The organism is Streptomyces sp. NPDC104381, from assembly GCF_055583745.1.
The window spans coordinates 114,027-171,697 of sequence record NZ_JBVJNK010000002.1; the positions used below are offsets into that span (position 1 = coordinate 114,027).

General features: G+C 71.4%; 42 protein-coding genes and 2 pseudogenes (2 of these 44 cut by a window edge). 16 read left to right on the forward strand and 28 right to left on the reverse strand.

The genetic code is table 11. The features are described from left to right. Both sucD and sucC read right to left on the reverse strand, forming a co-directional pair. Nucleotides 1-485, reverse strand: partial view of a succinate--CoA ligase subunit alpha gene (gene sucD, locus ACZ607_RS05575; RefSeq protein WP_469732047.1) — the 5' portion only. 397 nt of this gene lie to the left of the window's left edge; 485 of the gene's 882 nt are visible here — the first part of the coding sequence; the start codon lies at nucleotides 483-485; the stop codon falls past the left edge of the window. Nucleotides 486-487: 2 nt separating this feature from the next. Next, nucleotides 488-1,624, reverse strand: coding sequence for an ADP-forming succinate--CoA ligase subunit beta (gene sucC / locus ACZ607_RS05580; protein ID WP_469732049.1), 1,137 nt, complete (start codon nucleotides 1,622-1,624; stop codon nucleotides 488-490). A gap of 166 nt (nucleotides 1,625-1,790) precedes the next feature. Here sucC and ACZ607_RS05585 point away from each other — a divergent pair, with 166 nt between their 5' ends. The 4 genes from ACZ607_RS05585 (at nucleotide 1,791) to ACZ607_RS05600 (ending at nucleotide 8,424) form a co-directional block, all read left to right on the forward strand. Beyond that, a complete protein-coding gene (locus ACZ607_RS05585) occupies nucleotides 1,791-3,482 on the forward strand; it encodes a thiamine pyrophosphate-binding protein (RefSeq protein WP_469732051.1) in 1,692 nt (563 codons plus the stop codon). 13 nt (nucleotides 3,483-3,495) lie between these two features. After that, complete coding sequence (frc, locus tag ACZ607_RS05590; RefSeq protein WP_469732053.1) at nucleotides 3,496-4,734, forward strand: formyl-CoA transferase; 1,239 nt, start codon at nucleotides 3,496-3,498, stop codon at nucleotides 4,732-4,734. A gap of 2 nt (nucleotides 4,735-4,736) precedes the next feature. Then, nucleotides 4,737-6,905: an acetate--CoA ligase family protein gene (locus ACZ607_RS05595; protein ID WP_469732055.1), complete on the forward strand. Its 2,169-nt coding sequence runs from the start codon at nucleotides 4,737-4,739 to the stop codon at nucleotides 6,903-6,905. Between the two features lie 124 nt (nucleotides 6,906-7,029). Beyond that, entirely contained in the window at nucleotides 7,030-8,424 is a 1,395-nt protein-coding gene (locus ACZ607_RS05600; protein WP_469732057.1) for an OFA family MFS transporter, read from the forward strand. A gap of 71 nt (nucleotides 8,425-8,495) precedes the next feature. On the opposite strand, the gene ACZ607_RS05605 is transcribed toward ACZ607_RS05600, so the two are convergent. From ACZ607_RS05605 to ACZ607_RS05685, 17 genes are all read right to left on the reverse strand, one after another. After that, complete coding sequence (locus ACZ607_RS05605; protein ID WP_469732059.1) at nucleotides 8,496-9,572, reverse strand: sugar phosphate isomerase/epimerase family protein; 1,077 nt, start codon at nucleotides 9,570-9,572, stop codon at nucleotides 8,496-8,498. A gap of 41 nt (nucleotides 9,573-9,613) precedes the next feature. Beyond that, complete coding sequence (locus ACZ607_RS05610; protein WP_469732061.1) at nucleotides 9,614-11,011, reverse strand: nucleotide pyrophosphatase/phosphodiesterase family protein; 1,398 nt, start codon at nucleotides 11,009-11,011, stop codon at nucleotides 9,614-9,616. Beyond that, nucleotides 11,008-12,183: a metabolite traffic protein EboE gene (eboE, locus tag ACZ607_RS05615; RefSeq protein WP_469732062.1), complete on the reverse strand. Its 1,176-nt coding sequence runs from the start codon at nucleotides 12,181-12,183 to the stop codon at nucleotides 11,008-11,010. Before eboE ends, ACZ607_RS05610 begins: the two co-directional genes overlap by 4 nt. 3 nt (nucleotides 12,184-12,186) lie before the next feature. Beyond that, nucleotides 12,187-13,035 carry a TatD family hydrolase gene (locus ACZ607_RS05620; RefSeq protein WP_469732064.1) on the reverse strand — a complete coding sequence of 283 codons (849 nt, stop codon included), beginning with the start codon at nucleotides 13,033-13,035 and terminating at the stop codon, nucleotides 12,187-12,189. Then, nucleotides 13,032-13,667, reverse strand: a complete 636-nt coding sequence (locus ACZ607_RS05625; protein WP_469732065.1) for an EboA domain-containing protein — start codon at nucleotides 13,665-13,667, stop codon at nucleotides 13,032-13,034. The genes ACZ607_RS05620 and ACZ607_RS05625 overlap by 4 nt, the downstream gene beginning before the upstream one ends. Beyond that, nucleotides 13,661-14,524 (reverse strand): sugar phosphate isomerase/epimerase family protein, encoded by an 864-nt coding sequence (locus ACZ607_RS05630; protein WP_469732069.1) that lies wholly within the window; start codon nucleotides 14,522-14,524, stop codon nucleotides 13,661-13,663. Before ACZ607_RS05630 ends, ACZ607_RS05625 begins: the two co-directional genes overlap by 7 nt. Then, on the reverse strand, nucleotides 14,521-15,699 hold the full coding sequence (locus ACZ607_RS05635) for an SCO3242 family prenyltransferase (RefSeq protein ID WP_469732071.1): 1,179 nt from the start codon (nucleotides 15,697-15,699) through the stop codon (nucleotides 14,521-14,523). Before ACZ607_RS05635 ends, ACZ607_RS05630 begins: the two co-directional genes overlap by 4 nt. Beyond that, a complete protein-coding gene (locus ACZ607_RS05640; RefSeq protein WP_469732073.1) occupies nucleotides 15,696-16,814 on the reverse strand; it encodes an inositol-3-phosphate synthase in 1,119 nt (372 codons plus the stop codon). Before ACZ607_RS05640 ends, ACZ607_RS05635 begins: the two co-directional genes overlap by 4 nt. Before the next feature lie 95 nt (nucleotides 16,815-16,909). Then, the gene (locus tag ACZ607_RS05645; RefSeq protein ID WP_469732075.1) at nucleotides 16,910-20,617 is read right to left on the reverse strand and encodes a ThuA domain-containing protein; all 3,708 of its coding nucleotides are present in this window, start codon (nucleotides 20,615-20,617) and stop codon (nucleotides 16,910-16,912) included. Between the two features lie 286 nt (nucleotides 20,618-20,903). Continuing rightward, on the reverse strand, nucleotides 20,904-21,908 hold the full coding sequence (locus ACZ607_RS05650; RefSeq protein WP_469732077.1) for a sugar phosphate isomerase/epimerase family protein: 1,005 nt from the start codon (nucleotides 21,906-21,908) through the stop codon (nucleotides 20,904-20,906). Between the two features lie 12 nt (nucleotides 21,909-21,920). Then, on the reverse strand, nucleotides 21,921-23,141 hold the full coding sequence (locus ACZ607_RS05655; protein ID WP_469732078.1) for a Gfo/Idh/MocA family protein: 1,221 nt from the start codon (nucleotides 23,139-23,141) through the stop codon (nucleotides 21,921-21,923). Nucleotides 23,142-23,188: 47 nt separating this feature from the next. Further along, nucleotides 23,189-24,226, reverse strand: coding sequence for a substrate-binding domain-containing protein (locus ACZ607_RS05660; RefSeq protein ID WP_469732080.1), 1,038 nt, complete (start codon nucleotides 24,224-24,226; stop codon nucleotides 23,189-23,191). A 78-nt stretch (nucleotides 24,227-24,304) separates the two neighbouring features. After that, the gene (locus ACZ607_RS05665) at nucleotides 24,305-25,357 is read right to left on the reverse strand and encodes an ABC transporter permease (RefSeq protein WP_469732081.1); all 1,053 of its coding nucleotides are present in this window, start codon (nucleotides 25,355-25,357) and stop codon (nucleotides 24,305-24,307) included. Further along, nucleotides 25,354-26,877 (reverse strand): sugar ABC transporter ATP-binding protein, encoded by a 1,524-nt coding sequence (locus ACZ607_RS05670; protein WP_469732082.1) that lies wholly within the window; start codon nucleotides 26,875-26,877, stop codon nucleotides 25,354-25,356. Before ACZ607_RS05670 ends, ACZ607_RS05665 begins: the two co-directional genes overlap by 4 nt. Before the next feature lie 299 nt (nucleotides 26,878-27,176). Next, entirely contained in the window at nucleotides 27,177-28,358 is a 1,182-nt protein-coding gene (locus tag ACZ607_RS05675; RefSeq protein WP_469732084.1) for an ROK family transcriptional regulator, read from the reverse strand. Nucleotides 28,359-28,600: 242 nt separating this feature from the next. Then, nucleotides 28,601-29,278, reverse strand: coding sequence for a GntR family transcriptional regulator (locus ACZ607_RS05680; RefSeq protein WP_099175306.1), 678 nt, complete (start codon nucleotides 29,276-29,278; stop codon nucleotides 28,601-28,603). Between the two features lie 95 nt (nucleotides 29,279-29,373). Continuing rightward, a complete protein-coding gene (locus tag ACZ607_RS05685) occupies nucleotides 29,374-30,324 on the reverse strand; it encodes a beta-ketoacyl-ACP synthase III (RefSeq protein WP_469732086.1) in 951 nt (316 codons plus the stop codon). Nucleotides 30,325-30,549: 225 nt separating this feature from the next. Here ACZ607_RS05685 and ACZ607_RS05690 point away from each other — a divergent pair, with 225 nt between their 5' ends. From ACZ607_RS05690 to ACZ607_RS05715, 6 genes are all read left to right on the forward strand, one after another. Further along, nucleotides 30,550-31,599, forward strand: coding sequence for a 2-dehydropantoate 2-reductase (locus tag ACZ607_RS05690; RefSeq protein WP_469733398.1), 1,050 nt, complete (start codon nucleotides 30,550-30,552; stop codon nucleotides 31,597-31,599). Beyond that, nucleotides 31,596-33,551 (forward strand): molybdopterin oxidoreductase family protein, encoded by a 1,956-nt coding sequence (locus ACZ607_RS05695; protein WP_469732088.1) that lies wholly within the window; start codon nucleotides 31,596-31,598, stop codon nucleotides 33,549-33,551. The genes ACZ607_RS05690 and ACZ607_RS05695 overlap by 4 nt, the downstream gene beginning before the upstream one ends. Beyond that, nucleotides 33,542-35,470 carry an NAD(P)H-dependent oxidoreductase subunit E gene (locus tag ACZ607_RS05700; protein ID WP_469732090.1) on the forward strand — a complete coding sequence of 643 codons (1,929 nt, stop codon included), beginning with the start codon at nucleotides 33,542-33,544 and terminating at the stop codon, nucleotides 35,468-35,470. Before ACZ607_RS05695 ends, ACZ607_RS05700 begins: the two co-directional genes overlap by 10 nt. Further along, nucleotides 35,467-36,327, forward strand: coding sequence for a 2Fe-2S iron-sulfur cluster-binding protein (locus ACZ607_RS05705; protein ID WP_360360999.1), 861 nt, complete (start codon nucleotides 35,467-35,469; stop codon nucleotides 36,325-36,327). Before ACZ607_RS05700 ends, ACZ607_RS05705 begins: the two co-directional genes overlap by 4 nt. A gap of 5 nt (nucleotides 36,328-36,332) precedes the next feature. Then, nucleotides 36,333-37,181 carry a formate dehydrogenase accessory sulfurtransferase FdhD gene (gene fdhD / locus ACZ607_RS05710; protein ID WP_469732092.1) on the forward strand — a complete coding sequence of 283 codons (849 nt, stop codon included), beginning with the start codon at nucleotides 36,333-36,335 and terminating at the stop codon, nucleotides 37,179-37,181. Nucleotides 37,182-37,428: 247 nt separating this feature from the next. Beyond that, nucleotides 37,429-38,505: a hypothetical protein gene (locus ACZ607_RS05715; protein ID WP_469732094.1), complete on the forward strand. Its 1,077-nt coding sequence runs from the start codon at nucleotides 37,429-37,431 to the stop codon at nucleotides 38,503-38,505. An 81-nt stretch (nucleotides 38,506-38,586) separates the two neighbouring features. Here ACZ607_RS05715 and ACZ607_RS05720 read toward each other — a convergent pair whose 3' ends face one another. Further along, nucleotides 38,587-39,618 carry a bile acid:sodium symporter family protein gene (locus tag ACZ607_RS05720; RefSeq protein WP_469732096.1) on the reverse strand — a complete coding sequence of 344 codons (1,032 nt, stop codon included), beginning with the start codon at nucleotides 39,616-39,618 and terminating at the stop codon, nucleotides 38,587-38,589. A gap of 115 nt (nucleotides 39,619-39,733) precedes the next feature. Between ACZ607_RS05720 and ACZ607_RS05725 the strand changes: the two genes are divergently transcribed. From ACZ607_RS05725 to ACZ607_RS05735, 3 genes are all read left to right on the forward strand, one after another. After that, entirely contained in the window at nucleotides 39,734-40,627 is an 894-nt protein-coding gene (locus ACZ607_RS05725; RefSeq protein ID WP_469732098.1) for a LysR substrate-binding domain-containing protein, read from the forward strand. Nucleotides 40,628-40,855: 228 nt separating this feature from the next. Then, on the forward strand, nucleotides 40,856-42,655 hold the full coding sequence (locus ACZ607_RS05730; protein ID WP_469732100.1) for an AMP-dependent synthetase/ligase: 1,800 nt from the start codon (nucleotides 40,856-40,858) through the stop codon (nucleotides 42,653-42,655). A 144-nt stretch (nucleotides 42,656-42,799) separates the two neighbouring features. Next, nucleotides 42,800-43,630, forward strand: a complete 831-nt coding sequence (locus tag ACZ607_RS05735; RefSeq protein WP_469732102.1) for an aldo/keto reductase — start codon at nucleotides 42,800-42,802, stop codon at nucleotides 43,628-43,630. Nucleotides 43,631-43,699: 69 nt separating this feature from the next. On the opposite strand, the gene ACZ607_RS05740 is transcribed toward ACZ607_RS05735, so the two are convergent. The 7 genes from ACZ607_RS05740 to ACZ607_RS05770 form a co-directional block, all read right to left on the reverse strand. Continuing rightward, nucleotides 43,700-45,076: a Fic family protein gene (locus tag ACZ607_RS05740; protein WP_469732104.1), complete on the reverse strand. Its 1,377-nt coding sequence runs from the start codon at nucleotides 45,074-45,076 to the stop codon at nucleotides 43,700-43,702. 113 nt (nucleotides 45,077-45,189) lie between these two features. Then, nucleotides 45,190-48,219, reverse strand: a complete 3,030-nt coding sequence (locus ACZ607_RS05745) for an alpha-mannosidase (protein WP_469732106.1) — start codon at nucleotides 48,217-48,219, stop codon at nucleotides 45,190-45,192. 41 nt (nucleotides 48,220-48,260) lie between these two features. Beyond that, nucleotides 48,261-50,315, reverse strand: coding sequence for an endo-beta-N-acetylglucosaminidase (locus ACZ607_RS05750; RefSeq protein ID WP_469732108.1), 2,055 nt, complete (start codon nucleotides 50,313-50,315; stop codon nucleotides 48,261-48,263). Nucleotides 50,316-50,378: 63 nt separating this feature from the next. Then, nucleotides 50,379-51,632: a glycoside hydrolase 5 family protein gene (locus ACZ607_RS05755; protein WP_469732110.1), complete on the reverse strand. Its 1,254-nt coding sequence runs from the start codon at nucleotides 51,630-51,632 to the stop codon at nucleotides 50,379-50,381. Between the two features lie 39 nt (nucleotides 51,633-51,671). Then, nucleotides 51,672-52,532, reverse strand: a complete 861-nt coding sequence (locus ACZ607_RS05760) for a carbohydrate ABC transporter permease (protein WP_469732111.1) — start codon at nucleotides 52,530-52,532, stop codon at nucleotides 51,672-51,674. Continuing rightward, complete coding sequence (locus tag ACZ607_RS05765; protein WP_469732113.1) at nucleotides 52,529-53,521, reverse strand: carbohydrate ABC transporter permease; 993 nt, start codon at nucleotides 53,519-53,521, stop codon at nucleotides 52,529-52,531. Before ACZ607_RS05765 ends, ACZ607_RS05760 begins: the two co-directional genes overlap by 4 nt. A gap of 6 nt (nucleotides 53,522-53,527) precedes the next feature. Further along, nucleotides 53,528-54,814 (reverse strand): ABC transporter substrate-binding protein, encoded by a 1,287-nt coding sequence (locus ACZ607_RS05770; protein ID WP_469732114.1) that lies wholly within the window; start codon nucleotides 54,812-54,814, stop codon nucleotides 53,528-53,530. Nucleotides 54,815-55,222: 408 nt separating this feature from the next. Here ACZ607_RS05770 and ACZ607_RS05775 point away from each other — a divergent pair, with 408 nt between their 5' ends. Then, nucleotides 55,223-56,272: a LacI family DNA-binding transcriptional regulator gene (locus ACZ607_RS05775; RefSeq protein ID WP_469732116.1), complete on the forward strand. Its 1,050-nt coding sequence runs from the start codon at nucleotides 55,223-55,225 to the stop codon at nucleotides 56,270-56,272. Nucleotides 56,273-56,393: 121 nt separating this feature from the next. Continuing rightward, complete coding sequence (locus ACZ607_RS05780) at nucleotides 56,394-56,729, forward strand: lysine transporter LysE (protein WP_469732118.1); 336 nt, start codon at nucleotides 56,394-56,396, stop codon at nucleotides 56,727-56,729. Nucleotides 56,730-56,775: 46 nt separating this feature from the next. Here ACZ607_RS05780 and ACZ607_RS05785 read toward each other — a convergent pair. Continuing rightward, nucleotides 56,776-57,123: pseudogene (locus tag ACZ607_RS05785) on the reverse strand (Lrp/AsnC family transcriptional regulator); the annotation flags it as partial. A 27-nt stretch (nucleotides 57,124-57,150) separates the two neighbouring features. On the opposite strand from ACZ607_RS05785, the pseudogene ACZ607_RS05790 reads away from it, so the two are divergent. Next, nucleotides 57,151-57,671: pseudogene (locus ACZ607_RS05790) on the forward strand (LysE family translocator) (it continues 101 nt past the right edge of the window).

Genomic DNA, 57,671 nt, shown 5'->3' on the forward strand with positions numbered 1-57,671 from the left:
AGCGTGCCCGACTTGGAGACCAGGCCGATGGGGCCCGGCTTCGTCGCGATGTCGGCGGGGATGATGCCCGCGTTGGACTGCCCCGGGCTGATCACCCCGGGGCAGTTGGGCCCCAGGATGCGGGTGCCGCGCGCCCTGGCATGGGCGTGGAAGGCCACGGCGTCGTGGACCGGGATGCCCTCCGTGATGACCACGGCCAGGCCGATGCCCGCGTCCGCCGCCTCGACGACGGCGGCCCGGGCGAACGGCGGCGGGACGAAGACGACGCTGACGTCGGCGCCGGTGGCGTCCATGCCGTCGCGTACGGAGCCGAAGACCGGGACCGTACGGTCGTCGAGGTCCACGGTGCTGCCCGCCTTGCGGGGGTTGACGCCGCCGACGATCTGGGTGCCCGCCGCGAGCATCCGCCGGGTGTGCTTCATGCCCTCGGCGCCGGTCATCCCCTGGACGAGGACCTTGCTCTCCTTGCTGAGGAAGATGGCCATGATCAGTGCCCTCCCAGGGCGAGTCGGGCTGCTCGGTCGGCTGCGCCGTCCATCGTGGTGACCTGCTCGACCATCGGGTGCGCCCGGTCGTCGAGGATCGCCCGTCCGCGCGCCGCGTTGTTGCCGTCGAGACGGACGACCAGGGGTTTCGTCAGGCGGACGGAGCCGAGGGCCTGGACGATTCCGTCGGCGACCGCGTCGCAGGCGGTGATGCCGCCGAACACGTTGACGAAGACGGACTTCACCGACGGGTCGGAGAGGATGACCGTGAGCCCGTCGGCCATCACGCGGGCCGAGGCGCCTCCCCCGATGTCGAGGAAGTTGGCCGGTCGCGCGCCGCAGCCGGCGACCACGTCGAGGGTGGACATGACGAGTCCCGCGCCGTTGCCGATGATGCCGACCTCGCCGTCGAGCTTGACGTAGTTGAGTCCCTTGGCTGCGGCGGCCGCCTCCAGCGGGTCCCCGTGCGGGTCGGCGGTGTCCGCGCTCCGACGGGACCGGCGGAAGGCCGCGTTGTCGTCCAGGGTGACCTTTCCGTCCAGGGCGAGGATCCGGCCGTCCGTGGTGCGGACGAGCGGGTTGACCTCGACGAGCAGGGCGTCCTCCTCGGTGAGGACCTGCCACAGCGCCTGGAGTACGGGGGCGGTCTCCGGCGGGAGGGAGGCCGCCTCGGCGATCCGGGCCGCCTCGGCCTCGGTGACGCCCTCGGCCGGGTCGACGGGGATGCGGGCCACGGCCTCCGGACGGGTGGCGGCGACCTCCTCGATGTCCATGCCGCCCTCGGCCGACGCGATGGCGAGGAAGGTCCCGGCGGCCCGGTCCAGGACGTAACTGACGTAGAACTCCCTCTCGATGTCGACGGGCTGGGCCAGCATCACCGTCCGGACCGGATGCCCCTTGATGTCCATGCCGAGGATCTGCCGTGCGGTGAGGACGGCCGCGCCGGGGTCGGCGGCCACCTTCACGCCGCCCGCCTTTCCCCGTCCACCTACTGTGACCTGCGCCTTGACGACGACGCGGCCGCCGAGCCGTTCGGCCGCGGCATGGGCCGCGGACGGGTGGTCCACGACCTCGGCGTCCGGTACGGCGATGCCGTGATCCGCGAAGAGTTGCCTTGCCTGGTGCTCGTAGAGATCCATAGCCACTCCCGATCGTGCCGATTGTGAAAGTGCCGCACGCCCCCTGGACACCACCCACCGGATGCGGGATAACAAGCTTCATACAGTATTCGTCGACTGTATGCAATGTACCGCGAGAGCGGCGGAGCGGCTCCCGCACTCCCCTACGAAGGGACAGGACATCGCCATGCCCGAGGACAGCCAGGACACCCAGAACCTCATCTCCGGTGGGCACTTGGTCGCCAAGGCACTCAAGGCGGAGGGGGTGGAACGCATCTACACCCTCTGTGGCGGCCACATCATCGACATCTACGACGGCTGCGTCGACGAGGGCATCGACGTCGTCGACGTACGGCACGAGCAGGTGGCCGCCCACGCGGCCGACGGCTACGCCCGCATCACCGGGAAGCCGGGGTGCGCCGTCGTCACCGCGGGCCCCGGGACGACCGATGCCGTCACCGGGGTCGCCAACGCCTTCCGCGCGGAGTCACCGATGCTCCTGATAGGGGGTCAGGGCGCGCACAGCCAGCACAAGATGGGCTCGCTCCAGGACCTTCCGCACGTCGACATGATGACGCCGATCACCAAGTTCGCGGCCACTGTGCCGGACACCGCGCGGGCGGCGGACATGGTGTCGATGGCCTTCCGGGAGTGCTACCACGGGGCACCCGGCCCCTCGTTCCTGGAGATCCCGCGCGATGTGCTCGACGCGAAGGTCCCGGCGGACAGGGCCCGGGTCCCGGAGGAGGGGAGGTACCGGGCCTCGACCCGGGCGGGCGGCGACCCGGCCGACATCGAGAAGCTCGCCGATCTGCTGGTCCACGCCGACAAGCCCGCCATCCTGCTGGGCAGCCAGGTCTGGACGACACGCGCCACGGACTCCGCCACCGAGCTCGTCCGGACGCTCAACATCCCCGCGTACATGAACGGCGCGGGCCGCGGCACCCTGCCGCCCGGCGACCCGCACCACTTCCAGCTCTCGCGGCGCTACGCGTTCTCCAACGCCGACCTGATCGTGATCGTGGGGACGCCCTTCGACTTCCGGATGGGCTACGGCAAGCGGCTCTCCCCCACCGCCACCGTCGTCCAGATCGACCTCGACTACCGGACCGTGGGCAAGAACCGCGACGTCGACCTCGGGATCGTCGGGGACGCCTCGCTCGTCCTGAAGGCGGTCACGGAGGCGGCGAGCGGCCGGCTCAACGGGGGTTCGGTGAAGCGCAAGGCATGGCTGGACGAGCTGCGGGCCGCCGAGCAGACATCGATCGAGAAGCGCCTCCCCCAGCTGAAGTCGGACGCCTCGCCCATCCACCCCTACCGGCTGGTGAGCGAGATCAACGACTTCCTGACCGAGGACTCCCTCTACATAGGGGACGGCGGCGACATCGTCACCTTCTCCGGCCAGGTCGTCCAGCCCCGCACCCCGGGCCACTGGATGGACCCGGGCCCCCTCGGCACGCTCGGCGTCGGGGTGCCGTTCGTGCTCGCCGCCAAGCAGGCCAGGCCCGACAAGGAGGTGGTGGCGCTCTTCGGCGACGGGGCGTTCTCCCTCACCGGGTGGGACTTCGAGACGCTCGTCCGCTACAACCTGCCCTTCGTGGGCATCGTCGGCAACAACTCCTCGATGAACCAGATCCGTTACGGCCAGAAGGCCAAGTACGGCGACGAGCGCGAGCGGGTCGGCAACACCCTCGGCGACGTCCACTACGACAAGTTCGCCCAGATGCTCGGCGGTTACGGCGAAGAGGTGCGGGACCCCGCCGACATCGCCCCCGCGCTGCGCAGGGCCCGCGAGTCGGGGCTGCCCTCGCTGATCAACGTCTGGGTCGACCCGGACGCGTACGCCCCCGGAACGATGAACCAGACCATGTACAAGTAGAGGAGCCGTCGGCATGACCAAAGCCCTTGAGGGCGTGCGCGTCCTCGACATGACCCACGTACAGTCCGGTCCCTCCGCCACCCAGCTGCTCGGCTGGCTCGGGGCGGACGTCGTCAAGCTGGAGGCACCGGGCGGGGACATCACCCGCAAGCAGTTGCGCGACCTCCCCGACGTCGACTCCCTCTACTTCACGATGCTCAACTGCAACAAGCGGAGCATCACCCTCAACACCAAGAGCGAGCGCGGCAAGGAGATCCTCACCGAGCTGATCCGCCGCAGCGATGTGATGGTGGAGAACTTCGGCCCGGGCGCCGTGGACCGCATGGGGTTCACCTGGGAGCGGATCCAGGAGATCAACCCCCGGATCGTCTACGCCTCCATCAAGGGGTTCGGCGAGGGGCCGTACACCAACTTCAAGGCGTACGAGGTCGTCGCGCAGGCCATGGGCGGCTCCATGTCCACCACGGGCTTCGCCGACGGGCCGCCGCTCGCCACCGGTGCCCAGATCGGTGACTCGGGCACCGGGATCCACGCGGTGGCCGGCATCCTCGCCGCGCTGTTCCAGCGGGAGACCACCGGGCGTGGGCAGCGGGTCAACGTGGCGATGCAGCACGCCGTGCTCAACCTCTGCCGGGTGAAGCTGCGCGACCAGCAGCGGCTGGAGCACGGGCCGCTCGCCGAGTACCCGGACGCGCAGGTCACCGCGGACGCCGACGAGGTGCCCCGCAGCGGCAACGCCAGCGGCGGCGGCCAGCCGGGCTGGGCGGTGAAGTGCGCACCGGGCGGTCCCAACGACTACGTGTACGTCATCGTGCAGCCGGTCGGCTGGAAACCCCTGTCCGCCCTCATCGGCCGACCGGAGCTGGCGGACGACCCCGAGTGGGCGACGCCGGAGTCCCGGCTGCCGAAGCTCGGCAAGATGTTCCAGCTGATCGAGGAGTGGTCGGCGACGCTCCCCAAGTGGGAGGTGCTGGAGCAGCTGAACGCGCACAACATCCCCTGCGGTCCGATCCTCTCCACCAAGGAGATCGTCGAGGACGAGTCCCTCGCCGCCAACGAGATGGTGGTCCGCGTCGAGCACCCCGAGCGCGGCACCTTCACCACCGTCGGCAGCCCGCTGAAGCTGTCCGACTCCCCCGTCGACATCGTCACCTCCCCGCTGCTCGGTGAGCACAACGCGGAGGTCTACGTCGGTGAACTGGGCCTGGGCGACGACGAACTGCGGCTTCTGAAGACGAACGGAGTCATCTGAGCATGACCGGAACAGTCGAGGCACAGGAGCAGGAACACGAGCGGGAGCGCGTCAGGGCACTCCTCGACCGCGTCCGGGCCGAGGGGCGCGCCGCGCTCACCGCCCCGGAGGGCAAGATCGTCGCCGACGCGTACGGGATCACCGTGCCGGGCGAGGGCCTGGCCCGGGACGTGGACGAGGCGGTGGCGCTGACCGACCGGCTCGGCGGGCCCGTCGTCCTCAAGATCGTCTCCCCCGACATCCTGCACAAGACGGATGCGGGCGGGGTCATGGTCGGGGTGTCGGGCGCCAAGGAGGTACGGGCGGCGTTCTGCACCGTCGTGAAGAACGCGAAGGCCTACGCGCCGGGCGCGCGCATCGAGGGTGTGCAGGTGCAGCAGCTGGTGCCGCCCGGGCAGGAGGTCATCGTCGGGGCTGTCACCGACCCGACGTTCGGCAAGGTGGTGGCGTTCGGCCTCGGCGGTGTCCTGGTCGAGGTGCTCAAGGACATCACCTTCCGGCTGGCACCGGTGACCGCGGAGGAGGCGCGGTCGATGCTGGACTCGATCGGCGCCGCGGAGATCCTGAAGGGGGTGCGCGGGGCGCCGGCCGTGGACCGGTGGGCGCTGGCGGAGCAGATCCGGCGGGTCTCCCGGCTGGTCACGGACTTCCCGGAGATCGCGGAGGTCGACCTCAATCCCGTCATCGCCTCGCCGGACGGCGCGGTCGCCGCGGACATCCGGATCCTGCTGACGACCGAGGAGGTGAAGGCGCGGCGCCGCTACAGCCGCGAGGAGATCCTCGTATCGATGCGCAGGCTGATGGAGCCGCGCTCGGTCGCGGTCATCGGGGCCTCCAACGAGCAGGGAAAGATCGGCAATTCGGTGATGCGGAACCTCATCGACGGCGGCTTCGCGGGCGAGATCCATCCGGTGAACCCCAAGGCCGATGACATTCTCGGCCGCAAGGCGTACAAGAGTGTCACCGACGTTCCCGGTGAGGTGGATGTGGCGGTCTTCGCGATACCCGCCAAGTTCGTCGCTTCCGCGCTCCAGGAGGTGGGACGCAAGGGGATCCCCAACGCCGTGCTCATCCCGTCCGGCTTCGCCGAGACGGGCGAACAGGCCCTCCAGGACGAGATCGTGGCGGTCGGCGAGCAGTACGGCGTACGGCTGCTGGGGCCGAACATCTACGGCTACTACTCGACGTGGCAGGACCTCTGCGCCACCTTCTGCACCCCGTACGACGTCAAGGGCCCGGTGGCGCTGACCTCGCAGTCCGGCGGTATCGGCATGGCGATCCTGGGCTTCGCGCGGTCGACGAGGACCGGAGTCTCGGCGATCGTCGGGCTCGGCAACAAGTCCGACATCGACGAGGACGACCTGCTGACCTGGTTCGGCGAGGACCCCCACACCGCGTGCATCGCGATGCACCTGGAGGACCTCAAGGACGGGCGGGCGTTCGTGGAGGCGGCGCGGGCGACCGTACCGAAGAAGCCGGTCGTGGTGCTCAAGGCGGGCCGGACGAGCGCGGGCGCCGAGGCGGCCGGGTCCCACACCGGTGCGCTGGCCGGGGACGACGCCGTGTACGACGACATCCTGCGGCAGGCGGGGGTGATCCGGGCGCCGGGCCTGAACGACATGCTGGAGTACGCGCGTGCGCTGCCGGTGCTGCCCGCGCCCAAGGGCGACAACGTCGTGATCATCACGGGGGCCGGCGGTTCGGGGGTCCTCCTGTCGGACGCGATCGTCGACAACGGGCTGTCGCTGATGGAGATCCCGCCGGATCTGGACACGGCGTTCAAGGCGTTCATCCCGCCGTTCGGGGCCGCCGGCAACCCGATCGACATCACGGGTGGTGAGCCGCCGTCGACGTACGAGGCGACGATCCGGCTGGGGATGGAGGATCCGCGGATCCACGCGCTGGTCCTGGGCTACTGGCACACGATCGTCACCCCGCCGATGGTCTTCGCGGAGCTGACGGCCCGGGTGGTGGAGGAGTTCCGGGCGCGCGGGATCGAGAAGCCGGTGGTGGCGTCGCTTGCGGGCGACACCGAGGTCGAGGAGGCCTGCGCCTATCTCTTCGAGCGGGGCGTCGTGGCGTATCCCTACACCACGGAGCGGCCGGTCGCCGTGCTCGGCGCGAAGTACCGGTGGGCCCGTGCGGCCGGGCTGTTGGGCGGTGGCCGATGACCTGATGACGACGGCTCGAACCACGGGGTCTGCGGTGTACGGCTCGACCGCGGACCCCTGTGCGGAGTGAGAACGGGCAGGGGGCGCCGGCCAGACTTCTTCCACGCAAGGGGTTCGAACGACTATGACGACTACAGACCTCTCCACATCCGTCCCTTACAGGGAGGTGACGGACGCCAACGGCCGGGTCTACCGGCTCGGCGAGAGCGACATCGACATCATGGGCCGCAAGCGCAAGTGGATGGTCATCCTGCCGTGGGTCGGCATGATGGGCATCAGCTCGGCCGAGTACGCCTTCGCGTCGGCGGAGGACACACTGCACCACGCGCACAACTGGAACAGCGGTCACATCTACTGGATGATGACCGTCTGGGTCTTCTTCCAGGCCGCGGTGGCGATGCCCGCGGGCAGACTGAGGGAGACCGGAAAGCTGCCCGCCCGCTGGGCGATGATGCTCGGGGCGACGGGCACCCTCCTCGGCTATCTCTCGCTGGCGTTCGCACCGCATGTGATCGTCGCGTACATCGGCTTCAGCATGTTCTCCGGCATGGGCGCGGGCATGGCGTACGCGACCTGCGTCAACATGGTCGGCAAGTGGTATCCGGAGCGCAAGGGCGGCAAGACGGGCTTCGTCAACGGCGGCTTCGCCTACGGTTCGGTGCCGTTCGTCTTCATCTTCACCGGGTTCATGGACATCACCAACTTCCGGTGGGTCCTGGTGTCGGTGGGTGTCTTCCTCGCCGCGCTCGTGGCGTGCGCCGGCTTCTTCTTCCGGGACCCGCCGAAGAACTGGTGGCCCGCTGGGATCGACCCGCTCAACCCGCCCGACGACCCGCGGGCCCGCCGCTCGCTGGAGAAGAACCCGCCGGCCGTCAAGCAGTACTCCCCGGGCGAGGCGTGGAGGACCGGCCGGGTGGCGCTGATGTGGTGCTGTCTGGCCTGTACGTCCGGTGTGAACATCTTCGGCATCGCCTTCCAGGTGGACATCGGCCAGGACGCGGGCTTCGCTGCCGGGATCGTGGCCACCGCGATGTCGCTCAAGGCGATCGTCAACGGCACCGGGCGGGGCGTCATCGGCTGGCTCTCCGACCTGTACGGCCGCAAGAAGTGCCTGCTCTACGTCTGCGTCATCCTGGGGCTGGCCCAGTTCGGCATCATCGGAGCGGCGGAGTTGCAGAACCTGCCGCTGTTCCTGCTCTTCTCCGCGATCTCCGGTTTCGGCGGCGGCGCCATCTTCCCGATGTTCGCCGCGATGACCGCGGACTACTTCGGTGAGAACAACAACGCCACCAACTACGGGATGGTCTACAGCTCCAAGCTCGTCTCCGGGCTCGGGGCGGGGATGGGCTTCCTGGTCGTCGACGCGTGGGGGCTCTACGGGGCCTTCATCCTGGCGGGCAGCATCTCGTTCTTCGCCGGGTTCCTCGCCCTGTTCCTCGCGGCGCCCGGCCGTGACCGCAAGGGCAAGCTGCTGGTGAAGGCCGGCACGGCCCCGCCGGTGATCCGGGAGACCGACTGACCGCGCTCGCGCGGTACCCGCGTGGGGCCCGGTTCCTGGGAACCGGGCCCCACGCGTGCGTGCCTCGGCCGTCAGTCCCCGCAGCGGCTCTCACGGAGCGAGTGCAGGTGCGCGCTGGACTTACGGGCGAAGGCGAAGGACTCGACCGGGTTGTCGTGCTCGGTCTGCCAGTGGTGGTAGGTACGGCCGCGGTGGGTCCGTGCGGTGACGCGGCTCAGGAAGTTCTTGTAGTCGATGTCCCCGTCACCGACGTCCGTCATGTCGTAGCCGTCGCGGGCGGCGTCGTTGCGGGTGCCGTCCTTGACGTGGAAGAGGGGGTAGCGGTCGGGCTGCTTGAGCACGTAGTCGATGGGGGTGAAGGGGGCGGGTGTGCCGTCCACCCGCTTGCCGAAGCGGAACTGGGCGCAGAACGCCCAGTAGATGTCCATCTCCAGGTAGACCAGGTCGGGGTCGGTCTCGGCGAGCAGGACGTCGTAGAGGCGCACCTTCGGCTTGTCGGTGGCGAAGGAGAACTCCTCTGCGTGATTGTGCTGGTAGAACTTCATGCCGCGCTTGCGGGCCGCGGCGCCGTAGGTGTTGAAGTCCTCGGCGGCGCGCTTCCAGCCGTCGACGGTGTCGCCGTAGCGGAACGGGCCGGAGGCGGTGCCGATGTGCTTGAGGCCGAGGGCCTCGGCGTCGTCGAGGACCTGGGTGAGGTTCTGGGCGAAGGAGTAGGCGCCGGGGTTGTTGTCGTCGTAGTAGTTGACGTGGCTGCCTATGGGGTTGAGCCCGTGGTCCTTCGCCAGCCGCTTGAGCTGGGCGAGGGTGATGGCCCCGGCCGAGCCCTGGGTGTAGCCGGCGAACTCGATCTCGTCGTAGCCGTACTTCTCCAGCTCGGAGAAGACGGGGGCGAAGCCGAGGGTGGAGACCTTGTCGCGGAGGCTGTAGAGCTGGATGCCGAGGCGGCCGGGGGGCAGGACCGCACGGCCCTTCCCGTGGTCCTTGCCGTGTCCGTGGCCGTGGTCCTTGCCGTGTCCGGTGCCCGGGCTCGACGCCTGGGCCGCGGCACCGCTGAGCAGGGTCGCGGCGGTGGCTCCGGCGGCGACGCCCAGGACGTTGCGGCGGCTGAGTCTGCGCGCGAGCTCGGGGTCCTTCGGGGTGCGGCTCATGATCAGAAATCTCCCTGTGAACGTGCGGGCGGGACGGATTGTCAGTGCAGTCCGGCAAGCTGGAGCAGCAAGGACTTCACTTCGGTGGCCTGGACTCGGCCGGTGAACGCGTGGGGGGTGGAGCAGAGGATGAGCGGACCTTCGTCGTCGCTCGTGGGGAGGCGGCCGTGGCTGCCGCGAATAGGTGAGGGATCCAGCGGGACGACCGCCATGCGGTAGCGCATCCCGAGTTTCTTGCGGGCCACCGCGGAGACGGCCTTCACCCGGACATAGGGGTCCTGGGGGTCCATGAAGAGTTCCACCGGGTCGTAGCCCGGTTTGCGGTGGATCTCGACGAGCTGGGCGAAGTCGGGCGCGCGGTCGTCGTCCAGCCAGTAGTAGTACGTGAACCAGGCGTCCTTCTCCGCCACGGCGACGAGCTCTCCGGAGCGGGGATGGTCGAGGTGGTGGGCCTTCTTGCCCTCGTCGTCGAGCAGTTCGGCGATGCCGGGGAGGTCGGCGAGGGCTTCCCGGGTCGCCTCCAGGTCCTCGGGCCGGCGTACGTAGATGTGGGCGAGCTGGTGGTCGGCGACCGCGAAGGCGCGGGACGCCATGGGGTCGAGGTACTCCATGCCGTCCTGGGTGTGCACCTCCAGGAGCCCGGCGCGGCGCAGGGCGCGGTTGATGTCCACGGGCCGGTCGACGCGGGTGATGCCGTACTCCGAGAGGGCGACGACGGTGCGGCCCTGGGTCCTGGCGTCGTCGAGCAGGGGTGCCATGGCGCGGTCGAGGTCGGCCGCGGCGCGGTGGGAGCGGGGGTCGTCGGGGCCGAAGCGCTGGAGGTCGTAGTCGAGGTGCGGGAGGTAGCAGAGTGCCAGGTCGGGGCTTCGGGTGGTGAGGACGTGCCGGGTCGCATCGATGATCCACTGCGAGGAGACGAGGTCGGCGCCCGGCCCCCAGAAGTGGAAGAGGGGGAAGGTGCCGAGTTTCTCCGTCAGTTCGTCGTGCAGTGCCGGGGGCCGGGTGTAGCAGTCGGGTTCCTTGCGGCCGTCGGCGTAGTAGACGGGGCGGGGTGTGACGGTCCAGTCGGTGTCGGCGCCCATCGCGTACCACCAGCAGATGTTGGCGACGGTGTAGCCGGGGTGGGCGCGGCGGGCGGCGTCCCAGAGCTTGTCCCCGGCGACGAGCCCGTTGTGCTGGCGCCACAGGAGGACGTCGCCGAGCTCGCGGAAGTACCAGCCGTTGGCGACGATGCCGTGTTCGGAGGGGGTGGTTCCGGTGAGGAAGGTGGACTGGGCGGCGCAGGTGACGGCGGGCAGGACGGTGGACAGGGGTGCCTGCGTGCCCGTGCCGGCCAGGGCGCGGAGGTTCGGCATGTGGGCCAGGAGCTGCGGGGTGAGCCCGACGACGTCGAGGACGAGGAGCGGGGTGGGGCGGTCGCCTGCGGTGGGGGCGGTCATGGGAGCTCCTTGAGTCCGAGGTCGACGAGGAGGTCGCGGGCGAGGGTGAGTTCGGCGGCGATGCCGTCGGCGAGCTGGGTGCGGGTGCGCGGCCGCAGTTCGGCGGGGAGCGCCTGCCAGGTGTACGTCTCGACCTCCAGGTGCCGGGTGAGGGGCGCCGGCCCGCCGACGAGCCTGGTCAGCACCGATTGCAGGACGGGGAGCGTGGAGGTGAGAGGGGGTGCGGGAGGCGCGTGGAGGGGGACGTGGAAGTGGGAGCGCCAGGGCGTGCCGTCGGGGAGGGCCCCGCCGGACACCGCCTCGTCGAGGTCGTCGGTCCCTCGGAGTCCGGCCGTGGTGAGGGTGCGTGTCTGGTGCAGGAAGCGGGGTTCTGCGAAGGCGCCCAGGGCGGCGCGCACCTCGGGCAGGTGCGGGTGTTCGGCGTGCAGCGCCGCGGAGAGCTGGGCCTTGGCGACGGTGACACCGGCCGCGCGCAGGGCGTCGAGCGCGGTGTCGGGGTCCTCGAAGGAGGTGGCGAGGTGGCAGGTGTCGACGCAGACGCCGATGCGGTCGTGACCCACGGCGGTGAGGGGTCCGATGGCGTCGGCGGTGGTCTCCACGGTGCAGCCGGGTTCGGGTTCGAGGCCGATCCTGATGTTCTTGCCGGTCAGTTCGGCGAGGGCGTCGAGGCGCTGCGCGAGCGTGGTGAGGGCCTTGCGCGCGATGTCCGCCGCCGTGGGGTCCTCGTCGTACGGGGTGCGCCAGGCGATCGGCAGGGTGGAGATGGTGCCGTCGGTGACGTCGTCGGGGAGCAGGGTGGCGAGCAGCCGGGCCAGGTCGGTGGTGTGCGAGAGCCGCTCGGGGTCGGTCCAGTCCGGTGTGTATACGCGGTACTTGACCTCCTGGGCCCCGAAGCCCTCGTAGGGGAAGCCGTTGAGGGTGACCACTTCGAGGCCGCGGTGGTCGAGTTCGGCGCGCAGTGCGCGCAGGGCGGCCGGGTCGTTGATCAGGGCGCGGGCGGCGTCCCTGGCGAGCCAGAGGCCGATGCCGAGGCGGTCCCGGCCGAGCCGTCTGCGTACGGGCTCGCAGTGGTCGCGCAGCTGGGCGCGGACGCCTTCGAGGGTCTCGGCGGGGTGGACGTTGGTGCAGTAGGCGAGGTGGACGGTGGAGCCGTCGGGGTGGCGGAAGCGCATGGCTCACTCCCCGCCGCGGAGGATGGAGTTGCCCTCGTGGAGCGGGCCGGGGGCGGCGAGGTCGAGCTGGAGGCGGCCGCTCTGCCCGTAGAAGGCGACGGGGTTGCGCCAGAGGACCTTGTCGACCTCGTCCTCGTCGAAGCCCGCCTCGATCATGGTGTCGGCGACCTTGCGGGTCTTGAGCGGGTCGCTCTTGCCCCAGTCGGCGGCCGAGTTGACGAGGATCCTGTCGGTGCCGTGGTTCCGCAGGACCGTGATCATGCGGTCCTCGTCCATCTTGGTGTCGGGGTAGATGGAGAATCCGGCCCAGCAGCCGCTGTCGAGGGCGTCCTTCACGGTCGTCTCGTTGAGGTGGTCGAGCAGGACCATCTCCGGGGCGAGGGCCGATTCGCGGACGACGTCGATGGTGCGGTGCAGGCCGGCCAGCTTGTCGCGGTGCGGGGTGTGGACGAGCGCGGGGAGTCCGTGGTCGGCGGCGAGCTGGAGCTGGGTGCTGAGGGCGGTGTCCTCGGCGGGGGTCATCGAGTCGTAGCCGATCTCGCCGACGGCGACGACGGAGTCCTTGACGAGGTAGCGGGGCAGGGCGTCCAGGACGGGGGTGCAGCGGGGGTCGTTCGCCTCCTTGGGGTTGAGCGCGAGCGTGCAGTGGTGGGCGATGCCGTACTGGGAGGCGCGGAAGGGTTCCCAGCCGAGGAGGGCGTCGAAGTAGTCGAAGAAGCTGGCGGGCGAGGTGCGGGGCTGGCCGAGCCAGAAGGAGGGTTCGACCAGGGCGCGGACCCCCGCGTCGTACATCGCCTGGTAGTCGTCCGTGGTGCGGGAGGTCATGTGGATGTGGGGGTCGAAGATCCTCATGAGGTTTCCTCCGTCGGTGTGGGGGTGGGGGGTGCCGGGGCCGTGAGGTCGAGGACGGTCCGCAGCCCGGCGGGGACGGTCCGCCCCGCCGCGGTGCGTTCGGCTGCGAAGTCGCCCAGCATGCGGGCGAGTTCGGCGTCGCCCCGGGCCCGCTCGCCGAGCCGGTCGAGGGCCTCGACGGGCACCTCGGTGAAGAGGCACTTGAGGACGGCGTGCCGCCAGCCGTGCGCGTCGAGGTGGGCCGCACCGTACGGGCCCACGGCTGCGGCGACCAGCCGGGTGTCGTTGGTGCGCAGGGCGTCCTCCACGAGCGGGAGGGCGGTGGCACCGAGGTCGAGCCGGTGCAGGGTGAGGAGGACGGCGCGGCGTTCGGCCGCGGTGCCCTGCTCGTAGAGCCGGGTGACGGCGGGCAGCGCCGCGCGGGCCTCGACGAGCAGCAGCGCGCGTACGGAGTCGGCGTTCTCCGGTCCGCAGTGCCGACCCGCCGACGCGAACCGCAGCTCCCAGGGCGGGTTGCCGCTGTCCGTGCCGGGGTGCTCCCCGGCGTGCGCGGCCTCGGCGAGCGCTTCGTCGAGCCAGGCTCTGGCCGCCCCGGGGAGCCGTTCGTCGAGTTCGTCGCGGCTGCTCAGCACGGCGCTCCTCCGTCCGTCGTACCGGTGGCCCGGCGCAGGAAGTCGATGGACCGCCGGGCGAGTTCGGGGCCCGCGTGGGAGTGCCGGGGCAGTTCGACGACGGTGAGGCCGGCGTAGCCGGTGGCGGCGAGCGCTTCGAGCACCGGTGGGAAGTCGATCTCGCCGTCGCCGAACGGCAGGTGTTCGTGGACGCCGCGCCGCATGTCCTCGATCTGGACGTGGCGAAGCCAGGGGGCGGCTTCCTTCACGCAGTCGACGGGTGAGGCGGGTTCCAGGCACTGGCAGTGGCCGATGTCGAGGGTGAGCCCGAGCGGGGCCGGGTCGCCGAGGAGGGTGCGGAGGTGGTGGAAGTCGGCGAGCGTGGCGAGGAGGTGGCCGGGTTCCGGTTCGATGGCCAGCGGTATGCCCGCGCGGTCGGCGGCGTCCAGTACGGGGGCGAGTGCCTCGGTGAGCCGCTGCCATGCGGTGTCCGTGGTGGTGTCCGGCGGGGTGATGCCGCTGAAGCAGTGCACGGCGTGGGCGCCGAGTCCGGCGGCCACCTCGACGGCGCGGACGAGCAGGTCGGTGCGGGCCGCGCGGCCTTCCGGGTCGGGGTCGAGGAGGGACGGACCGTGTTTGCGCCGGGGGTCGAGGACGTAGCGCGCGCCGGTCTCGACGGTCACGCCGAGGCCGAGGCCGGCGAGCCTGCGGGCGACCTGGCGGGTGCGCCCGGCGAGGTCCGGCGCCAGCGGGTCGAGGTGCATGTGGTCGAGGGTCAGGCCGACGCCGTCGTAGCCGAGGTCGGCGAGGAGGCCGAGGGCGTCGTCGAGCCGGAGGTCGGTCAGTCCGTTGGTGCCGTAGCCGAGGCGGAGGGTCACGTGGGGCTCACCTTCCTGGAGAGCGCGCGGGCGAGGGGGACGAGCCCCATGACCGCCAGCCCGCCGAGGGGTGCCCCGGCGCGGGCCGCGAGGGCGGCCTGCAGCGGGATCATCGCCCGGATGCCGCCGCCGACGGCGCGTTGGGTGAGGGGCGGGGAGGGGTTGAGGGCGGCGTGCAGGAGGGGGACGGCACAGGTGCGGAGGTAGGCGGCGGCGAGGGCGGGGAGCAGGAGCCGTCCGGCGGGGGTCGGGGGGCTCGGTGGTGGTCCGCCCGGTGTCGCCGGGCCGCGCAGGACGGCTGCCCCGAGTCCGGCGACTCCGGCCAGCGCGGCCAGGGGTGCGCCGGTGGAGCCGCCCTGCGCCTCGTGGCGGGAGACGGAGGTGACGGCGTAGGTGTGGGCGCCGAGCAGGAGGGCTGCGGGGAGCGCGGCGGCGGGGGTGCGGCCGGGGGCGGGCCGGGCTGCGGGGGCGGTCGCGCCTCCCGCGGAGGCCCTGCCCGACATCGTTGCCACCGCCGCGGTCGCGCCGGGAGCCGCGGTGGTGGCGGGGGTCGCGGTGGTGGCGGGGGTCGTGGACGCCCCGAGGGCCGCCTTCGCACCGGCCGTCGCCGTCGCGCCGAGCAGCAGGTCCAGGGTGCGGGCCGACGCCATCGCCGCCGGCCCCAGCGCCGTGTGCTTGAGCCGCAGGTCGTAGGCCCAGACGGTGGCCGCCAGGCCGGACGCGACCGCCAGGGCGGGGCGGCCGGCGCGGGCCGCCAGGGCGAGGCCGGCGGCCGTCAGGACACTCGCAGCGGCCAGGGCCGCCCCGGGCGCGACACGCCCCGAGGGGATGGGCCGGTGCGGGCGGTCGACGGCGTCCTCCTCCCGGTCGGCCCAGTCGTTGAGCGCCATCCCCGCCTCGTACAGGCAGAGCGAGGCGCCGACCGCGAGTGCCGTGCCCCGGCCGGGGCGCCGGCCCACCGCGGCCGCCCCGGCGAGGGCGTCCCCGGGCACGGTGAAGAGCGCCGAGACGCGCAGCAGCTCCGCCCAGGCCCGCAGGCGTGCGCGGGTGGAGGGCCTGTCCGGCGCGGGCGCAGTCCCGCCCGCGCCGGACAGGCTGTACGGGGGTGCCGCAGGGCGGGCACCGAGCAGCCGGGGGGAGCCGGCCACCGCCGCGAGCAGCCGCAGCGGCCTCACCGGGCGGCCCGCAGGCGCTCGGCGAAGGCCAGCAGCTCGGCGTACTGCTCGGGCAGCGCGGCCGGTCCGCCGTCCGGGTCCTTGAAGTAGAAGCCCAGTTCGGGGCGGGGCCCGGTCAGGCCCGCCTCGTGGGAGCGCGCCAGCAGCCGGGCCAGGTCCAGGACCAGCGGTGCGGCGAGGGCGGAGTCGCAGCCCTGCCAGATCGTCTGGAGGATCATCCGCGAGCCGAGGAACCCGTCGAAGGCGATGTGGTCCCACGCCGTCTTCCAGTCCCCCATCGCCGGTACGTCGTCGATGTGGACCTCGCCCTCCGGGGCGGACCCGAGCGTGTCGGCGAGTACGCGTTCCTTGCCGGCGTTCTTGGCGGCCGCGGCGGCCGGGTCGGCCAGCGCCGCCCCGTCCCCGCCGCCCAGCAGGTTGGTGCCCGACCACGCCCGCACCGGCAGTGCGCGCTGGACGAACATCGGTGCGAGCACGGAGCGGAGCAGCGTCTGGCCCGTCTTGCCGTCGCGTCCGGCGTGGGGAAGTCCGCTGGAGTCGACGGCGTCCCGGAGGTGCGGGCTGCGCAGCCCGGTGGACGGGGTGAAGTTGGCGTACGGGCAGCCGGCGCGCAGGGCGGCTGCCGCGTAGAGGGAGCTGGCGGGCAGCCGGGAGTCGTCGTCGCCGGGTGCGGGCTCGGTCGAGGCGACGTTGATGACGACGGTGCGGGCCAGCCCGTGGCGGCGCGTGAAGTCCTGGATGTCGGCGGCGAAGGCGGTGATGAGCTCCTCGTCGCTGCGCGTGTCGCCCGGCAGGGGGCCTCCGGGCCGTATCTCCGCGTCGGCCGCGGTGAGTTCGGCCTCGACGGCGGAGGGCAGTCCGTGCGGGAGCACTCCCCCGGCGGCGAGGGCCTCGGCCCGCTTGGGCAGGGGGCAGTCGAGGGTGTCGTGGCCGCCGAAGACGAGCGTGGTCAGCGGGGGCAGTCCGCTCTCGGCGAAGGGTGGTGTCTCGGTGACCATGCCGGTCGGCGGGTGGAGCCCTGCCGCGATGGCCGCGCACCCGGTGGTGGCGGTGGTGGCGACGGAGCCGCGTGCTCCGATGAACCAGACTCCGGTACGAACGGCGTGTGCGGTCACGGGCTGCCTCCCTGGGGGCGGAAGAGGGGTGGTGGACGGTGGGCGGGGGAAGAGGAACGCTTCCCCCGCCCACCACCGGCGCAGGAGTCGCCGCCCTACGTGGAGGGCAGCTCCTTCAGCTGGATGTCGCGGAAGGACACCTGGTCGTCGGCTCCGTGGTTCTGGAGGCCGATGTAGCCGTTCTTGAGGCTGCGGGCCGGGTCGGTGTTGGTGAAGTCGTTGATCTTCACCCCGTTGAGGAAGACCTGGAGCCGCTCGCCCTGGACCTTGATCTCGTAGCTGTTCCACTGGCCGGGCGGCCGCAGGACCCGGTCACGGGCCTTGATGTTCGCGGACTTGAAGGTGTAGACGGCGCCGGTGGTGCGGTCCGCCGCGTCGGTGGCGTCGATCTGCACCTCGTAGCCGTTGTTCACCGCGGACCACGGGTCGTCCGACTCCGGGAAGCCGACGAAGACACCGGAGTTGTCGTCGCCCGCCATCTTCCAGTCGAGCTTCAGCGAGTAGGACTTCAGCTCCTTGGCCTGGTAGGTCAGCAGGCCCATGCCGCCCTCGGAGCGCAGCTCGCCGTCGGCCACCGTGAACTTGCCGGGGCCGGCCTGCTTCCACCCTTCGAGGGTCTTCCCGTTGAAGATCGACCGGTAGCCGGTGTCCGGCTTGCAGTTGGCCTTCACCTGTCCCGCCGCGTAGCGCAGACCGCCCAGCAGGTGCTGCCGGAAGGCGGGTTCGGCGTAGGACTCCTTGGTGTGGCCGAGCCCGGTGTAGAAGGAGCGGCCGCCCTGGTACGCCTGGCACCAGGCGATCGGGTGGTCGCCCTTCATGGTGCCGCCGGTGTAGGTGGTCTCGTCGAGTGTGGCGAGGACCTGGGCCTTGTCCCGGGGGTTGGTGCGGTAGTTGTACCACTCGTCGGTACGGTCCCAGGCCTCGTCCAGGTGTGCGGTCGCCGGGTGGTCGTGGTTCTCCACGCGGACGGTCGCGGGCTGGATCTGCGGGTGCGAGTCGAAGTAGGCCCCGACGAGGCCGCCGTAGAACTTCCAGTCGTACTCGGTGTCGGCCGCGGCGTGGACGCCCATGTAGCCGCCGCCGGTGGACACGAAGTTCTCGAACGCCTTCTTCTGGTCGGCGTTCAGGACGTCACCGGTGGTCGACAGGAAGACGACCGCGTCGTAGCGCGCCAGGTTGCTGGTGGTGAACTGTCCGGCCTCCTCGGTGGAGTCGACCGTGATGTTGGAGTCCTTGCCCAGTTCCTTCAGTGCGGCTGTGCCCTCGGGGATCGAGTCGTGCCGGAAGCCGCCCGTCTTGGAGAAGACGAGGACCCGCTTCGCGGTGCGGTCGACCGGGCTGTCGGAGAGTTCGAAGTCGTCCACGTCGTACAGTGCTCCGGTTCCGCCCTTGAAGACCAGGAAGAGTTCCGTGGCCTTCTTCGGTGCGCCGCGCAGCGGCACGTCGACGTCCTGGAAGGTGTCCCAGCTGCCGGTCACCGGGATGGGCGCGGAGCCCAGGATCTTGCCGGTGGGCGATCCGGTCCGTACTTCGAGGAAGCCTCCCGCGCCGGCCGATGAGGTGCGGGCGGTGAGCTTGGTGGAGCCGTCGAGGATGTACGGGGTGAAGGAGATCCAGTCGCCGTTGTCGATGTCACCGACGGTCCGGCCGCCGTGGGCGCTGCTCTTGCTCGGGGTGGTGATACCGGAGGAGTTGGTGAAGTGCTCGGCCTGGCGGTGGCGCGGCTGGAGCTTCGCCTGGTCACGACCGGTCAGCGCGGCCTGTCCGCCGCCCCCGCCGTCGGTGTACGCGGCCGAGATCCCGCCGTAGATGTTGGCGTTGGGGTCGTGGCCGCCCTCCATCGCGGTCTTGATGGTGCCTTCGCAGCCGTGCTCGGTGGTGATGTCGTGGCCGTGGCTGTCATGGCCCAGGGTGAACTTGACCTCGACCTTGGAGCAGTCGATGGTGCCGTCCTCCGGGTCGGTGACGGTCACCTTGAAGGGCACCTCGTCGCCGAACTCGAAGAGCTGGCCGTCGGACGGGAACTGCATGTCGACGACGGGCGCGGTGTTGCCCACGGTCACGTGCACGCTCGCCGAACCGGTACGGCCCGTGGGGTCCTCGGCGGTCACGGTGGCGGTGTAGGTGCCGTTCTTCTTGTACGTGTACGTGGGGTTGGCCGCGGTGGACGTGCCGCCGTCACCGAAGTCCCAGGCGTACGTGAGGGCGTCGCCGTCCCCGTCGGTGGTGCCGGCCGAGGAGAACTTCACCTTGAGCGGTGCCACACCGGAGGTCTTGTCCGAGGAGGCCTCGGCGATGGGTGAGCGGCCGCCGGTGGCGTTCTCGATGCGGTACAGCGCCGAGTGCTCGTCACCGCCGAACCAGGAGAGGCCGTAGTCCAGGACGTACAGCGCTCCGTCGGGCCCGAAGGCCATGTCCATCACCTGGGTCCCGGTCCACGGGATGTCGTTGATGGACTGGACGGCGCCGTCGGCGTCCTGCTCGATGCGCTTGATCCACTGCCGGCCGAACTCCCCGGCGAAGAAGTCACCGTCGTACTCCTCGGGGAACTTCACCGGCGAGTCGAGGTCCGCGTCGTAGTGGTAGACGGGTCCGCCCATCGGGGACTCGGAGCCGGTGCCGAACTCGGGCACGGACGCGCCGTCGTACGGGATCCAGGCGGCCTCGGCGGGCGGCAGGTCGACGAGGCCGGTGTTGTGCGCCGAGTCGTTCTTCGGGGCCGCGCAGTCGAAGGCGGGGCCGGACGTCTGCGTCGCGAAGTCGTAGTCCCGGTAGGGGTCGTTGTCGCCGGTGCAGAAGGGCCAGCCGAAGTTGCCGGGCTTCGTCACCCGGGCGAACTCGACCTGCCCGGACGGCCCGCGGTTCGGGTCGGCGGCGCCGGCGTCGGGGCCGTAGTCACCGACGTAGAGGATGCCGGTGGCCTGGTCCACGCTGAAGCGGAACGGGTTGCGGAAGCCCATCGCGTAGATCTCGGGGCGGGTCTTGTCCGTGCCCGGAGCGAAGAGGTTGCCGTCGGGGACCGTGTACGAGCCGTCGTCGCCGACCTTGATGCGGAGGATCTTGCCACGGAGGTCGTTGGTGTTGCCGGCGGTGCGGCGGGCGTCGAAGGCCGGGTTGCGGTCCGGTCGGTCGTCCAGCGGGGAGAAGCCGTCGGACGCGAACGGGTTGGAGTCGTCGCCCGTCGAGAGGTAGAGGTTGCCCTGCGCGTCGAAGTCGATGTCACCGCCCACGTGGCAGCACATGCCACGGGTGGTCGGGATGTCGAGGACCTTCTTCTCGCTGGCGTTGTCGAGGGTGCCGTCCTCGTTGAGGACGAAGCGGGAGAGCCGGTTCACCCCGTCGAACTTCGCGAAGTCGGCGGCGGTACCGTTCTCCGGGGCGTCGCCCTCGGGGGTGTCCAGCGGGGGCGCGTAGTAGAGGTAGATCGCGCGGTTCTCCGCGAAGTCCGGGTCGATCCCGACGCCCTGGAGGCCTTCCTCGTCGTGCGAGTAGACGGGGATGGTGCCGGAGACGCGGGTGTTGCCCGCGCTGTCCGTGATCCGCAGCTCGCCGCTGCGCGAGGTGTGCAGCACGCTGCGGTCGGGGAGCACCGCCAGCGAGATGGGTTCGCCGGTCTCGGCCGCGCCCTTGGCGAGGGTGACCTGCTGGAAGTCCTCCGCCGCGTCCTGCGCGACGGCCGCCTTCGGGGCGTCGGCGGTCGCGGCGGGCGAGGAGCCCAGGGTGAGGGTGGCGGCGGCGAGCAGTCCGCCGGTGAAGAGGGCGAGTGATTTTCGGGCGCGGAGCCGTCTGCTGCTTCTGTGCACGTGCGTCCTCCGGAGTGTGCCGGTTGTACGGGCGGGTGCGTTCTGCCGTTCCGCGCGGGGACTGCCGCGCTCGCCTCCGGAGCCGCCTTGCGGGGCTCCGGTGACGCGAGTCATGTCGTGTACACGTGAGGGACCGTAGCTGTGTTCGTCCGGTACGGAAAGCCCTTGCGCAGGTACTGCGTTGAACTTTTACCCCGGGCAGGACAAAGGCGTGTCCGGGCAGGCGGAATCACCCCGCGCCCCAACTCGCAGGCGAGGCACGGGGGTTCCTAGTAACTGTTGGGTTCTAGTCGCCGCCGCCGAAGGCCGCGTCGAACGACGCGCTCGGCGGGTCGAAGTCGAACCGCTTCAGCGAGGCCAGCGCCTCCGGCGCTCCCGTCAGCCGGTCCATGCCCGCGTCCTCCCACTCCACGGAGACCGGGCCCTCGTAGCCGATGGACCGCAGCATCCGGAAGACGTCCTCCCAGGGCACGTCGCCGTGCCCCGCGGAGACGAAGTCCCAGCCGCGCCGGGGATCGCCCCACGGCAGGTGGGAGCCGAGGCGCCCGTTGCGGCCGTCGAGGCGTTTACGGGCCTCCTTGCAGTCCACGTGGTAGATCCGGTCCCGGAAGTCGTAGAGGAAGCCGACCGGGTCGAGGTCCTGCCACACGAAGTGGCTCGGGTCGAAGTTCAGCCCGAATGCGGGCCGGTGGCCCACGGCCTCCAGGGCGCGGTGCGTGGTCCAGTAGTCGTACGCGATCTCGCTCGGGTGCACCTCGTGGGCGAAGCGCACGCCCTCGGCGTCGAAGACGTCCAGGATCGGGTTCCACCGCTCGGCGAAGTCCTCGTAGCCACGTTCGATCATGTGCGGCGGAACCGGCGGGAACATGGCGACCAGGTGCCAGATGGAGGACCCGGTGAAGCCGATGACGGTGTCGACTCCGAAGGCCGCCGCCGCCCGGGCGGTGTTCTTGATCTCCTCGGCGGCCCGCTGCCGGACCCCTTCCGGCTCCCCGTCACCCCAGATCCGGCCGGGCAGGATGCCCTGGTGGCGTTCGTCGATCGGGTGGTCGCAGACCCCCTGGCCCACCAGGTGGTTGGAGATGGCCCAGCACTTCAGGCCGTACTTGTCGAGCAGCTGCCGCCGCCCGTCGAGGTATCCGGGGTCCGACAGCGCTTTGTCGACCTCGAAGTGGTCACCCCAGCAGGCGAGTTCGAGTCCGTCGTAACCGAAGTCCCGGGCCAGCCGGCAGACCTCCTCCAACGGCAGGTCGGCCCACTGGCCGGTGAAGAGAGTGAAGGGACGGGGCATGCGCGGAACCTCCTAGAAGGGAACCGGGGTGTGTACGGAGTTCTTGGCTGCGCTCTCCTCGACCGCGGCGAGCACCCGCTGCACCTGGAGGCCGTCGGCGAACGACGGCACGGGGGCGCGCCCCTCGGTGATGGTGCGCACCACGTCATGGGCCTGGTGGACGAAGGTGTGCTCGTAGCCCAGACCGTGGCCCGGCGGCCACCACGCCTCCAGGTAGGGGTGCTGGGGTTCGGTGACCAGGATCCGGCGGAAGCCGGCGCTGGTGGCGGGTTCGGTGTGGTCGTGGAAGGAGAGCTCGTTGAGCCGTTCCAGGTCGAAGGCGATCGACCCGAGCTCCCCGTTGATCTCCAGGCGCAGCGCGTTCTTGCGCCCGGCGGCCATCCTGGTCGCCTCGAAGGAGGCCAGCGCTCCCGATGCCAGCCGCCCGGTGAACAGGGTCGCGTCGTCGACGGTGACCGCCCCCCGCGCGGTCCCGTCGGCGGCGCCCGTGAGCCCTGCGGCGGCACCGGCGAGCACGGGCCTCTCCCGTACGAAGGTCTCGCTCACCGCCGACACCCCGACCAGTGGCTCCCCGGCCAGGTACTGGGCGAGGTCCACGATGTGTGCCCCGAGGTCCCCCAGTGCGCCGGATCCGGCACGGTCGCGGTCCAGCCGCCAGGTGAGCGGTGACTCGGGGTCGACGAGCCAGTCCTGGAGGTAGGTGGCCCGCACGTGCCGCAGGGCTCCCAGCCTCCCGTCCTCGATCATCCTGCGGGCGTAGGTGAGGGCGGGCACCTTGCGGTAGTTGAAGCCCACGATGGCCACCTGGCCGCGGGCCGCCGCCCGCTCCGCGGCCTCCGCCATGGCCTCCGCCTCCGCGACCGTGTTGGCGAGCGGTTTCTCGCAGAGGACGTGCTTGCCCGCCTCCAGCGCGGCGATGGCGATCTCGGCGTGGCTGTCGCCGGGCGTGCAGATGTCGACCAGCTGCACGTCGTCCCGGGCGATCAGGGCGCGCCAGTCGGTCTCCGCGGCGGCCCAGCCGTGCCGGGCGGCGGCGGCCTCGACGGCCGCACGGTCGCGTCCGCAGATCGCGGCGAGAGCGGGTCGCACCGGCAGGTCGAAGACGTGTCCCGCGGTACGCCACCCCTGGGAGTGGGCGGCGCCCATGAACGCGTATCCGACCATGCCGACACCGAGCGTCGCCGTCGGCGGCGACACCTCGGTCTCCTGCTCCGTTTCTTCCCTGCGGGCCATGTGGGCTTCCTCCTCGTCGGTGGTTCGGTGGCGGCGGCGGTGCGGGATCAGCTGAAGCCCGTCGGCAGGTACTGGTCGATGTTCTCCTTGGTGACCACGGCCGAGTACAGGGTCAGCGAGGTCGGGATCTCCATCTCGGAGAGGCCCGCGATGCCCTTGCTCTGGCCGAGTGCGCGCGCCAGGTCGATCGCGGACGCGGCCATCGTGGGCGGGTAGAGCACGGTGGCCTTCAGGACGCTGTTGTCGGCCTTGATGGCGTCCATCGCGGACTTCGCGCCCGCCCCGCCGACCATGAGGAACTCGTCGCGGCCGGCCTGCTGGATGGCCCGCAGCGCGCCGACGCCCTGGTCGTCGTCGTGGTTCCACAGCGCGTCGAACTGCTTCTGCGCCTGGAGGAGCTGCGCCATCTTGGCCTGCCCGGACTCCACGGTGAAGTCGGCGGCCTGACGGGCCACCAGCTTGATGTTGGAGTAGTTCTTCAGCGCGTCGGCGAAGCCCTGGCTGCGCTGCTTGGTGAGTTCCAGGTTGTCGATGCCGGCGAGCTCGACGACCTTGGCGTTCGCCTTGTCCTTGAGCTGTTCGCCGATGTAGTGCCCGGCGTTGAGGCCCATGCCGTAGTTGTCGCCGCCGACCCAGCAGCGGTAGGCCTGCGGGGAGGCGAAGATGCGGTCCAGGTTGACGACGGGGATGCCGGCCCTCATGGCTTCCAGGCCGACCTGGGTGAGCGCCTTGCCGTCGGCGGGGAGGACGACGAGGACGTCGACCTTCTTGTTGATGAGGGTCTTGACCTGGCCGATCTGTGCGGCGGTGTCGTTGGACCCCTCGGTGATCTCCAGGGTCACCTCGGAGTACTTCTCCGCCCGCGCCTTGGCCTGGACGTTGATGGCGTTGAGCCATCCGTGGTCGGCCTGGGGTCCGGCGAAGCCGATGGTGACGGGCTTGCCGGGCTTGTCGTCGGCGGCCGGCTGATTGCTCTGCGCGGCGGCCTTCTCCTTGGGCTCGTTGCTGGTGCAGGCGGTGAGGAAGGCTCCCGCGGAGACGGCCGCGGTGCCGAAGAGCAGTCCTCTGCGGCTGGTTTCTGGCATGGCTGTCAAACCCTTCATCCGGTGCGATGCGTACGGAACAGCGGGTGGGTGATCAGTGCTCTGTCAGGCGGGGAGGACTCAGGTCTCGCCGCCGCGCAGGGTGCGGTGCTGGACGAGGACGGCGGCGACGATGATGGCGCCCTTGGCGATCTGCTGGACGTCGCTCTGCAGGTTGTTCAGGGCGAAGATGTTGGTGATCGTCGTGAAGACGAGGACCCCGAGCACGGATCCCACGATCGTGCCGCGGCCCCCGCTCAGCAGCGTGCCGCCGATGATCGCGGCCGCGATGGCGTCGAGTTCGTACAGATTGCCGTTGGTGTTCTGCCCGGAGCCGGACAGGATGATCAGCATGAAGGCGGCGATGCCGCAGCACACCCCGGACAGCAGATAGAGGTAGAGCCGCTGGCGGCGTACGTCGATGCCGGCGAGCCTGGCCGCCTCCGCGTTGCCTCCGATGGCGACCGTACGGCGTCCGAACGTGGTGCGGTTCAGGATGAGCCAGCCGATGACGGTGACGCCGGCGAAGCCCAGGACCAGCGGCGGGATGCCCAGGACGTACGAGTCGGGCAGGCCCAGGTCCAGGACGGACTGGACGGTGACGATCTGCGTCTTGCCGTCGGTGATCAACAGGGCGAGACCACGGGCCGACGCGAGCATGGCGAGCGTCGCGATGAAGGGCACCATCCGCCCGTAGGCGATGAGGACCCCGTTGACGAGCCCGGCGGCGAGGCCGACGATCACCGCGGTGAAGAGGATGCCGGCGAAGCCGAAGTCCTGGGTGGCGAGCGTGGTGGCCCAGACGGACGCGAGGGCGACCATCGCGCCGACCGAGAGGTCGATGCCGCCGCCGATGATGACCAGGGTCATGCCGACGGTGACGACCCCGATGACGGAGGACTGGGTCAGGATCAGCTGGAGGTTCCCGGTGTCCAGGAACGCGTCGGGCTCGGTGATGCCGCCGACGACCGCCAGGACGGCGAGTACGCCGAGCAGCGAGAGGTTGCGGACATCGGCGCGCAGGCCGAGTGCGCGCGCGCCCCCGCCCTGCTTCGAGGGCGGCTCGGCCACGGGGCCGGTCGCGGTCCCCTTCCCGGGCCCCTGGTGCTGCGCCGACGGCGCGGGCTGTGTCATGACGTCGGGCTCCCTTCCATGACGAGGTCGAGGACACGGTGCTCGTCGAGCTCCCTGGCATCGGCCGTGTGCACGACACGGCCCTCCCGGAGCACCAGCACCCGGTCGGCGAGGCCCAGCACTTCGGGCACTTCGCTGGAGACGAGCAGAACGGCGAGGCCTTCGTCGGCCAGCCGGCGGATCACGGCGTACAGCTCGGCGCGGGCGCCGACGTCCACGCCGCGGGTCGGTTCGTCGAGCAGCAGGATCCGGCAGCCGCGCAGCAGCCAGCGGGCCAGGACCGCCTTCTGCTGGTTGCCGCCGGAGAGCGTGCGGACGGCGGCGTCCGGAAGGTCGGGCCGCAGGGAGAGCTCCCGGGTCGCGGTCCTGGCCGCGGTGCGCTCGGCGCTCCGGTCGAGCCAGCCGCCCCGGGCGAAGCGGGACAGGGAGGAGATCGAGACGTTGCGGGTGACGGATTCCGTCAACAGCAGGGCCTGCGCCTTGCGTTCCTCGGGCGCGAGGCCGATTCCCGCGGCCACGGCGGCGCGGACGCTTCCGGCGCGCAGCGGTGTGCCGTCGACGAGGACGCGGCCGGCGGTCGGCTTGCGGGCCCCGTAGACGGTCTCCAGGATCTCGGAGCGCCCGGAGCCGACGAGACCGGCGAGGCCGACGATCTCCCCGGGCATGAGTTCCAGGTCGACGGGCTCGAACTCCCCCTTGCGGCAGAGGCCTTCGACCTTCAGCACGGGTTCGGCCGTGGCTCGCGCGCCGGGGGCGGGGCGCTCCGGGAAGACGAACTCGACGTTGCGTCCGGTCATCATGGCAACGATGTCGTTCGTCGGGGTGGAGTGGGCGGGAAGCCCGACGGCGACGGCCCTGCCGTCCTTGAGCACCGTCACCCGGTCGCCGATGCGGCGGATCTCCTCCAGCCGGTGCGAGATGTAGACGACGGCCACCCCGTCGGCGGTGAGCCCGTCGACGATGCGGAAGAGGTTGTCGACCTCGTCGGGGTCCAGCGCCGCTGACGGCTCGTCCATCACGATGAGGCGTACGTCGTGGGAGAGCGCCCGTGCCATGGAGACGATCTGCTGGTGGGCGGCGGACAGGTCGCCGACCAGGCGGCCCGGGTCGATCTCGGGGTGGCCGAGACGCTTCAGGAGCGCGGCGGCCGTCGTACGGGCCTCCCGGGTCCTGACGACGAATCCCGCACTGGTGGGTTCGTGCCCGAGGAAGACGTTCTCCGCGACCGACAGGCCCTCGACCAGGTCGAGTTCCTGGTAGATGGTGGCGATCCCCAGCCGCATCGCGGCGATCGGCGAGGACAGCTGTACGGGCTCGCCACGCCAGGTGATGGCGCCGTCGTCGGGCTGGTGGGCCCCGGCCAGCACCTTGATGAGGGTGGACTTGCCCGCGCCGTTCTGGCCGAGGAGGCAGTGGACTTCACCGGCCAGGACCTCCAGGTCCACGCCGTCGAGGGCGCGTACACCGGGGAACGACTTGGTGATGCCGGACATCGTGAGCAGGGGTGGTTCTGGTGCCATGACGAATCCCCTCGGCGAGTGGGTTCTCCCCTGCTCGGGCGTGCCGAGAGACCGGGGAAGGCCGGTGAGCGGGCAGGGCGCAGTGCCGGCGGTGCCGTACTGCTGACGGAACTGCTGGGTGGTACAGCGGTGTTCGTGCGGTGCGGTACTGCTGTGTGCTCGTGCGGTGCTGCGGCTCGTACGGTGCTGTGCGCTCGTGCTGTGTGCTCGTGCTGTGCGGTCCTGCGGGTGGAGCTCGGGACAGGCTGCTTACTCGGGTGACGGAGGAACACGTGCCGAACGGCACGCCGGCCCGTGCATCAGGCCGGCGAGAACAGGTGGTCGCTGATGAGCCTGGCCGCGCCGGTCACTCCGGCGACGGGCCCCAGCTCACCGAGGACGATGGGGAGATTGCCCGTGGCCAGCGGCAGGGACTGCCGGTAGACCTGGGTACGGACGCTGGCCAGCAGATTGTGGCCGAGCCCGGTCACCCCGCCGCCGATCACGACGAGGCCCGGGTTGAAGAAGCTGACGAGCCCGGCGATGACCTGGCCGACCCGGTTCCCGCCCTCGCGGATCAGGTCCAGCGCCGTGGGGTCTCCGGCCGCCGCGGCGGCGGCCACGTCGACGGCCGAGAGCGTTCCGGCCGCTTCCAGGCGGGATGCCAGCTCCGGGGACCGGCCGCCGCGGGCGGCGTCCTCGGCGTCGCGGGCGAGGGCCGCGCCGCTGAAGTGGGCCTCCAGGCAGCCCTTGTTGCCGCAGGCGCAGGCGCGCCCGTCGGGTTCCACCTGAATGTGGCCGATGTCGCCGGCGCTGCCCGTCGTGCCGCGGTAGACCTCTCCGCCCACCACGATGCCGCAGCCGATGCCCGTACCGATCTTGACGCAGAGGAAGTCGCCCACGGAACGGGCGACGCCCGCGTGCTGCTCCCCCAGCGCCATCAGGTTCACGTCGTTGTCCACCATGACGGGGCAGCCCAGTTCCTGGCTGAGCGCCTCGCGGACCGGGAAGCCGTCCCATCCGGGCATGATCGGCGGAGCGACCGGTACCCCCTCGGGGAAACGGACGGGCCCCGGTACGCCGATGCCGGCGCCGTCGAAGCCCTCGGCGAGCCCGGAGGCACGGAGCTTGGCCGCCATCGTCAGCACCTGGTCGAAGACGGCGACGGGCCCCTCCCGTACGTCCATCGGGTGGTTGAGGTGGCCGAGGACCTCCAACTCGGCGTTGGTGACGGCCACATCGATGGAGGTGGCGCCGATGTCGACGCCGAGGAAGCGCAGTCCGGGCGCGAGCCGGATGTTGTGGGAGCGGCGTCCGCCCCGGGAGGCGGCGAGCCCGTCGGCGACGACGAGCCCGGTCTCCAGGAGCCGGTCCACCTCGACGGCCAGCTTGGAACGCGAGAGGTCGACCTGATCGCCCAGCTGTGCGCGGGAGTTGGGCCCTCCGTCACGCAGCAGCCGGAGCAGTCGCGCCTGGTGCGTGTTCGCGGGTCGTGCCGTCATACGTCTCACGCGTCCCTCCCCGCCACATCGGCCAGTCCGTCGGGCTTTCGAGGGGAACGTAGCAGCGGTTTACCCGAGTGGGAAGAAGTTGCGCATGAATCGGCCCCAACTTTCTCCACACTCAGGACAAAGATGTGCCCCCGGGGCGGCGGGTCCCGGAGCCGGCGAGCGGCCGGCGCTCCGCGCCGAGGGCACGCGAAAGAGGCCGGGGCGCTCCGCCCCGGCCTCCGGTGTGCCGTCGATCAGCCCTGCTCGCGCCGGTGGTACGTCTGGCGCGTGTGCTCGGTGTGCGCCCGCATGATCTCGGTCGCGCGCTGTTCGTCCCTGGAGGCGATCGCGGCGATCAGCTCCCGGTGCTCGATCCAGGACTGGGTGCCGCGCTGACGGGCCACGGGCGTGTAGTACCACCGGACCCGGCGGTCGACCTGGCCGGCGAGTTCGGACAGGACGACGTTGCCCGCCAGTTCCATGACCTTGGCGTGGAACGCGGCGTTCGTGGCGACGGCGAGGTCCACGTCGTCGGCGGCGACGGCCCGTTCCCCCTTGGAGCAGAGCTCCTCCAGGGCCTCGATGCCCGGCCGCCCGGAGTGCGCGGCGGCCAGCCGGGCGGCCTCGGCCTCCAGCAGGGTGCGCACCGAGAGCAGCTGGTCGGCCTCCTCCTCGGTGGGCTCGTGGACGAACGCGCCCTGCGCGGGGCGGAGATCGACCCACCCCTCGGTGTTCAGCCGCTGGAGCGCCTCACGCACCGGCTGCCGCGACACCCCCAGGTGCCCGGCGAGTTCGCTCTCGACGAGATGCTGGCCGGGGCTGAGGGCGCGCGTGGTGATCAGCTCCAGGAGCGCCTCGTAGACACGCTCGCGCAACGGCCCCGGCCGCTCCAGCTTCGGCACCGTTCCTTGCGGCAGTCCTGCGGACAACATCGCGGTCCCCCTCCGAGCGCCCGGGCATTGCTTATCGTCTACAGTCTACCGAGCACAATGCCACGGCGGGGGGCTCGGAGGCTATCGGGTGCCCCTCATGGGCAGCGGATCACCTGGCCCGCGTACGAAAGATTGCCGCCGAAGCCGAAGAGCAGGACCGGCTGACCGCTCTCGACCTCGCCGCGCTCCACCAGTTTGGACAGGGCCATCGGGATCGACGCGGCCGAGGTGTTGCCCGAGTCCACCACGTCCCGGGCGATGACGGCGTTGACCGCGCCGATCTTGCGGGCGACGGGTTCGATGATCCTCAGGTTGGCCTGATGCAGTACCACCGCGGCCAGTTCCTCGGGCGTGACCCCGGCCCGTTCGCAGACCGTGCGGGCGATCGGCGGCAGCTGTGTGGTGGCCCAGCGGTAGACGGACTGCCCCTCCTGCGCGAACCGCGGGGGCGTTCCCTCGATCCGTACGGCGTTGCCCATCTCCGGCACCGAGCCCCACAGGACAGGGCCGATCCCGGGCCTGTCGCCCCCGTCGGGGTCGGCGGTGACCACGGCGGCCCCGGCGCCGTCGCCCATCAGGACGCAGGTGGAGCGGTCCGTCCAGTCGACGATGTCGCCCATCTTGTCGGCGCCGATGACGAGGGCGCGGGTGGCGGCTCCCGCCCGGATCGCGTGGTCGGCGGTGGCCAGCGCGTGGGTGAACCCGGAGCAGACGACGTTGATGTCCATCACGGCCGGCGAGCCCATGCCCAGGCGGGCGGCGACCCGGGCGGACATGCTCGGCGAGCGGTCGATGGCCGTGGACGTGGCGACGAGGACCATGTCGATGTCCGCGGGCTGGAGTCCGGCCGAGGCGAGGGCCTTGGCCGCGGCGTGCGCCGCCAGCTCGTCCACGGGTTCGTCCGGGCCGCCCACGTGCCGGGTCCTGATGCCGACCCGACTGGTGATCCACTCGTCGCTGGTGTCGACCATGGCCGCCAGGTCGTCGTTGGTGAGGACCTTGGCGGGCTGATGGTGGCCGAGCGCCACGACACGTGAGCCGGTCATGTACGGGTTCCCCTCGCTACGTTTGGCAGGAACTAACCAGTCTTGGTTGCTACCGACCGGTACAGGGGCACCTGATCCCACAGGAATACGGGCCCGAGGTTGGAGCGTCTCGAACAGCTCCCCGGGAACTCTCGCCGACACTCCGGCGTCCCCCGCCGGAAACGCGGACGGACGAGGCACACGCTGTCACGAGTATTGACCCTCTCCGAAGGCATACTGTAGACAATATTCTGTCGACTTGACACCCTCGCTCGGTCCTCTCACCGAACGGAGAGCCCCGTGAAAGTCGCAGTTGTCGGCGCCGGAGCCATCGGCGCCTATGTCGGGGCCGCGCTCCACCGCGCGGGCGCCGACGTCCATCTCATCGCCCGGGGCCCGCATCTGGCGGCCATGCGCCGCGACGGTGTGCGCGTGCTCAGCCCGCGCGGTGACTTCACCGCACGGCCCGCCGCCACCGACGACCCGTCGGACGTCGGGCCCGTCGACTACGTGTTCCTCGGCCTCAAGGCCCACTCGTACGCGGCGTCGGGACCGCTGGTCCATCCGCTGATGCACAGCGGCACCGCGGTGATCGCCGCCCAGAACGGCATCCCCTGGTGGTACTTCCACGGCCTGCCCGGCCCCTACACCGGCCGCCGTCTCGACAGCGTCGACCCGGCGGGCGCGGTGAGCGCCACGCTGCCACCCGAACGCGCCATCGGATGCGTCGTCTACGCCGCCACCGAGATCGAGGCACCCGGCGTCGTACGCCACCTGGAGGGCACCCGGTTCGCCATCGGCGAGCCGGACCGCACGGTGTCCCGGCGCTGTCTGGACTTCAGTGAGGCCATGGTCGCGGGCGGACTCAAGTGCCCCGTGGAGTCCGACCTGCGCAACGACATCTGGATCAAACTGCTCGGCAACATCTCCTTCAACCCGATCAGCGCGCTGGCCCGCGCCACCATGGGCCAGATCTGCCGCCATCCGGAGACCCGCGCACTCGTGGAGTCGATGATGCGCGAGACCCTCGACGTGGCGGCGGCCGTCGGCTGCCGCCCCGAGATCTCCGTGGAGCGGCGCATCGCGGGCGCGGAGCGCGTCGGCGACCACAGGACATCCACCCTCCAGGACCTGGAGAAGGGCAAACCCCTCGAACTCGACGTGCTGCTCGCGGCCGTCGTCGAGCTGGCCGGACTGGCCGGGACGCCCGTACCGACGCTGCGCGCCGTGCACGCGCTCGCGGATCTCCTCGCCACCACGTCCCCGGCACCAGCACCGGCAGGGAGCGCAGTATGAAGACCGAACGCACGGGCGGCAGGACCCGCAGGGGCCGGCAGCAGAAGACGTACGAACGCCTCACCCACCCCCTCGTACGCGGGGAGGACGGCGCACTGCGCCGGGCGAGCTGGGACGAGGCGCTCGCCCGGGCCGCCGCCGGGTTCCGGCGGACCAGGGAGGCGTACGGTCCCGACGCCTTCGCGATGCTCTCCTGCGCCCGGGCCACCAACGAGATGAACTACGTGGCGCAGAAGTTCACCCGGGTCGTGATGGGCACCAACAACGTCGACTCCTGCAACCGCACCTGTCACGCCCCGAGCGTCGCGGGCCTCTCGGCCGCCTTCGGCTCCGGCGGCGGCACATCGTCGTACGAGGAGGTGGAGCACACCGACCTCATCGTGATGTGGGGCTCCAACGCCCGTTTCGCGCACCCGATCTTCTTCCACCACGTACTCAAGGGCATCCGCAACGGCGCCCGGATGCACGCGGTCGACCCGCGCCGCACCTCGACCGCGGAGTGGGCGGAGAGCTGGCTCGGCCTCAACGTCGGCACGGACATCCCGCTCGCCCACGCCATCGGCCGCGAGATCATCCACGCGGGGCTGGTCAACCGGGCTTTCGTGGACCGCGCGACCACCGGGTACGAGGAGTACGCGGCACTCGTCGAACCCTGGACCCTGACGGCCGCCGAGAAGGTGACCGGAGTCCCCGCGGAGGCGATCCGCGGCCTCGCCCACGCCTATGCCACGGCCGAACGCGCCCAGCTCTGCTGGACCCTGGGCATCACCGAGCACCACAACGGCACCGACAACGTCCGCGCGCTGATCAACCTCTGCCTGCTCACCGGCCATGTCGGGCGGTACGGCTCCGGGGTCCAGCCGCTGCGCGGGCAGAACAACGTGCAGGGCGGTGGCGACATGGGCGCCATCCCCAACAAGCTGCCCGGCTTCCAGGACATCCTCGACCCGCCGGTCCGGCAGAAGTTCGAGCGGTCCTGGGACACCGTCATCCAGCCCCGCCACGGCAAGACCCTCACCCAGATGTTCGAGGCCATGGAGACCGGCGAACTGCGGGCGGTGTACTGCATCGGGGAGAACCCGGCGCAGTCGGAGGCCGACAGCGACCAGGCCGTACGACGGCTGGAGGCACTCGACCATCTGGTGGTGCAGGACATCTTCCTCACCAGGACCGCCCAGTTGGCCGATGTCGTCCTGCCGGCCACCGCCGCCTGGGCCGAGACCGACGGCACGACGACCAACAGCGAACGGCGCGTCCAGCGGGTCCGGGCCGCGCTCGTGCCGCCCGGCGAGGCCCGGGAGGACATCGACATCATCTGCGCGATGGCGGAACGGCTCGGCCACGACTGGAAGTTCGAGGACGCCGAGGCCGTCTGGAACGAACTGCGCTCCCTCTCCCCGGACCACTTCGGGATGACGTACGAACGGCTCGCGGAGCACCAGGGGCTGCAATGGCCCTGCCCCGACACGGAGAAGCTGCCCTCCAGCTTCCTGCACGCGAGGCTCTGGGAGACCGATCCGGTGCGGCGCGGCCCGGCTGCCCCCTTCGGCCTGGTGCAGCACGATCCGCCGGTCGACCTCACCGACGAGTCCTATCCGCTGCGGCTCACGACGGGACGACGCCTGGACTCGTACAACACCGGCGTCCAGAGCGGGAGTTACGCATCACCGTTACGCAGGGGCGAGTACATCGAGCTCTGCCCGGAGGACGCGGAGTCCTACGGCGTGACGGTCGGCGAGGAGGTACGGGTCTCGTCCCGCCGGGGCAGCGTCACCGCCCCGGTCTGGATCGACCCGGGGCTCAGGCCGGGCCTCGCCTTCATGACGATGCACTTCCCGGACGAGGTCGACACCAACCAGCTGACCATCGAGGCGAACTGCCCGATCGCCGGCACCGCCGAGTTCAAGGCCTCCGCCGTACGGATAGAGAAGCTGGTGCCGGCATGGACCTGAAGTACACCGACGCGGCCCCGTCCGATGCCGAACGAGAGGCGGTGGACGCCCTGTTGGGTCCCCCGCCGTCCGGCTGGGAGGGTGCCGCCGAGCGTTCGGACGAGGATCTGCGGTGGGCGAGGGGCGGCGCGGCGGCGGCCAGGGACCGGCGCGACCAGCTGCTGCCCGCACTGCACGCGGTGAACGACCGCGTGGGCTGGATCAGCGAGGGCGCCCTGGACTACATCTGCCGACGGCTGACGGTGGCCCCGGCGGAGGCGTACGGAGTGGCCACCTTCTACGCCATGTTCTCGGTGCGCCCCCGCCCGGCGAAGGTGCTCCACGTCTGCACGGACCTGGCCTGCGCGGCCCGTGGCTCGGCGGCGGTCTGTGCGGACCTGACCGAGCGCCTGGGCCCGGCGGGCACCTCGGCCGAGGGCACGGTCTGGCAGGAGAGCCCCTGCCTGGGCCTGTGCGAACGGGCCCCGGCAGCCCTGCTGCTGCGGGCTGGGGCTGATCCGGCAGATACAGCCCCTCCGGCGTTCGAGGAGCGGGGGTCCGGGGGCGGAGCCCTCGGGGCCCGGGCGGAGCCCGCCACCACCACCCGCCATTCCGCCGTGATCGCCCCCGCCACCGCGCCCAGCCTCGTCACAGCCACCCGCACCCCCGAATCCGCCCCGGCCGAACCCCCGCCCACCGCAGCCGTCCCCCAGGCCGGCGACCCCGCCCTCGTCCTCCTCGGACGCATCGGCACCGTCGACCCCGCGTCCCTGGACGACTACCGCTCCACCGGCGGCTACACCGCCCTGCGCCGCGCCTTCACGCTCGGCCCGGCGGGCGTGATCCGCGAGGTGCTGGACGCCGGGCTCGTCGGCCGGGGCGGCGCCGCGTTCCCGACGGGCCGCAAGTGGCAGGCCACCGCCCAGCAGGCCGACGGCCCGCACTACCTCGTGTGCAACGCGGACGAGAGCGAGCCCGGCACGTTCAAGGACCGGGTGCTGATGGAGGGCGACCCGTACGCCCTGGTCGAGGCCATGACGATCGCCGGGTACGCCGTCGGCGCCCACCAGGGCTACCTCTATCTGCGTGGCGAGTACCCCCGCGCGTACGAACGCCTCGCCCACGCACTGACGAGCGCGCGCACCCGTGGACTGCTCGGCCCCGACGTCCTCGGCCAGGGGTACGCCTTCGACATCGAGATCCGGCGCGGCGCGGGCGCCTACATCTGCGGCGAGGAGACCGCGATCTTCAACTCGATCGAGGGGCAGCGCGGCGAGCCCCGCTCCAAACCGCCGTTCCCGGTGGAGAAGGGCCTCTTCGGCAAGCCGACGGCGGTCAACAACGTGGAGACCCTCGTCAACGTGCTGCCGATCCTGGAGCGCGGGGCCGCCGCGTACGCCGCGACCGGCACGGAGACGTCCACCGGCACCAAGCTGTTCTGCGTCTCCGGGCAGGTGGCCCGCCCCGGGATCTACGAGCTCCCCTTCGGCGCGAGCCTCCGGGAGCTGCTCGACCTGGCGGGCCCGCCCGAGCGGCTGCGGGCCGTACTGCTCGGCGGGGCCGCCGGCGGCTTCGTGCGCCCCGACGAACTGGACGTCCCGCTCACCTTCGAGGGCACCCGCGCCGCGGGGACGACGCTCGGTTCGGGGGTGGTCCTGGTGCTGGACGATTCGGTGGAGCTGCCTCGCGTGCTGCTGCGCATCGCCGAGTTCTTCCGCGACGAGTCGTGCGGGCAGTGCGTGCCCTGCCGGGTGGGCACGGTCCGCCAGGAGGAGGCCCTGCACCGGATCGTGGACCGTACGGGCGCCGGGGCGGCCGAGGACATCGCACTCATGAGAGAGGTGGGGCAGGCCATGCGGGACGCCTCGATCTGCGGTCTCGGCCAGACCGCGTGGAACGCCGTGGAGTCCGCGATCGACCGTCTGGGGGTCTACAAGTGACCGCTGTTCCGCTACAGCCGCCGCGCCGTCTCGTCCCGTTCACCCTGGACGGCGAGGAGACCCGGGTGCCGGAGGGATCGACGATCCTGGACGCGTGCAGGGCTGCGGGCAAGGACATCCCGACGCTCTGCCAGGGGGACACGCTCACCCCGAAGAACGCCTGCCGGGTGTGTGTGGTCGAGGTCGAGGGCTCCCGCACACTGGCCCCGGCCTGCTCCCGGCGCGCCGAGCCGGGCATGACGGTCCGTACGGACACGGAGCGGGCCCGGCACAGCCGGAAGGTGGTGCTGGAGCTGCTGGCCTCGTCGACGGATCTGTCGACGACGCCCCGGGCCGAGGAATGGATCAAGGAGTACGAGGCGAAGCCCGGCCGCTTCGGCGCGGACGCCGCCCGGATGAACGAACAGCCGAAGATCGACAACGAGCTGTACGTCCGCGACTACGACAAGTGCATCCTCTGCTACAAGTGCGTCGACGCCTGCGGGGAGCAGTGGCAGAACACCTTCGCCATCGCCGTGGCGGGGCGCGGTTTCGACGCCCGTATCTCCACCGAGCACGATGCCGCGCTCCCCGACTCGGCCTGTGTCTTCTGCGGGAACTGCATCGAGGTGTGCCCGACCGGCGCGCTCTCGTTCAGCACGGAGTTCGGCATGCGGGCTGCGGGCACCTGGGACGAGGCGGCCCAGACGCGGACGACGACGGTCTGCGCGTACTGCGGCGTGGGCTGCAACGTGACCCTCCATGTGCAGGAGAACGAGATCGTCAAGGTCACCTCGCCGCACGACAACCCGGTGACCCATGGCAACCTCTGTATCAAGGGCCGTTTCGGCTTCCAACACGTACAGAATCGGGATTGACGGCTATGGGACGGGTCACCGAGCGTCGCCGCACCATCCGCATCAGGGACGGGGCGGTCACGACCCGCCCCGACACCCTCGTCGCCGAGGAGCCGCTGGAGATCCGGCTCAACGGCAGGCCGCTCGCCATCACGATGCGGACGCCGGGCGACGACTTCGCGCTGGCGGCGGGGTTCCTGGTGAGCGAGGGCGTGGTCGGCGAGGGCTCCGAGGTGCAGTCGATCGTGTACTGCGCCGGGGCGACGGCCGACGGGGTGAACACGTACAACGTGGTGGACGTGAAGCTCGCCCCGGGTGTGGTGGTCCCCGACATCACCCTCGAACGCAACGTGTACACCACCTCGTCCTGCGGACTGTGCGGCAAGGCGAGCCTCGACGCCGTACGCACCACGACCCGCCATCCCGTCGCCGACACTCCCCCGGTCCGGGTGACGCCCGCCCTGCTCTCCGCCCTCCCCGACCGGCTGCGCGAGGCGCAGCGGGTGTTCGACCGGACCGGGGGCCTGCACGCCGCGGCGCTGTTCTCCCCGGAGGGCGAGCTGCTCGACATCCGGGAGGACGTCGGCCGGCACAACGCGGTCGACAAGCTCGTGGGCCGCGCCCTCACCGACGACCGTCTGCCGCTCTCGCAGGCGATCCTGCTGGTGTCGGGGCGCGCCTCCTTCGAACTGGCGCAGAAGGCGGTGATGGCGGGGATCCCGATGCTGGCCGCGGTCTCGGCGCCGTCGTCGCTGGCCGTGGACCTGGCGGCCGAGAGCGGACTGACCCTCGTCGGCTTCCTGCGGGGCGCGTCCATGAACGTGTACGCGGGTGACCACCGCATCGCCCTGGAGGCGACGGTGGGCCGGGGCTGAACCGCGCCCCGCCCGCTGCACGGGGCAGGGGTCCGGCCGACGGGGAGCGCCCCCTGCGCCGGCCGGGCCCTCTCGTGGGCGGGGACCCGTGCCGTATCGGGCACCAAGCGGAACAGTCGATATCCCTTGTGATGGTCGGGAGTCCCGGAGAGTACCGGGACGGGGCGGGGGTACACCCAGGCGACCATGAACCGTGACACGGACAGGCGCCTGACCGGTGATCCTGCCCGTTCCCGAAGGGACACCGATGCGAAGACGACTCCCCCGCGCCCGCCTGCTGCTGACGCTCTCGGCACTCCTGGGGTTATCGCTCGGCGCCGCACCCGCGACACAGGCAGCACCGGCGGACGAAGGCACCGCCCTGCCCATCGCGTACCACTGCGATCTCGCGGTGGACGCCCTCCACGAGCGGGTGTTCATCTCCGACTACACCACGGGCAGTGTCCTGGTGGCCGACTACCAGGGCCGTCTCGTCCGCACGATCCGGAACCTGCCGGGAGTGTGCGACCTCGAGCTGTCCGCCGACTCCCGCACGCTGTACGCGCCGCTCGCCCTCGACGACGCCATCAGTGTCATCGACACCGGTACCGCCCGGCAGCGGGCCCGTCACTCCACCGGTGCCGGCACCGCACCGTTCCACGCGGCGCTGAGCGGCCGGACGCTGTTCTTCGGTTACGGAGAGCAGTGGGAGGCGAGCATCGGCTCGCTCACCGTCGGCGCCTCCGCCCCGAAGGTGCGTCTGGGGCTCATCCCGGAGGGTGACTTCAGCGGTGCGCCGCTCCTGGCGACCTCCCCCGCGGCACCGGGAACGCTCGTCGCCGGGGACCAGAACACCTCTCCGGGCAGCCTCTCCGTGTACGACGTCTCCGGCACGAACCCGGTGCTCCGCACGGCGGTGCGCGACCCCGGCGGCAGTTCCAACTTCAGCGACCTGGCCATCACGCCGGACGGGAAGACGCTGCTGACCGCTTCGGGGGCGCCCTACCACCATTCCTCGTTCCGGCTGCCGGATCTGGCCGAGGACCGCACGTACCCGAGCACGTCGTACCCCAACGCCGTCGCGATCTCCTCGCGCGGCGACATCGCGGCGGGGGTGAACAGCATCGAGCCCGACCCGGACGTGTACCTGTACCGGGCGGGGGCCGACTCCCCGTACCGCACGGTGTCCCTCGCCCCTGCGACCGGGTTCGACGCCGGGTACCTGCGGCCCCGTGGCCTCGCATGGGCGCCGGACGGGACGCGGCTGTTCGCGATCAGCGGTCACAGCGACGAGGAGAACCTGCGTCTCGTGGTCGTCCCCGCGGCGGATCAGCCGGCGGCCTAGGGCGTCACGCCGGCCCTGCCGGTGGCGCCGCGACGCCGCCGGCAGGGCCGGTCCCTACGAGGGAGCGCTCCGCGGCCCGCGTCAGCCCACCGGCACGGGCCGCCCCGACGCCGCCTCGCCGTCCGGCAGCGGGTCCCGCGAGCGGCGCTTGGCGATCACCGCGCAGACCATCAGCTGCATCTGGTGGAACAGCATCAGCGGCAGCACCGCGAGGCCGGCGTGCGCGCCGAACAGGACGCTGGCCATGGGAAGTCCGGCGGCCAGGCTCTTCTTCGACCCGGCGAACTGGATGGCGATGCGGTCCTCCCGGCCGAAGCCGAGCCGCTTCGCCCCGTACCAGCTGAACGCGAGCATCAGGGCCAGCAGCACGGCCTCGACGCCGAGCAGGGCACCGAGCCGGAGCGGGGTGACCTGGTGCCAGATGCCGGCCACCATGCCCTCGCTGAAGGCGGTGTAGACCACGAGCAGGATCGAGCCGCGGTCGACGTAGCCCAGCACCTTGCGGTGCCGGCCGATGAAGCCTCCGACCCAGCGGCGCAGGAGCTGCCCGGCGAGGAAGGGCACCAGCAGCTGGAGGACGATCTTCATCAGGGAGTCCGCGGAGAACCCGCCCCCGCTGCCGCCGAGCAGCGCGGCCGCCAGCAGCGGGGTCAGCACGATGCCGGCGATGCTGGAGAAGGAGCCCGCGCAGATCGCGGCCGGGACGTTGCCGCGGGCGATCGAGGTGAACGCGATCGACGACTGGATGGTCGAGGGCACCAGGCAGAGGAAGAGGAAGCCGTCCTGGAGCTGCGGCGTCAGCACGAGGGGAACGAGCCCGTGGCTGGCGAGGCCGAGCAGTGGGAACACCAGGAAGGTGCAGGCCAGGACGGTCAGGTGGAGGCGCCAGTGCTTCAGGCCATCGAGCGCCTCCGCTGTCGAGAGACGCGCTCCGTAGAGGAAGAAGAGCAGGGCGACCGCTCCGGTGGACGCGCCGCCCGCCACCTCGGCACCGGTCCCGGACACCGGCAGCAGCGCCGCGAGTACCACCGTGCCGATCAGCGCCAGGATGTAGGGGTCGACCGGCAGCCAGGACGGCAGCGCGGGGAAACGGCGGCTGGTGCGGCGGCTCATGTGCTCCGTGCTCTCTCGGTGGAATCGTGCCCTCCCCATCGTGCTCCTGATCACCGCGATCGGGAATCAGGTACACCGAACTGACTGTCATCACGGTTCGCGATAGCCTCGGCCCATGTACGACCCCGTTCAGCTCCGTACGTTCCTGGCCGTGGCCCAGACCCTGAGCTTCACCCAGGCGGCCCGCCGGCTCGGCATCCGGCAGTCCACGGTCAGCCAGCACGTCCGCAGGCTGGAGGCCGAGGCCGGCCGTCAGCTCTTCGACCGGGACACGCACCGGGTCGACCTCACCGAGGACGGCGAGGCCATGCTGGGCTTCGCCCGGACGATCCTCCAGGCCAACGAGCGGGCGGCGGCCTTCTTCACGGGCACCCGGCTGCGCGGGCGGCTGCGCTTCGGGGCGTCCGAGGACTTCGTCCTGACCCGTCTCCCGGAGATCCTGGAGTCCTTCCGGCGGGAGCATCCCGAGGTCGAGCTGGAGCTGACGGTGGAGCTGTCCGGCGCGCTGCACCGGCAGCTCGCGGCGGGCCGGCTCGACCTGGTGCTGGCCAAGCGCCGCACCGGGGACACCCACGGGGAGCTGGTCTGGCAGGACACGCTCGCCTGGATCGGGGCCCCGCAGCTGCGGATCGACCCCGAGCGGCCCCTCCCGCTGATCGCCTTCCCGCCGCCCGGCATCACCCGGGCGCGGGCCCTGGAGGTGCTGGAGGAGCACGGCAGGTCCTGGCGCTTCGCGTGTACGAGCGCGAGCCTGAGCGCTCTCGTGGCGGCGGCCCGGGCGGGCCTGGGCGTCATGGCGCACACCCGTGGCCTCATCCCGCCGGGGCTCGTCCCGGTGCCGTCCAGGGCGGGTCTGCCGGAGCTCGGGGACGTGGATTTCGTGCTGCTGCACGGGCGCCGCAGGGACAGTGCCCAGGAGGCGGCGGGGGCTCTGGCGGCGGCGATCCTGGCGGGCGGCGACCGTCTCCACCGCGGTCCGGTCGTGCCCGCGCACCCGGAACCGGCGTAAGTGCCGCGTACAGATTCGGTGGAGATTCCCGCCCGAGCCACTTACCCCATGGTCAGAAGTCTGCCCGAGCCTTGCCCATCTGGCCCGATTTCTACGGTTGGACTGGCCAGATGCCACGTTTTCCGGAGACTTCGGACCCTCCCGCGGCCTCGCCCGGTGAGGTAGCGTCGCGGCGCCGTGCGGAGCGCCACAAGGAGCAGGTCATTGCGCGAGTTCACTGTCCCACCCATGGCCGCTGCCCCTCAAGTCGGCGGTCTTGCCGATACCGTCTTCGACTTTGCGGAGGAGGACCCCCACCGGACGGCCCTCGGCCGCAAGGACGCGGAGGGCCGGTGGCACGACGTGTCGGCGGCCGCCTTCCGTGACGAGGTGCTCGCTCTCGCCAAGGGGCTGATCGCACACGGCGTGCGGTTCGGCGACCGGGTCGCCCTCATGTCGCGCACGCGCTACGAGTGGACCCTCTTCGACTTCGCCCTCTGGACCGTGGGCGCCCAGTCCGTGCCGATCTATCCGACCTCGTCGGCCGAGCAGGTCCTGTGGATGCTGCACGACGCCGAGGTCGCGGCCGTCATGGTCGAGCACGAGGACCACGCGATGACGATCGGCTCGGTCATCGACCGGCTGCCGAACCTGCACCGGCTCTGGCAGCTGGACGCCGACGTGGTGACCGAGCTCGTCGAGGCCGGGGCGCTCGTCGACGACGAGGTCGTCCACCGGCACCGCCGCGCGGTGACGCCCGACTCGGTGGCGACCGTGATCTACACCTCCGGCACGACGGGGCGCCCCAAGGGCTGTGTGATCACCCACGCCAACTTCATGTTCGAGGCCGACACGATGGTCGGCCGCTGGCATCCGGTGTTCCTCTCCAAGCCGGGCGAGGAGGCGGCGACGCTGCTCTTCCTGCCGCTCGCCCACGTCTTCGGCCGCATGGTGGAGATCGCGGCGCTGCGCGGCCGGGTGAAGCTGGGGCACCAGCCCGAGCTGTCCGCGAAGGCGCTGATGCCGGACCTCGTGTCCTTCAGACCCACGTTCATCCTCGCGGTGCCGTACATCTTCGAGAAGGTCTTCAACGGCGCACGGCGCAAGGCGGAGTCGGAGGGCCGCGCCGGGGCCTTCGACAAGGCCGTCGACGTCGCGGTGAAGTACGCGGAGGCGATGGAGGAGCGGTCCTTCGGCACCGGCCCCGGGCCCTCCGCGGGACTCCGGATGCAGCACCAGTTCTTCGACAAGGTCGTCTACCGCAAGGTCCGCGAAGCGATGGGCGGCCGGGTCCGGCACGCCATGTCGGGCGGCTCCGGCATGGACCGCCGGCTCGGGCTGTTCTTCGCGGGGGCCGGCGTCACGGTCTACGAGGGCTACGGGCTGACCGAGACCACCGCCGCGGCCACGGCGAATCCGCCCGAGCGCACCCGCTACGGCACCGTCGGCCAGCCGATCCCCGGCTCCACGGTGCACATCGCCCGCGACGGCGAGGTGTGGGTGCACGGCGCGAACGTCTTCTCCGGCTACCTGGGCGACCCGAAGGCCACCGACTCCGTGCTGCACGACGGCTGGCTGGCCACCGGCGACCTGGGCGCGCTCGACGAGGACGGCTATCTGACCATCACCGGGCGCAAGAAGGAGATCCTGGTGACGTCCGGCGGCAAGAGCGTGTCACCGGCCGGTCTGGAGGAGCGGGTGCGCGCGCATCCGCTGGTGGCGCAGTGCATCGTCGTCGGGAACGACCGGCCGTACATCGCGGCGTTGGTCACGGTGGACCACGAGTCGGTGGAGCACTGGCTCGCCATGCAGGGCCGTACGCCGATGCGCCCCGCCGAGCTGGTGCGCGACCCCGACCTGGAGATGGAGGTGCGCCGGGCGGTCGTGGCCGCGAACACGGCGGTCTCCCAGGCGGAGTCCATCCGCACCTTCCGTATCCTGGCGCACCAGTTCAGCGAGGAGCACGGTCTGCTCACCCCGTCGCTCAAGCTGAAGCGGAAGGCGATCGAGACGGCGTACTCGGCCGAGGTCGACGCCCTCTACCGCTGACCCGGTACCGCTCCTGACGGGCGCTCGGGGGCGGGCCTTTCCCCCGGTTCTCCTGTTCACCGGATCAAGGCGGCCGGGAATGCTTACGCTGTGCCGATCGTTCCCTCTGGGAGTACCCACCCACAACGTAAGGATCGACTGCTCGTGAGCCAGGTCCCCACCATCACCCTCAACAACGGCCTCGAGATGCCGCAGCTCGGCTTCGGTGTCTGGCAGGTGCCGGACGACGAGGCCACGGCGGCCGTGACCACGGCCCTGGAGGCCGGGTACCGGAGCATCGACACCGCCGCGATCTACGGGAACGAGACGGGCACAGGAAAGGCCCTCGCCACCACGGACGTGCCCCGCGAGGAGCTGTTCGTCACCACCAAGCTGTGGAATTCCGAGCAGGGTCACGACTCGACGCTGCGCGCGTTCGACGCGTCGCTGGACAAGCTGGGCCTCGAGTACGTCGACCTCTACCTCATCCACTGGCCGGTGCCGGCCAAGGACGCCTACGTCGACACGTACAAGGCCTTCGAGCGGATCCTCGCCGACGGCCGCGCGAAGAGCATCGGCGTGTCCAACTTCCTCCCGGAGCACCTGGAGCGCCTGCTGGGCGAGACGTCCGTCGTCCCCGCGGTCAACCAGATCGAGCTGCACCCCCAGCTCCAGCAGGCCGAGGCCCGCGCCTTCCACGCCGAGCACGGCATCGCCACCGAGGCGTGGTCGCCGCTGGGCTCGGGCAAGGGTCTCCTGGAGGTCCCCACCGTGGTCGCCGTCGCGCGCAAGCACGGCCGGAGCCCCGCGCAGGTGGTGCTCCGCTGGCACCTGCAGACCGGCCACGTGGTGATCCCCAAGTCCGTGACGCCGTCGCGGATCGCGGAGAACATCGACGTCTTCGGCTTCGAGCTGGACGCCGACGACCTGGCCGCGTTCGCCGCGCTGGACGAGGGCAAGCGCATCGGATCCGACCCGGCCGAGGTCAACTCCTGACACCGCACGGCTCCCCCGGCGCCCCCACTCCGTACGCGAGGTGGGGGCGCCGGTGCGTGTCCACGCCGTTCACCGGTCCCGGGGCGGGCTCCCGCGACGCCGGGTCTCCCTGATGTGGAGGTCGACGAAGCCGGCGAGCCGCACGGCCTCCCGGGGGTCGTCCGCCCGGTAGCTGACGCGACGGAGCAGGCCCACGTCGTCCAGCGTGATCCCTTCGCGGGCGAGCACGAACAGGAGGGTGAGGAAGGCCGATCTGGCGTTGCCGTCGTCGAAGGGGTGGAAGAAGCAGACGTCGAGGCAGGCGCGGGCGGCACGGACCGCCGGGGAGAGGGATGCCCCGTCGGCGTCCGGCGCGCTCCCGGCGAGGCAGGCGTCGAGGCGGGCACGGGTGTCGGGCCCGATGCCGTAACGCTCCCTGCCGTCCTTCGCGAAGGCGGGCAGGGAGCGGAACGGTGGCGGCTGCGGTGTGTCCAGGACATGCTGCTGCCAGCCGCGCAACAGCTCGAAGTCGAGTGGGGCACCGCGGGCGGCGTCCGCCCGCATCAGCTCCAGGGCGGTGAGCAGGCCGTCCGCCCGGGCGGGGTCGAGGGCCCCGTCGAAGGCGCGTATGTCCTGCACCGCGCCGTCGCGCGACGGCGTCGGCGGTCCGTCCGCGGCGCTGTCCGGCGCCTCGCCCCAGGGCACCGTCCCGCGCAGGGCGAGCCAGCCGCGCAGGTGATCGGGCACCGGCCCGGCGGGAGGCGCGCCGTCCTCGGGCCGCAGCGACTGCGCGAGTTGCTCCGCGATGTCGTCGACCAGCACCGGGTCGGGACCCGTCCAGCTCCGGAACCGTCCGCCGACCGCCTGGTCGACCAGATCCCGTGCGAGCCGGGGCTCCACCCCCCAGCGGCTGAGGAACCAGGTGAGCACCTGATGGCAGTGCCCGTACCAGCCGCTGCCGCAGCCGGTGCGGTCGACCACGTGGAGGATCAGGCTGCGGGCGGCACGTTCCCACAGGATCCGCTGGTCCCCGACGGCGGCCATGTCCAGGGGGTAGGCGTCGAACCGCCGGGCGAGGCTCTCCGTCCACTCGCGCCACTCGCACAGCGCGTCCGCGACACGGGCGACCGTCTCCTCAGGGGTGGTGACCGAATGGGCCGGACAGCACCAGTGCCCGACGGGCCCGCCGTCGAAGTCCCCTTCGTCGTGCGCCCAGCGCCAGCCCACCGCCCAGACGCCGTAGCGCCGGACGAAGGCGTACGTCACGGCGTCGGCCCAGGGTTCGGCCTCGCCCCGGCACCAGGCCCTCATCTCGGGGCTGGAGGCGGGGACGCCGGGCCGGACCGGCACCCGCCGGGCGAGCCCCAGCGCGTGGACCTCCCGCACCGCCGACGCGGGGTCGAAGGGATGGCGGGCGGGGTCCACCTCGGCCCAGCTCAACAAGCTGGGCGACGCGTTCAGAATCACCGCGCAAGGCTGCCATGTGCGGGTGACACCTGGTCAAGCGGATTTCGCCGCTGCCGGACCGTGCCGGGCGGCGGTGCGCGGGGACCGGCACCGACCGGTCCCCGCACGGCGGGTCAGCCGCGGGTCAGCCGCAGAGTGACCAGCTCGAACGGGCGGAGCGACAGGCCTACGCCCTCCTCGGTGAGCTCGGGCGCGGTCACGCCGTCCAGCGGCCGCTCCAGCAGGTCGGTCACCGCGACGCCGGTGGCCCCGAAGGCGGTGCCGAGGCGGACCCGGGCCCGGCCGCCGGTGGACTCGTAGAGCCGTACGACGACGTCTCCGCTCGCGTCGTCGGCCAGCTTGACGGCGCTGACGACGACGGCGTCGTTGTCGACGGTGACCAGCGGTGCGACCTCGTGCTCGCCGGTGACGCGGCGCTCGGGCAGGTTGATGCGGTAGCCCTCACGGACCGCGTCGCCGATCGCCGCGCCCGGTGCGAGGGCGTGCCGGAAGCGGTGGACGCCCTGGTCGGTCTCCGGGTCGGGGAAGCGCGGCGCGCGCAACAGCGACACGCGCACCGTGGTGGTGGTCCCCGCGTCGGAGGAGCGCACGGTGCGGGTCACGTCGTGCCCGTACGTCGAGTCGTTGACGAGCGCGACGCCCCAGCCCGGCTCCTCGACGTGGACGAACCGGTGGTTGCACGCCTCGAACTTGGCGGCCTCCCAGCTGGTGTTGGTGTGGGTGGCCCGGTAGAAGTGCCCGAACTGGGTCTCGGAGGCGTAGCGCTCGGCGTGCACGTCCAGCGGGAACGCGGCCTTGAGGAACTTCTCCGTCTCGTGCCAGTCGACCTCGGTGTCGATGTCGAGGCGTTTGGCGCCGGAGGTCAGGGTCAGCAGCTGGGTCACCCTGGATTGTCCGAAGCTCCGTACGATCCGGACGCCGACCGTGTCCCCGTCCTCGACCGGGGTGAGCTCGTCGAGGGCGGTGAGGTCGGTGACGGTGTTCCGGTAGAACGCGTCGACGTCCCAGGCGTCCCACATGTTCGGGAAGTCGGGGTGGATCTGGAGGAGGTTGGCCGCCTGCCCCGGTGCGACGGTCTCGCGCTCGGCGCCGATGTCGTACGCCGAGACGACCAGGCCCCGGGCGTCGATCTCCACCTGGAGGAGTCCGTTGTCCAGGACGTAGCCGCCTCCGTCGCGCGGGGCGAGCTGCCCCTCGCTGCCCCGGCGCGCGGCACCGGCCGCGCCCGCGCCGACTCCGGCACGGGTGTGCGGGGCGGAGTTGAAGAGGAGCTCGCGCCCGGCGGCGGGGTCGCCGGCCAGGGCGCGCTGCGCGGCGTCCACGATGCCGTTCAGTTCCCCGGCGACGGCCGCGTACGTCTTCTCGGCCTCGCGGTGCACCCAGGCGATCGACGAACCGGGCAGGATGTCGTGGAACTGGTGGAGCAGGACCGTCTTCCAGATCCGGTCCAACTGCTCGTAGGGGTAGGGGTGTCCGCAGCGCACGGCGGCGGTCGCGGCCCACAGTTCGGCTTCCCGCAGCAGGTGTTCGCTGCGCCGGTTGCCCTGCTTGGTCTTCGCCTGGCTGGTGAGGGTGGCGCGGTGGAGTTCGAGGTACAGCTCGCCGACCCACACCGGTGCGTCCGGGTATTCTGCCTCGGCCTTGGCGAAGAAGTCGGCGGGCTTCTCCCACTCGACGGTGGCCGAGCCCTCCAGATCGCGCATCCGGGCGGCCTTGGCGATCATCTCGCGGGTCGTCCCGCCGCCTCCGTCGCCCCAGCCGGTCGGGGCGAGCGAGTGACGGGCGACGCCCTTGTCCTTGAAGTTGTCCGCCGCGTGGGCGATCTCGCTGCCCTTCATGGAGCAGTTGTACGTGTCGACCGGCGGGAAGTGGGTGAAGATCCGTGTGCCGTCGATTCCTTCCCAACGGAAGGTGTGGTGGGGGAACTTGTTGGTCTGGCTCCACGAGATCTTCTGCGTGAGCAGCCACTTGGAGCCCGCCGCCTTGATGATCTGCGGCAGTCCGGCGGCGAAGCCGAACGTGTCGGGGAGCCACGCCTCGTCGTTCTCGATGCCGAACTCGTCGATGAAGAACCGCTTGCCGTGCACGAACTGACGGGCCATCGCCTCGGAGCCGGGCATGTTGGTGTCGGACTCGACCCACATCCCCCCGGACGGGACGAACCTGCCGTCCGCGACCGCCTTCTTGACCTTGGCGTACACCTCAGGTCGGTGTTCCTTGATCCAGGCGAACTGCTGGGCCTGGGACATCGCGAACACGAAGTCCGGCTCGTCCTCCAGCAGCGCGGTCATGTTGGACGTCGTACGGGCGACCTTGCGGACCGTCTCGCGCAGCGGCCACAGCCAGGCGGAGTCGATGTGGGCGTGCCCCACCGCGCTGATGCGGTGGGCGGACGGCTGCGCGGGGGTGGCGAGCACCCCGGCCAGCTCGGCGCGGGCCGCCCGGGCGGTGCCGTTGACGTCCTGGAGGTCGACGGCGTCCAGGGCGCGGCCGATCGCGCGCAGGATGTCCCAGCGGCGGGCCCCCTCGACGGGCAGCTCCGCCATCAGCTCCCCCAGCACCTCCAGGTCCTGGACGAGGTTCCACACGTCCTCGTCGAAGACGGCGAGGTCCATGCGGGCGAGGGTGTACTGGAGCTCGCTCCCGGCCGTCTCCTTGTCGCCGAGCCGGGTCGGCAGGAAGGGGTGGTAGTCCAGGATGACGGGGTTGGAGGCGGCCTCGATGTGCAGCAGGACCTCTTCGCCGCCCTCGACGGGAGCTCCCACGCGCACCCACTGGTTACGCGGGTTGAGGCCCTTCACCGGGGTGCCGTCGGGCCGGTAGACCAGGCCTTCGCACTGGAAGCCGGGCATGTTCTCGTCGAAGCCCAGGTCGAGGAGCGCCTCGACGGTCCGGCCCGCCCAGTGCGCGGGGACGGTCCCGGAGACGCGGAACCAGCAGGTGCTCCACGGGGCTCCCCACCGGTCGCCGACCGCGATCGGTTCGACGGGACCGGCCAGTCCCTCGGCCACCGGGACGGGCTCGCCGGGAGCGTCCCAGACGGCGACGTCCAGGGGTACGGACTCCGGGTGTACGGCGGGCCGGATGCGCTCGTCCAGGACGCGCTTCAGACGGGCTTCCACCAGAGTGCGGTCGTCGTGCATGAGGGTGAACTCCGTTGTGATGGGGTGCGGGTGGGGGCGTGTTACCAGCGGTGGGCGGTGACGGCGGGTCCGGACGGGGTGTAGAGCTCGTCCACGGCCCTGACCTGGAAGCGCGCGGACCTCTCGCCCGCCTCCCTGCGGATGGCGGACACGAGGAAGGCGGTCTGGCAGGTGCCTCCGAGGAAGCGCGGGGTGCCGTCGGGGAGGATCCGGTGCACCTCGTAGTGGCGTACGGGGCCGGGTGCGTGGTGCCAGCGCAGACGCAGCTCCGTGCCGTCGGCGGCGGCGTCGGTGACGCGCAGCGCGGTCGGCGCGTGGGGCCTGCCGACGGTATCGCGTACGGCGAGCGCGCCGAGCCTCCAGCGCACCGCGCCCGCGCCGGTGAGCCGGATGCCCAGCGCGCGGGCGGTGCCGCGCAGCGAGCCCAGCCGCACGGTCGAGGTGGTCCAGCCGGCGCCCGGCCTCAGCTCTCCGGCCGGCACATAGGTGTAGGCGATCGGGTCGCCCGCCCGGTCGGGCTCGTGCAGGGCGACGGCCAGTTCCACGGTGACCGGGCCGGAGCCCGGGTCGGTGCGGTGGGTGAGTTCGACGGCCGTACGCCGGGAGAGGGGGAGCCGGGTCCCGAACAGTTCGACGGTGGCCGGGGCTTCGAGGTCGGCGTCGACCAGGAGACTGCTCCCTCCGCGCCAGGCGTCGGCGAAGTCGAAGGTGACGGACGGCGTGCTCCCCTCGGTGCGGACGACCCAGCGGCGCCCGGGGAGCCGGTCCTGGAGCCCCAGGTGGTTCCACGCGGTGTCCGACACCGGCCGCCCGCGCTCGTACCAGCGCAGCCCGTGACCGGTGTTGAAGGTGGTGGCGAACGGCAGCCGGTCGATCGTCGAGCGGTCGGCGAGCACGGTCGCCGGGGCGCGCCAGCCGTCCTCGGGGGCGGGCCTGGCGGGGTCGAGCGAGTCGCCGGTCCAGAACCGCCGGTCGGCGGCGTGGAACTGCCCGGGGGTGCGGTTCTCGGGCAGGTGGTTCAGCGTCCACTCGGGGCGGTAGAAGCCGTACGAGACGGTGTGCGGGCGGTCGGTGGGCACGATCGCGTCCCAGTCGACCTGCCGGTTCCAGCCGGTGGACTCGACGTCGACGCCGGCCCACAGGTCGTAGCGGCTGCGCCCGATGTCCTCGGCGCGTTCACCGGACGCCGCGAGGGTCCCGGGGGTCCACCGGAAGTCGACGAACATCGAGTCCGCCTGCTGGAACAGGGCGGTGTTCTCGTCGTTGAGGGCGCCCTGCCAGCCGACCTCGCCGTTCACCGTCATGGCGTCGTACCAGGTGACGCGGAGCCCGGCGGCCTCGCCACGGGCGCGCAGGTCGGTGACGAACGCCAGCATCTCGGCGCCGAGCGCGGCGTCCCCGCCCTCGGTCTCGGCGTTGAGGAACCAGCCGTCGAAGCCGTACAGGGTGGCGACCTCGACCAGTTTCGCGGCGAGGGGAAAGCGTCCGGCGGCGTCCCGCTGCACGAGGTCGCGGGTCCAGCGGAGGTCGCCGCCGTGGTGGACCGGGGGCAGGAAGACGGTGCCGAGCACGGGCACGCCGTTGCGGTGGGCGGCGTCGACGACCGGGGCGTTGGGCGCCAGGATCAGCCCCTCACCGGCCGAGCCGCCCCAGAAGACGAGTTCGTCGAGGTACGCCCACTGGTTCAGCGCGTAGTGGTCGGCGGTGGCCGAGCCCTGGGAGGGGTTGCCCGCGGTGTGCCCGAAGGCGACCAGGGAGGTGTTGCGTGCCTGGCCGGCGCGGGCGGTGGTGTTGACCGGTACGGGCGTGAAGCGGGCGGCGAGCGGGACGGTCGCGGTGTTGAACGCGAGGTCCCGGTCGTCCTCGGCCCGCCAGCTCTTCAGACCGCGCCAGGTGACGCCCTCGGCGGGCGTACCGGTGGGCAGCGAGTCGGGGAACCAGTACGAGGCGTAGGGCTGGAGCGCCCCGGGTGCCGCGGTGGCGGCAGCGGCCCGCCCCGGGAGGGCGGGGGCGAGGAGGGCTGCCGCGGCACCGGCGCCGGCGAGGACGACGGTGCGCCGGGTGGGGGCGGCGGGGCGCTGCTGGGGCTGGGTCATGGTCTGCTCCGTGGCGTGCGGGGTGCGATTCCGGTGCGGTGCGGGCGCGGAGTGTGCCGGGGGTCAGAGGACCTGTGCGGGCGTGACCACCTCGGTGATACCGCGCCCGGCGAGGTGGGCCCGGTCATCGGCGCGGCTCGCGAGGACCGTGGTGGGGCGGGCGCCGTCCGCGGTGAGCCGGGCGAACGCCTCGAAGACCTCGCCTCCGGGGGCGCACACCGAGCGGCGGGGCGCGGTGTCGTCGTCCCCGGTGTCGACGACGAGCGCGGTGGTCCGGGGCGCAGGGCGGTGGGCGGCGGCGCGCTGTTCCTCGACGATCCGGGCGATGGCCCGTCCGGCGGGCTTGACCTGCCGGTCGTTGGTGAGCAGCCCGAGTCCGTATTCCAGTTCGGGGAAGTCGGCCAGGGATCGGGAGACGTCGTGGGAGCACCACCAGGTGACGCCCCAGACGTCCTCGCAGTCCAGGGCGTTCGCGACGGTGGCCTCCGTGAACGGGGCGGCGTGCCCGGCGGGGATCAGGGGCGCGGGGGCGCCCACCTCCTGGAGCCACACCGGCCGGTGCGGGTCGTGGGCCCAGGCCTTGGAGAGCTCGATCAGATATGCCGCGTGGTGCTCGGTGGCCGTGCCGTCGCGGCCGTGGCGCTGGGCGGTGCCGTTGAAGACCCAGGAGTGCACGGCGGTGACCGCCCCGATCCGGGCGGCGTGCGCGGGGGTGAAGGCGTGGTCGTCCTGGTACCAGGAGGCGTCGTACTCCGCGTGCAGATGGAGCTTCCCGGGGGCGCCCTCCTCGCAGGCGTCGAGCAGGGTGCGCAGCCAGTCGCCGGCCTGGGCGGGCGTGATGGGGTCGGGGTCGGGGTGCGGGCTTCCGGAGAACTGGTTGATCTCGTTGCCCAGGGTCATCCCGATGAAGTGGGGACGGTCGGCGAGGGCGGCGGCGAGGGTCCGCAGGTACGCGGCCTGGGCGGCCACGACGTCCGGGTCGGTGAAGAGGTTGCGGCGGTGCCAGGTCTGCGTCCAGGCGGGCAGGAAGTCGAAGCTCGACAGGTGTCCCTGGAGTCCGTCCACGTTGACGTCGAGGCCGCGTTCGGCCGCCGCGTCGGCGAGCTGGACGAGCTGCTCGACGGCGCGCGGGCGGATCAGCGTGCGGTTGGGCTGGAAGAGCGGCCAGAGCGGGAAGACCCGGATGTGGTCGAGGCCGAGTCCGGCGATCGAGTCCAGGTCGGCGCGTACGGCGTCGAGGTCGAAGTCCAGCCAGTGGTGGAACCAGCCCTGGCTGGGCGTGTAGTTGGCACCGAAGCGGGGCGCGGTGGAGCTCATGGAAGGGGGTGATCCTCGTTCTGTGGTGGGGGGCGGGGGTCAGCCCTTGACGGCGCCTTCGCCGACGCCCCGGAAGAAGAAGCGCTGCAGGCAGGCGAAGAGCGCGATGAGCGGGGCGACGGCGATGATCGTGCCCGCAGCGACGAGCCGTTCGTCGTTGGCGAAGGTGCCGTGCAGGTAGTTCAGTCCGATGGTCAGGGTGAAGTTCTCCGGGTCGCTGAGCACGATCAGCGGCCACAGGAAGTCGTCCCAGGCGCCCATGAAGGCGAAGATCGCGACGACGGCGAGGGTGCCCTTGACCGAGGGGAGCGCGATCCGCAGGAAGCGCTGCCAGACGTTGGCGCCGTCGACGTACGCGGCTTCCTCCACCTCCTGCGGGAGGTTCAGGAAGGCGTTGCGCATCAGCAGGACGTTCATCGCGCCGATGGAGCCGGGCAGGAGCACCCCGAGCAGGGTGTTGTTGAGGCCGAGATCCCGCATGGTGGTGAACTGGGCGATGATGATGCCCTCCACGGGGACCAGCATCGCGAGGATGAACGCCAGGGTGGCGGCCCGGCGTCCCCGGTAGCGCAGCCTGGCCAGCGCGTAGCCGGCGAGCGCGGCGCCCACGCAGTTGGTCACCACGTTGGCGGAGGCGACCTTCAGGGAGTTGAACGCGTACTCCCAGACCGGGATGGTGTCGGCGACCCGGGTGTAGTTGTCCAGGGTCGGATCGCTGGGGAAGAACTTCGGCGGGGAGCTGAAGATGTCCTCGCCCGGGCCCTTGAGGGAGGTCGAGAGCTGCCACAGGAACGGCCCGACGGTCAGCGCCAGCACGAGGAGCAGCAGCACGTACCGCAGACCGAGCTGCCAGAGCGGGATGCGGCGGCCCTCGGCGTCGGTGGTCCTCAGGATGCTCACGCGTCCTCCTTACGGTCGGCGCGGAGCACCAGCAGCATCAGCCCGACGGTGACGACGAAGATGACGACCGAGATGGCGGAGGCGTACCCGACGCGTCCGGTCAGTCCGGTGCCGACGCGCTGGACCAGCATCACGAGGGTGGTGTCCTCACCGGCCGGGCCGCCGGAGGGGCCCGCCATCAGATAGACCTCGGAGAAGACCTTGAAGGCCGAGACGGAGGCCAGTGCGGCGACGAGCACCATGGTCGAGCGGACGGCGGGGACGGTGACGGTGACGAAGCGGCGTACCGCTCCGGCGCCGTCCACGGCGGCCGCCTCGTGCAGCTCACGGGGCACGTTGGCCAGGGCGGCCAGATAGATGATCATGTAGTAGCCGAGGCCCTTCCAGACCGTGACCGTCATCGCACTCATGAGCAGCAGCCACTGGTCGCTGAGGAAGCCGACCTTGCCGACGCCCACCGCCTCCAGCAGGGAGTTGATCAGCCCGCGGTCGTCGAGCATCCACACCCAGATCAGGCCGACGACCACGATGGACGCGACGACCGGGGTGTAGAAGGCGGAGCGGAAGAAGGTGATGCCGGGGATGTGCCGTTGGACGAGCATCGCCAGCAGCAGCGGGAGTATCACCAGCGCGGGTACGACACCGAGGACGTAGAGCGCGCTGTTGCGGAGCCCGATCCAGAACATCTCGTCGTGGAGCAGCTCCCGGAAGTTGTCCAGGCCGACGAACGTGCCGGGGACGAGCGTCCGGCGGTCGGTGAACGCGTTGACCAGGGTGCTGAAGAACGGGTACAGGCTGAAGGCGCCGACGACCAGGAGCCCGGGGGCGGCGAACAGCCAGGGGCTGAGGGGCAGATGGCGGCTGATGCGGCGCCCCGGCCGGCTGCCGCCCGGGGCGCCGGGCCCGCTCGCCGTTCGGCGGGAGCGGGGCCCGGGGACAGCGTCGGCCGTCGCGAGGGCGTCGGATGACGGGGTGACTGGGGTCTTCATCAGGTCTCAGCTCTGCTGCAGGAGCCGGTCACAGGCCTTGACAGCGTTGTCAAGAGCTTCCTTGGGGCTCTGCTTCCCCTGGAGCGCCTTGGCGATCTGGTTGCGGAGCTCGGTCTTCATCTGCTCGCTGAAGAGCACCGGGGTGTAATTGACCGCCGTCTTCAGCGACTTGGCGGCGGCGACCCGGACGCGCGTCTCGTCCGTGCCGTCCTCCTTCGTGAAGTAGGGGTCGTCGAGCGATCCCGCGGTGCTCGGGAAGATGGCGACCTGCTTCGCGAACTCCATCTGCCGGGTCGCGTCGGTGACGTAGTGCGCGAACGCCACGGAGGCGGGCTTGCGCTTCGACTGCGCGTTCACCATGACGCCCATGACGTACATGTTGGCCTTGCCGGTGTTGCTCACCTGGTCCGTGATGCCGATGTTCTTGTAGAGCCCCGGGGCCTGCTTCTTGAAGTTGGCCAGGTCCAGCGCGCTGCCGGGGTTCATCGCCACGGACTCCGTGAGGAACTTGTGGCCTGAGGACTCGGGCGTCGCGGTCAGCGCCTGCGGGTCGAGCGCCTTGGCGTCGTACAACTCCTTGTACTTGGTGAGGAGTTCGATGCCCTTGGCGTCGTTGAAGGCGAAGCCGGTGCCCTCGTCGTTCATCAGCGCACCGCCGTAGCGGCCGAAGTCCTCGATGGTCGGCACGTTGGCGAGGGCCGCGACCTTCCCCTCGCTCGCCCCGGCCAGCTTCAGCCCGGCGGCGAACACCTCGTCGTACGTGGCCGGGGGCTTCGCCGGGTCGAGTCCGGCCTTCTCCAGCAGACGCTTGTTGTAGAACATCGGCCCGGTGTTGAGGTACCAGGGGAAGGCGAACGTGCCCTCGGTGCCGGGCACCTGATGGCTCGCCCAGGCCTCCGGCAGGTACTCCTCGCGGTACTTGGAGGCCGCCTTGTCGAGGTCCAGGGCGATTCCGGCCTGGGCCAGCGGTGCCACCAGGTCGGGCGAGACGTTCACGACGTCGGGGAGGGTGCCGCCCGCCGCGTCCGCGCTGATCTTGTCGGCGTACCCCTCGCCCGGCCGGTCGACCCACTTGACCTCGGTGCCCGGGTACTTCTTCTCGAAGTCGGCGATCACGCCGTTGAAGTAGTCCTTGAAGTTCGCCTGCAGGTTCCAGGTCTGGAAGGTGATCTCCCCCTCGACCTTGCCCGACGCGTCGGTGGAGTCCGCTCCGGAACCGCCCCCGCAGGCGCTCAACGGCAGGACGGTGGCGAGTACGACGGCAGCGACGGCTGCTCTGCGGGAGATGCGCACGGTGAACGGCTCCTTTGCTCGGACCAGGCAGGCGAAGGCAAGCGGAGTGGCGAACCCGTCGGCCGCCTTCGCTCGGCTGAGACTGCAAGGCACCCGGGTGAAAGTCAATACATTCACCGAAGATCAACCCGAATCTCATGGATACACGCAGGTCAGACCGGTCTAACCACCCGGTGCAGATGGAGAACTAAAGCGCATTAGGATGCAGCAGCTCAAGCGCATTAGTGATGCGGCGAGTTCTCTCGACCGGACGCTCCGCACGGCCTACACTTCCCCGGGGCAAGAGCGAACGCGCCGGCCTCACGTGGGAACCACGGGGACGCGGGAGAGAGGCACCGGGTGACACCGAAGGGGCCGTCGGCCGAGGACGTTTCACCGGCCAGACGCACACCGGCGCGCCGGCCGACCATGAAGGACATCGCCCAGCGCGCGGGCGTGTCGGAGAGCGCCGTCTCGTTCGCGCTCAACGGCCGTCCGGGCGTCTCGGAGCTCACCCGTGACCGGGTGCGCAGGGTCGCCGAACAGCTGGGCTGGCGGCCCAGTACGGCCGCGCGGGCCCTCTCCGGCGAGGGGTCGGCCACCGTGGGGCTGGTCCTGGCACGCCCGGCGGCCCATCTGGGCGTGGACTCGTTCTTCCTCCAGTTGATCTCGGGAATCCAGGAGGTGCTCGCGGAGCGCCAACTCGGCCTGCTCTTCCAGGTGGTGGAGGACATGGCGGCCGAGTGCGCGGTCTACAGGCGCTGGTGGGCCGAGCACCGGGTCGACGGCGTGCTGGTGGTCGACCCGCGTACGGACGATCCGCGCGCCGCCCTCCTGGACGAACTGGGCCTGCACGCCGTCGTCATCGGCACGCTGCCCGGCAAGGACACCGGGCCGCACCCCGGGCTCTCACAGATCCGGGCGGACGACGCGGGGGCGATGGCGGCGGTCGTGGGACGGCTGTACGAGCTGGGGCACCGGCGCATCGTGCACATCGCGGGGCTCTCCACCCTGGCCCACACCGACCGCCGCATCGAGTCCCTGCGGAGCGAGGCCGACCGGCGCGGTCTGGCCGAGGCGCACTCGGTGACCACGGACTACTCCGACATCGAGGGGGCGGCGGTCACCCGGCGGCTACTGGAGCGGCCGGTCCGCCCCACGGCCCTGATCTACGACAACGACGTGATGGCCGCGGCCGGTTCGGCGGTCGCCACGGGCCTCGGCCTGACGGTCCCGGACGACGTGTCGGTGGTGTCGTGGGAGGACTCCGCGCTCTGCCGGCTGACCGCGCCATGGCTGACCGCGCTGTCCCGCGACCCGGTCGCGTTCGGCCGCCTCGCCGCCCGGGAACTGACCGCCCTGCTGGACGGCGGCCCGGCCCGCACGGTGCAGGTCCCGCTGCCCCGGCTGATCGAACGGGGCAGCACGGCGGCGGCCCGGGGCGACGGGGAGGGGACCGACGAGGTCCCGGCGGGGTGACCTGCCCACCCTGCGCCGGGTGTTCACCGCCGAACTCCCCGTCAACCGTTCCGGCCCTTCTCGGGTCCTGTCCCCGGGGGCCTGCGCGAGGCCCGCTCGCTCGTGAGGACGGAGGCAGGTCGTGGGGATCCGCAAGGCAGCGAAGGGCATCGGCGAATTTCTGGCGGAAACGATCGGGGAAGCGGTCGCCGAGATGGTCCTCGGCCTGCTCGCCTGCGCCCTGCTCTCCGGACTCGTGCTGACCGCCTACCTGAGCTGGTCCTTCAGCCCACGTGCGACCCTCGCCGGTGTCGCGCTGCTCAGCCTTTTCCTCGCGCACGGCGCCTGGCAGACCTTCCGCGAACCCGTGCGGCGCCGCAGTCGGGGCTGGGCCGCCGTTGCCGCGGCCGGCTTCACCCTCGCCGCCGCGACGGCCGTGCTCCTGCTCCTCTACGCCACGGACTGTGCCTGCCTGTGAAGCCGTCCTTTTCACCGTGCCGTCGCAGTGCCGCCACCGGCCGACGTCACCCAGGGAGGGGCCGGTCCTCGACGACGTGCTTCATCACCAGGGTCGAGGTCAGGCGCTGGACACCGGGCAGACGGGCCAGTTGCTCGTCGTAGAGGCGCTGGAAGGCGGCCAGGTCGGTGGTGGCCACCCGGAGAAGGTAGTCGGGTTCGCCGAAGAGGCGCTGGGCCTGGAGCACGTGGGGAATGGCCGACACGGCCTCCTCGAAGGCGGTGACCGTGTCGGGTGCCTGCCAGCGCAGGGTCGCGAAGACGAGGGCCTCGAAGTCGAGGTCGAGAGCCGAGGGGTCCACGACCGCCCGGTAGCCGCGGATCACCCCCCCTTTCGGCCTAGCCTTTCTACTGCAAACACGCAGGTGAGAGGTATGGGCTTCATGGATACGACCACACTGGCGGCCTTCCTGGCGGTGGATCTGCTACTGGTCCTGACGCCGGGCGCGGACTGGGCCTTCGCGATCTCCGCGGGGCTGAGGGAGCGGTCGGTCGTCCCGGCGGTCGTCGGACTGCCGGCGGGCCACGTCGCGTACGCGCTGCTGGCTGTCGCGGGCCTGGCGGTGATCGTGGCGGGCTCCGCGCCCGCCCTCACCGTGCTCACCGTCGCGGGGGCCGGCTATCTGGTGTGGCTGGGCTGGGGAGTGCTGCGCCGGGCCCCCGGTCGTGGCCGTGTCGGGCGGGGAAGCAGGTCCCTCCCGGCTTCAGGTGCTACTGGGAGGGGCGGGGGTCAGCGGCCTCAACCCGAAGGCGCTGCTGCTGTTCTTCCCCCTCTTCCCCCAGTTCGTCGACACCACCGCCGGATGGCCGGTGGCCGGACAGACCGGGCTGCTCGGCGCGGTCCATGTGACCGCCTGTGCGGTGGTGTATCTCGCGGTCGGGCTGCTCGCCCGCACCGTGCTCA

Bases quoted from the DNA above. Each gene is read 5' to 3' on its own strand.
- sucC (WP_469732049.1), bottom strand. From the start codon at position 1,624: ATGGATCTCTACGAGCACCAGGCAAGGCAACTCTTCGCGGATCACGGC.
- ACZ607_RS05585 (WP_469732051.1), top strand. From the start codon at position 1,791: ATGCCCGAGGACAGCCAGGACACCCAGAACCTCATCTCCGGTGGGCAC.
- frc (WP_469732053.1), top strand. From the start codon at position 3,496: ATGACCAAAGCCCTTGAGGGCGTGCGCGTCCTCGACATGACCCACGTA.
- ACZ607_RS05595 (WP_469732055.1), top strand. From the start codon at position 4,737: ATGACCGGAACAGTCGAGGCACAGGAGCAGGAACACGAGCGGGAGCGC.
- ACZ607_RS05600 (WP_469732057.1), top strand. From the start codon at position 7,030: ATGACGACTACAGACCTCTCCACATCCGTCCCTTACAGGGAGGTGACG.
- ACZ607_RS05605 (WP_469732059.1), bottom strand. From the start codon at position 9,572: ATGAGCCGCACCCCGAAGGACCCCGAGCTCGCGCGCAGACTCAGCCGC.
- ACZ607_RS05610 (WP_469732061.1), bottom strand. From the start codon at position 11,011: ATGACCGCCCCCACCGCAGGCGACCGCCCCACCCCGCTCCTCGTCCTC.
- eboE (WP_469732062.1), bottom strand. From the start codon at position 12,183: ATGCGCTTCCGCCACCCCGACGGCTCCACCGTCCACCTCGCCTACTGC.
- ACZ607_RS05620 (WP_469732064.1), bottom strand. From the start codon at position 13,035: ATGAGGATCTTCGACCCCCACATCCACATGACCTCCCGCACCACGGAC.
- ACZ607_RS05650 (WP_469732077.1), bottom strand. From the start codon at position 21,908: ATGCCCCGTCCCTTCACTCTCTTCACCGGCCAGTGGGCCGACCTGCCG.
- ACZ607_RS05655 (WP_469732078.1), bottom strand. From the start codon at position 23,141: ATGGCCCGCAGGGAAGAAACGGAGCAGGAGACCGAGGTGTCGCCGCCG.
- ACZ607_RS05660 (WP_469732080.1), bottom strand. From the start codon at position 24,226: ATGCCAGAAACCAGCCGCAGAGGACTGCTCTTCGGCACCGCGGCCGTC.
- ACZ607_RS05665 (WP_469732081.1), bottom strand. From the start codon at position 25,357: ATGACACAGCCCGCGCCGTCGGCGCAGCACCAGGGGCCCGGGAAGGGG.
- ACZ607_RS05670 (WP_469732082.1), bottom strand. From the start codon at position 26,877: ATGGCACCAGAACCACCCCTGCTCACGATGTCCGGCATCACCAAGTCG.
- ACZ607_RS05675 (WP_469732084.1), bottom strand. From the start codon at position 28,358: ATGACGGCACGACCCGCGAACACGCACCAGGCGCGACTGCTCCGGCTG.
- ACZ607_RS05680 (WP_099175306.1), bottom strand. From the start codon at position 29,278: ATGTTGTCCGCAGGACTGCCGCAAGGAACGGTGCCGAAGCTGGAGCGG.
- ACZ607_RS05685 (WP_469732086.1), bottom strand. From the start codon at position 30,324: ATGACCGGCTCACGTGTCGTGGCGCTCGGCCACCATCAGCCCGCCAAG.
- ACZ607_RS05695 (WP_469732088.1), top strand. From the start codon at position 31,596: ATGAAGACCGAACGCACGGGCGGCAGGACCCGCAGGGGCCGGCAGCAG.
- ACZ607_RS05700 (WP_469732090.1), top strand. From the start codon at position 33,542: ATGGACCTGAAGTACACCGACGCGGCCCCGTCCGATGCCGAACGAGAG.
- fdhD (WP_469732092.1), top strand. From the start codon at position 36,333: ATGGGACGGGTCACCGAGCGTCGCCGCACCATCCGCATCAGGGACGGG.
- ACZ607_RS05715 (WP_469732094.1), top strand. From the start codon at position 37,429: ATGCGAAGACGACTCCCCCGCGCCCGCCTGCTGCTGACGCTCTCGGCA.
- ACZ607_RS05720 (WP_469732096.1), bottom strand. From the start codon at position 39,618: ATGAGCCGCCGCACCAGCCGCCGTTTCCCCGCGCTGCCGTCCTGGCTG.
- ACZ607_RS05725 (WP_469732098.1), top strand. From the start codon at position 39,734: ATGTACGACCCCGTTCAGCTCCGTACGTTCCTGGCCGTGGCCCAGACC.
- ACZ607_RS05730 (WP_469732100.1), top strand. From the start codon at position 40,856: ATGGCCGCTGCCCCTCAAGTCGGCGGTCTTGCCGATACCGTCTTCGAC.
- ACZ607_RS05745 (WP_469732106.1), bottom strand. From the start codon at position 48,219: ATGCACGACGACCGCACTCTGGTGGAAGCCCGTCTGAAGCGCGTCCTG.
- ACZ607_RS05750 (WP_469732108.1), bottom strand. From the start codon at position 50,315: ATGACCCAGCCCCAGCAGCGCCCCGCCGCCCCCACCCGGCGCACCGTC.
- ACZ607_RS05755 (WP_469732110.1), bottom strand. From the start codon at position 51,632: ATGAGCTCCACCGCGCCCCGCTTCGGTGCCAACTACACGCCCAGCCAG.
- ACZ607_RS05765 (WP_469732113.1), bottom strand. From the start codon at position 53,521: ATGAAGACCCCAGTCACCCCGTCATCCGACGCCCTCGCGACGGCCGAC.
- ACZ607_RS05775 (WP_469732116.1), top strand. From the start codon at position 55,223: ATGAAGGACATCGCCCAGCGCGCGGGCGTGTCGGAGAGCGCCGTCTCG.